This is a genomic window from Mesobaculum littorinae, from assembly GCF_004011175.1.
Taxonomy (GTDB): Bacteria; Pseudomonadota; Alphaproteobacteria; order Rhodobacterales; family Rhodobacteraceae; genus Tranquillimonas; species Tranquillimonas littorinae.
Genome location: NZ_RQXX01000002.1, coordinates 845,604 through 901,004 on the forward strand (window position 1 = coordinate 845,604; position 55,401 = coordinate 901,004).

At 70.7% G+C, this 55,401-nt stretch carries 54 protein-coding genes; 25 read left to right on the plus strand and 29 right to left on the minus strand.

Annotated features, from left to right (window positions below; genetic code table 11):
* Positions 1 to 103: 103 nt before the first annotated feature.
* Positions 104 to 232, minus strand: coding sequence for a hypothetical protein (locus EKE94_RS19055; protein ID WP_268878276.1), 129 nt, complete (start codon positions 230 to 232; stop codon positions 104 to 106).
* A gap of 236 nt (positions 233 to 468) precedes the next feature.
* Here EKE94_RS19055 and EKE94_RS18645 point away from each other — a divergent pair, with 236 nt between their 5' ends.
* The 10 genes from EKE94_RS18645 (at position 469) to EKE94_RS08720 (ending at position 9,003) form a co-directional block, all read left to right on the plus strand.
* The gene (locus EKE94_RS18645; protein ID WP_164870864.1) at positions 469 to 639 is read left to right on the plus strand and encodes a hypothetical protein; all 171 of its coding nucleotides are present in this window, start codon (positions 469 to 471) and stop codon (positions 637 to 639) included.
* A gap of 124 nt (positions 640 to 763) precedes the next feature.
* Entirely contained in the window at positions 764 to 970 is a 207-nt protein-coding gene (locus EKE94_RS08680) for a hypothetical protein (RefSeq protein ID WP_127906180.1), read from the plus strand.
* 167 nt (positions 971 to 1,137) lie between these two features.
* Complete coding sequence (locus tag EKE94_RS08685) at positions 1,138 to 1,962, plus strand: TIGR00282 family metallophosphoesterase (RefSeq protein ID WP_127906181.1); 825 nt, start codon at positions 1,138 to 1,140, stop codon at positions 1,960 to 1,962.
* A gap of 466 nt (positions 1,963 to 2,428) precedes the next feature.
* Positions 2,429 to 3,313, plus strand: a complete 885-nt coding sequence (locus EKE94_RS08690; protein ID WP_235855946.1) for a DMT family transporter — start codon at positions 2,429 to 2,431, stop codon at positions 3,311 to 3,313.
* Between the two features lie 26 nt (positions 3,314 to 3,339).
* Positions 3,340 to 5,118, plus strand: a complete 1,779-nt coding sequence (locus EKE94_RS08695; protein ID WP_127906182.1) for an SLC13 family permease — start codon at positions 3,340 to 3,342, stop codon at positions 5,116 to 5,118.
* Between the two features lie 92 nt (positions 5,119 to 5,210).
* The gene (locus EKE94_RS08700; protein WP_127906183.1) at positions 5,211 to 5,540 is read left to right on the plus strand and encodes a hypothetical protein; all 330 of its coding nucleotides are present in this window, start codon (positions 5,211 to 5,213) and stop codon (positions 5,538 to 5,540) included.
* A gap of 116 nt (positions 5,541 to 5,656) precedes the next feature.
* Positions 5,657 to 6,133: a GNAT family N-acetyltransferase gene (locus EKE94_RS08705; RefSeq protein ID WP_164870865.1), complete on the plus strand. Its 477-nt coding sequence runs from the start codon at positions 5,657 to 5,659 to the stop codon at positions 6,131 to 6,133.
* A 199-nt stretch (positions 6,134 to 6,332) separates the two neighbouring features.
* Positions 6,333 to 7,073, plus strand: coding sequence for a YebC/PmpR family DNA-binding transcriptional regulator (locus EKE94_RS08710; protein ID WP_127906185.1), 741 nt, complete (start codon positions 6,333 to 6,335; stop codon positions 7,071 to 7,073).
* A gap of 200 nt (positions 7,074 to 7,273) precedes the next feature.
* Positions 7,274 to 8,011: a histidine phosphatase family protein gene (locus tag EKE94_RS08715; protein ID WP_235855962.1), complete on the plus strand. Its 738-nt coding sequence runs from the start codon at positions 7,274 to 7,276 to the stop codon at positions 8,009 to 8,011.
* Positions 8,012 to 8,166: 155 nt separating this feature from the next.
* Positions 8,167 to 9,003, plus strand: a complete 837-nt coding sequence (locus EKE94_RS08720; protein WP_127906187.1) for a bifunctional allantoicase/(S)-ureidoglycine aminohydrolase — start codon at positions 8,167 to 8,169, stop codon at positions 9,001 to 9,003.
* A gap of 307 nt (positions 9,004 to 9,310) precedes the next feature.
* Here the strand turns inward: EKE94_RS08720 and EKE94_RS08725 are convergent, their stop codons facing one another.
* Both EKE94_RS08725 and EKE94_RS08730 read right to left on the minus strand, forming a co-directional pair.
* The gene (locus tag EKE94_RS08725; protein WP_127906188.1) at positions 9,311 to 9,922 is read right to left on the minus strand and encodes a LysE family translocator; all 612 of its coding nucleotides are present in this window, start codon (positions 9,920 to 9,922) and stop codon (positions 9,311 to 9,313) included.
* Positions 9,923 to 10,630: 708 nt separating this feature from the next.
* Positions 10,631 to 11,419, minus strand: coding sequence for an AraC family transcriptional regulator (locus tag EKE94_RS08730; RefSeq protein ID WP_206615034.1), 789 nt, complete (start codon positions 11,417 to 11,419; stop codon positions 10,631 to 10,633).
* Between the two features lie 487 nt (positions 11,420 to 11,906).
* Here EKE94_RS08730 and xylB point away from each other — a divergent pair, with 487 nt between their 5' ends.
* A complete protein-coding gene (xylB, locus tag EKE94_RS08735) occupies positions 11,907 to 13,436 on the plus strand; it encodes a xylulokinase (protein ID WP_164870866.1) in 1,530 nt (509 codons plus the stop codon).
* A 311-nt stretch (positions 13,437 to 13,747) separates the two neighbouring features.
* Here the strand turns inward: xylB and EKE94_RS08740 are convergent, their stop codons facing one another.
* The 6 genes from EKE94_RS08740 to EKE94_RS08765 all read right to left on the minus strand — a co-directional run bounded on the left by EKE94_RS08740 (position 13,748) and on the right by EKE94_RS08765 (position 20,600).
* Positions 13,748 to 15,055 carry an extracellular solute-binding protein gene (locus tag EKE94_RS08740; protein ID WP_127906191.1) on the minus strand — a complete coding sequence of 436 codons (1,308 nt, stop codon included), beginning with the start codon at positions 15,053 to 15,055 and terminating at the stop codon, positions 13,748 to 13,750.
* 86 nt (positions 15,056 to 15,141) lie between these two features.
* Positions 15,142 to 15,978, minus strand: a complete 837-nt coding sequence (locus EKE94_RS08745; RefSeq protein WP_127906192.1) for a carbohydrate ABC transporter permease — start codon at positions 15,976 to 15,978, stop codon at positions 15,142 to 15,144.
* Entirely contained in the window at positions 15,975 to 16,850 is an 876-nt protein-coding gene (locus EKE94_RS08750) for a carbohydrate ABC transporter permease (RefSeq protein WP_127906193.1), read from the minus strand. Before EKE94_RS08750 ends, EKE94_RS08745 begins: the two co-directional genes overlap by 4 nt.
* Complete coding sequence (locus tag EKE94_RS08755; protein WP_127906194.1) at positions 16,850 to 18,031, minus strand: ABC transporter ATP-binding protein; 1,182 nt, start codon at positions 18,029 to 18,031, stop codon at positions 16,850 to 16,852. Before EKE94_RS08755 ends, EKE94_RS08750 begins: the two co-directional genes overlap by 1 nt.
* Positions 18,032 to 18,059: 28 nt before the next feature.
* A complete protein-coding gene (gene arfA / locus EKE94_RS08760) occupies positions 18,060 to 19,577 on the minus strand; it encodes an arabinosylfuranosidase ArfA (RefSeq protein ID WP_127906195.1) in 1,518 nt (505 codons plus the stop codon).
* A 105-nt stretch (positions 19,578 to 19,682) separates the two neighbouring features.
* On the minus strand, positions 19,683 to 20,600 hold the full coding sequence (locus EKE94_RS08765; protein WP_127906196.1) for an ArsR/SmtB family transcription factor: 918 nt from the start codon (positions 20,598 to 20,600) through the stop codon (positions 19,683 to 19,685).
* A gap of 782 nt (positions 20,601 to 21,382) precedes the next feature.
* On the opposite strand from EKE94_RS08765, the gene EKE94_RS08770 reads away from it, so the two are divergent.
* Entirely contained in the window at positions 21,383 to 22,405 is a 1,023-nt protein-coding gene (locus tag EKE94_RS08770) for a DMT family transporter (protein WP_235855947.1), read from the plus strand.
* A 156-nt stretch (positions 22,406 to 22,561) separates the two neighbouring features.
* Here EKE94_RS08770 and cueR read toward each other — a convergent pair whose 3' ends face one another.
* From cueR to EKE94_RS08795, 5 genes are all read right to left on the minus strand, one after another.
* Positions 22,562 to 22,957 (minus strand): Cu(I)-responsive transcriptional regulator, encoded by a 396-nt coding sequence (cueR, locus tag EKE94_RS08775; RefSeq protein ID WP_127906197.1) that lies wholly within the window; start codon positions 22,955 to 22,957, stop codon positions 22,562 to 22,564.
* A gap of 10 nt (positions 22,958 to 22,967) precedes the next feature.
* Positions 22,968 to 25,565, minus strand: coding sequence for a heavy metal translocating P-type ATPase (locus EKE94_RS08780; RefSeq protein ID WP_127906198.1), 2,598 nt, complete (start codon positions 25,563 to 25,565; stop codon positions 22,968 to 22,970).
* Positions 25,566 to 25,740: 175 nt separating this feature from the next.
* Entirely contained in the window at positions 25,741 to 26,181 is a 441-nt protein-coding gene (locus EKE94_RS08785; protein ID WP_127906199.1) for a hypothetical protein, read from the minus strand.
* Entirely contained in the window at positions 26,178 to 26,513 is a 336-nt protein-coding gene (locus EKE94_RS08790; protein WP_127906200.1) for a hypothetical protein, read from the minus strand. Before EKE94_RS08790 ends, EKE94_RS08785 begins: the two co-directional genes overlap by 4 nt.
* Before the next feature lie 266 nt (positions 26,514 to 26,779).
* Positions 26,780 to 27,325: an SDR family NAD(P)-dependent oxidoreductase gene (locus EKE94_RS08795; RefSeq protein ID WP_407940882.1), complete on the minus strand. Its 546-nt coding sequence runs from the start codon at positions 27,323 to 27,325 to the stop codon at positions 26,780 to 26,782.
* Between the two features lie 60 nt (positions 27,326 to 27,385).
* Here EKE94_RS08795 and EKE94_RS19215 point away from each other — a divergent pair, with 60 nt between their 5' ends.
* Complete coding sequence (locus EKE94_RS19215) at positions 27,386 to 27,454, plus strand: pentapeptide repeat-containing protein (RefSeq protein WP_407940888.1); 69 nt, start codon at positions 27,386 to 27,388, stop codon at positions 27,452 to 27,454.
* 145 nt (positions 27,455 to 27,599) lie between these two features.
* On the opposite strand, the gene EKE94_RS08800 is transcribed toward EKE94_RS19215, so the two are convergent.
* Together EKE94_RS08800 and EKE94_RS08805 are read right to left on the minus strand one after the other, a co-directional pair.
* The gene (locus tag EKE94_RS08800; protein ID WP_127906202.1) at positions 27,600 to 28,124 is read right to left on the minus strand and encodes a DUF1178 family protein; all 525 of its coding nucleotides are present in this window, start codon (positions 28,122 to 28,124) and stop codon (positions 27,600 to 27,602) included.
* Between the two features lie 171 nt (positions 28,125 to 28,295).
* Positions 28,296 to 28,781, minus strand: a complete 486-nt coding sequence (locus tag EKE94_RS08805) for an NUDIX hydrolase (protein ID WP_127906203.1) — start codon at positions 28,779 to 28,781, stop codon at positions 28,296 to 28,298.
* Positions 28,782 to 29,301: 520 nt separating this feature from the next.
* Here EKE94_RS08805 and EKE94_RS08810 point away from each other — a divergent pair.
* The 5 genes from EKE94_RS08810 to pseF all read left to right on the plus strand — a co-directional run bounded on the left by EKE94_RS08810 (position 29,302) and on the right by pseF (position 34,076).
* On the plus strand, positions 29,302 to 30,489 hold the full coding sequence (locus tag EKE94_RS08810; RefSeq protein WP_127906204.1) for an acetoin utilization protein AcuC: 1,188 nt from the start codon (positions 29,302 to 29,304) through the stop codon (positions 30,487 to 30,489).
* Entirely contained in the window at positions 30,486 to 31,025 is a 540-nt protein-coding gene (gene thpR, locus EKE94_RS08815) for an RNA 2',3'-cyclic phosphodiesterase (RefSeq protein WP_127906205.1), read from the plus strand. The genes EKE94_RS08810 and thpR overlap by 4 nt, the downstream gene beginning before the upstream one ends.
* Before the next feature lie 212 nt (positions 31,026 to 31,237).
* Positions 31,238 to 32,236, plus strand: a complete 999-nt coding sequence (gene pseB / locus EKE94_RS08820; RefSeq protein ID WP_127906206.1) for a UDP-N-acetylglucosamine 4,6-dehydratase (inverting) — start codon at positions 31,238 to 31,240, stop codon at positions 32,234 to 32,236.
* Positions 32,233 to 33,387: a UDP-4-amino-4,6-dideoxy-N-acetyl-beta-L-altrosamine transaminase gene (pseC, locus tag EKE94_RS08825; protein WP_127906207.1), complete on the plus strand. Its 1,155-nt coding sequence runs from the start codon at positions 32,233 to 32,235 to the stop codon at positions 33,385 to 33,387. The genes pseB and pseC overlap by 4 nt, the downstream gene beginning before the upstream one ends.
* Positions 33,384 to 34,076: a pseudaminic acid cytidylyltransferase gene (gene pseF, locus EKE94_RS08830; RefSeq protein ID WP_127906208.1), complete on the plus strand. Its 693-nt coding sequence runs from the start codon at positions 33,384 to 33,386 to the stop codon at positions 34,074 to 34,076. Before pseC ends, pseF begins: the two co-directional genes overlap by 4 nt.
* 287 nt (positions 34,077 to 34,363) lie before the next feature.
* Here the strand turns inward: pseF and EKE94_RS08835 are convergent, their stop codons facing one another.
* The 6 genes from EKE94_RS08835 to EKE94_RS08860 form a co-directional block, all read right to left on the minus strand.
* Positions 34,364 to 34,555 carry a hypothetical protein gene (locus EKE94_RS08835; protein WP_127906209.1) on the minus strand — a complete coding sequence of 64 codons (192 nt, stop codon included), beginning with the start codon at positions 34,553 to 34,555 and terminating at the stop codon, positions 34,364 to 34,366.
* Between the two features lie 4 nt (positions 34,556 to 34,559).
* Positions 34,560 to 35,144, minus strand: a complete 585-nt coding sequence (gene pseH, locus EKE94_RS08840; protein WP_127906210.1) for a UDP-4-amino-4,6-dideoxy-N-acetyl-beta-L-altrosamine N-acetyltransferase — start codon at positions 35,142 to 35,144, stop codon at positions 34,560 to 34,562.
* Complete coding sequence (locus EKE94_RS08845) at positions 35,141 to 36,502, minus strand: 3-deoxy-D-manno-octulosonic acid transferase (RefSeq protein WP_127906211.1); 1,362 nt, start codon at positions 36,500 to 36,502, stop codon at positions 35,141 to 35,143. The genes pseH and EKE94_RS08845 overlap by 4 nt, the downstream gene beginning before the upstream one ends.
* Before the next feature lie 433 nt (positions 36,503 to 36,935).
* Positions 36,936 to 38,009: an N-acetylneuraminate synthase family protein gene (locus tag EKE94_RS08850; RefSeq protein ID WP_127906212.1), complete on the minus strand. Its 1,074-nt coding sequence runs from the start codon at positions 38,007 to 38,009 to the stop codon at positions 36,936 to 36,938.
* Positions 38,010 to 38,015: 6 nt separating this feature from the next.
* A complete protein-coding gene (locus tag EKE94_RS08855; protein ID WP_127906213.1) occupies positions 38,016 to 38,705 on the minus strand; it encodes a glycosyltransferase in 690 nt (229 codons plus the stop codon).
* Between the two features lie 30 nt (positions 38,706 to 38,735).
* Complete coding sequence (locus EKE94_RS08860; RefSeq protein WP_127906214.1) at positions 38,736 to 40,070, minus strand: 3-deoxy-D-manno-octulosonic acid transferase; 1,335 nt, start codon at positions 40,068 to 40,070, stop codon at positions 38,736 to 38,738.
* A gap of 190 nt (positions 40,071 to 40,260) precedes the next feature.
* Here EKE94_RS08860 and EKE94_RS08865 point away from each other — a divergent pair, with 190 nt between their 5' ends.
* Positions 40,261 to 41,304, plus strand: a complete 1,044-nt coding sequence (locus tag EKE94_RS08865; protein ID WP_407940884.1) for a KpsF/GutQ family sugar-phosphate isomerase — start codon at positions 40,261 to 40,263, stop codon at positions 41,302 to 41,304.
* A 303-nt stretch (positions 41,305 to 41,607) separates the two neighbouring features.
* On the opposite strand, the gene EKE94_RS08870 is transcribed toward EKE94_RS08865, so the two are convergent.
* Positions 41,608 to 42,354: a Crp/Fnr family transcriptional regulator gene (locus EKE94_RS08870; RefSeq protein WP_127906215.1), complete on the minus strand. Its 747-nt coding sequence runs from the start codon at positions 42,352 to 42,354 to the stop codon at positions 41,608 to 41,610.
* Between the two features lie 422 nt (positions 42,355 to 42,776).
* Here EKE94_RS08870 and EKE94_RS08875 point away from each other — a divergent pair, with 422 nt between their 5' ends.
* Positions 42,777 to 44,258, plus strand: a complete 1,482-nt coding sequence (locus tag EKE94_RS08875; protein WP_206615036.1) for an FAD-dependent oxidoreductase — start codon at positions 42,777 to 42,779, stop codon at positions 44,256 to 44,258.
* 356 nt (positions 44,259 to 44,614) lie between these two features.
* Here EKE94_RS08875 and EKE94_RS08880 read toward each other — a convergent pair whose 3' ends face one another.
* From EKE94_RS08880 to rpsF, 5 genes are all read right to left on the minus strand, one after another.
* Positions 44,615 to 45,958, minus strand: a complete 1,344-nt coding sequence (locus EKE94_RS08880) for a PQQ-dependent sugar dehydrogenase (RefSeq protein ID WP_407940889.1) — start codon at positions 45,956 to 45,958, stop codon at positions 44,615 to 44,617.
* A gap of 172 nt (positions 45,959 to 46,130) precedes the next feature.
* Positions 46,131 to 46,928: a lytic transglycosylase domain-containing protein gene (locus EKE94_RS08885; RefSeq protein WP_235855948.1), complete on the minus strand. Its 798-nt coding sequence runs from the start codon at positions 46,926 to 46,928 to the stop codon at positions 46,131 to 46,133.
* Between the two features lie 365 nt (positions 46,929 to 47,293).
* On the minus strand, positions 47,294 to 47,944 hold the full coding sequence (gene rplI, locus EKE94_RS08890) for a 50S ribosomal protein L9 (RefSeq protein ID WP_127906217.1): 651 nt from the start codon (positions 47,942 to 47,944) through the stop codon (positions 47,294 to 47,296).
* A 10-nt stretch (positions 47,945 to 47,954) separates the two neighbouring features.
* Entirely contained in the window at positions 47,955 to 48,182 is a 228-nt protein-coding gene (rpsR, locus tag EKE94_RS08895; protein WP_075781999.1) for a 30S ribosomal protein S18, read from the minus strand.
* A gap of 27 nt (positions 48,183 to 48,209) precedes the next feature.
* A complete protein-coding gene (gene rpsF / locus EKE94_RS08900) occupies positions 48,210 to 48,563 on the minus strand; it encodes a 30S ribosomal protein S6 (protein ID WP_127906218.1) in 354 nt (117 codons plus the stop codon).
* A 335-nt stretch (positions 48,564 to 48,898) separates the two neighbouring features.
* Here rpsF and EKE94_RS08905 point away from each other — a divergent pair, with 335 nt between their 5' ends.
* Positions 48,899 to 49,492, plus strand: coding sequence for a hypothetical protein (locus EKE94_RS08905; RefSeq protein WP_127906219.1), 594 nt, complete (start codon positions 48,899 to 48,901; stop codon positions 49,490 to 49,492).
* A gap of 210 nt (positions 49,493 to 49,702) precedes the next feature.
* Positions 49,703 to 50,293 carry a YceI family protein gene (locus EKE94_RS08910; RefSeq protein ID WP_127906220.1) on the plus strand — a complete coding sequence of 197 codons (591 nt, stop codon included), beginning with the start codon at positions 49,703 to 49,705 and terminating at the stop codon, positions 50,291 to 50,293.
* A 566-nt stretch (positions 50,294 to 50,859) separates the two neighbouring features.
* Here the strand turns inward: EKE94_RS08910 and EKE94_RS08915 are convergent.
* Positions 50,860 to 52,095: a cytochrome b/b6 domain-containing protein gene (locus EKE94_RS08915; protein WP_127906221.1), complete on the minus strand. Its 1,236-nt coding sequence runs from the start codon at positions 52,093 to 52,095 to the stop codon at positions 50,860 to 50,862.
* A gap of 461 nt (positions 52,096 to 52,556) precedes the next feature.
* Here EKE94_RS08915 and fabD point away from each other — a divergent pair, with 461 nt between their 5' ends.
* The 3 genes from fabD (at position 52,557) to EKE94_RS08930 (ending at position 55,068) form a co-directional block, all read left to right on the plus strand.
* A complete protein-coding gene (gene fabD / locus EKE94_RS08920; RefSeq protein ID WP_127906222.1) occupies positions 52,557 to 53,486 on the plus strand; it encodes an ACP S-malonyltransferase in 930 nt (309 codons plus the stop codon).
* A 208-nt stretch (positions 53,487 to 53,694) separates the two neighbouring features.
* Positions 53,695 to 54,432 (plus strand): 3-oxoacyl-ACP reductase FabG, encoded by a 738-nt coding sequence (gene fabG / locus EKE94_RS08925; protein WP_127906223.1) that lies wholly within the window; start codon positions 53,695 to 53,697, stop codon positions 54,430 to 54,432.
* Between the two features lie 402 nt (positions 54,433 to 54,834).
* Complete coding sequence (locus EKE94_RS08930) at positions 54,835 to 55,068, plus strand: acyl carrier protein (protein ID WP_127906224.1); 234 nt, start codon at positions 54,835 to 54,837, stop codon at positions 55,066 to 55,068.
* Positions 55,069 to 55,401 lie beyond the last annotated feature (333 nt).

Consider the following 55,401-nt stretch of genomic DNA (forward strand, 5'->3'; position numbering starts at 1 on the left):
CGTGGATTTGCCGCCCGGGATCCTCGGGACGGTCGTCCGGTTCGGGACGCCGGTTCGGGCGGTCGGCGCCGCACCGGGGGTGCCCCCGGCGCGGCGTCCGGGGTCAGATCGCGGCCCAGTCGCGCAGGGCGACGGGAGCGGTCGGTTCGGGCAGGCGCACGGGCTGCGGTGCCGGGCGGCCGGGATGCGGGGCCGAGGCCGAAGTCGGTGAGGCGTTGGGGCGATGGATCATGGTACTGCTCGTTTACTCAGCGTGGTGTGGCGGTGCGGTTCCCTTTCTGCACCCGCCTTGTGGCCCCATGACGGCAGAAGCGTGGCCCAACGCAAGTCACGCCGCGGTGAGCCGGCAAAACTGCGCTGAGTTTGAGGCAAATTGACCAGAGCCCGTGGGGAACCCTCCGCTGCCAACTAACCGGACATAAAGCTTTATCCGCGAGTTTGGACGCAGATCACACATGGGAGGGGCCAATGACTGATCCGCGCGACATCCTGTCGGAACTGACACTCTGCCTGATGCAGTTTCGCCGTGGCGGCTGCTGGGCCGTGGCCGAGTCGCTCGACCTGATCGCGCGCGAACTGATGTGCGACATCGACGCCGCCGACGATGGCGCGTTAGCCTCGGCAATCGCGCGCCTTTGAGATGCGTTTGAAGCCGGGCCGCCGCATCGCCCTGCCGGGGCCGCGGGGCGCTGGGACGCACGCCTCGACCAATACCGCATATCCAGACAGACAGACTATCCAGATAGTCAGAGAGGTCCCGCAGATGGATGCAGATCGCCTTGCCCGGGTTCTGGCCCGCGTCAACTCCTACGCATGGCGCAGCGGCAACCGGGTGTTGCTGAGCCACGTCCGCGTAACCGCCCGCACCGCGCAGGAGCAGCTGGGGCAGGACAGCAACGGCGGCATCGACCGGCTGTGCGTGCCGTCCCCCGCGCCCGCAATTTCGTGTCGGAGAGCCTCGCAAGGATAGGCGCGTGTCGCCCGGGCGGGAAGAGGGCCGCCCGGGGTGCGCTGCCCGGGGTGCGCCGCCCGGGGTGCGCTGCCCGGGGTGCGCTGAACCGGGTGCATGCCGGGCCGGGCGCGCGAAGGGGCGAACGCCCTTGCCCTCGGGCCGCGGCGGGCCTAAGCCCTCAGCCCATGCGACTAATGTTTCTGGGCGATGTCTTCGGCCGCGCGGGCCGGGCCGCGATCACCGAACGCCTTCCCGCGCTGCGCCATGACTGGCAGCTCGATTTCGTCGTGGTCAACGGCGAGAATGCAACCAACGGTGCGGGCCTTTCGGGGGCCCATGCCCGGCTTTTGTTCGAGGCGGGGGCCGACGTGGTCACGCTGGGCGATCATGCCTTCGACCAGAAGGACATGGGTCCGATGGCCGAGGCCGAGCCCCGCATCATCCGCCCGCTGAACTTTGCCAAGGCGCCCCCGGGGCGCGGTGCGCGCGTCTTCGAAGCGCCGGGCGGCCGCCGCGTGCTGGTCGCGCAGGTGCTGGGGCAGGTCTTCATGAAGCGGCCCTTCGACGATCCCTTTTCCGCCATCGACCGGGTGCTGATGAACACGCCGCTGGGGCAGGGGATCCATGCCGCTGTCGTCGACATCCACTGCGAGGCGACGTCCGAGAAGATGGCGATGGGCCATTTCTGCGACGGGCGGGCCAGCCTCGTGGTGGGAACGCATACCCATGTGCCGACCGCCGACGCGATGATCCTGCAGGGCGGCACCGCGTATCTGAGCGATGCGGGCATGTGCGGCGACTATGCCTCGGTCATCGGGATGGAAAAGACCGAGCCGCTGCGCCGCTTCGTCACCGGCATGCCCCGTGGCAGGTTCGAACCGGCCCGCGGACCCGCCACGCTTTGCGGCGTCTATGTCGAGACCGACGATGCCACCGGCCGCGCCACCCGGGTCGTCCCGGTGCGGCAGGGCGGGGCGCTGCCGCCGTCGGGCCCCGCGGATCCGGCGTGAGCGGACCCGGAACCCCGGTCCGCGCAGCCTCGGCCCGAAAAGACGCGGGCCGCGACCTTGTGGGCCGACGGCACGAAGTCGCCCCGATCTGCCAGCCTGAACCTGCAGGCCGTCCGGTCGCAGCCGGTCGGGCGTGCGGTTCGAAAGCGCGCGCGTGACGGAAGCGCGCGTGACGGGCGGTCGCGGACCCGTGGACGGCTTGGCGATCACCAGCGGGCGGGGCCCGCACCGGCACTCCGGTCGTGGGCCCCTTGAGGGCGTCGCGAACGACGATCAGCCGTCTGATCGCGGGCGGCCGGGTCGTGAGCCGTCGCGTCCTGGGCAGCCGGAACCGGCGCCGTCGGGATCGGGGCCCTCGCGACCTGAGCCGTCGGAGATTGAGCCGTCGGAAATCGGGCAGCCGGAAGCCGGACAGCCGGGGCACGGGGCGATCGGGCGCGGCAGGGCGGGGCTGATCGCGATCCTCGTGCTGATCGGCGCGGGGTGGGGGCTGGGCCAGCCGCTGGCCAAGATCGCGGTGTCGGGCGGGCACCGGCATGTGGGCATCGTCTTCTGGCACATGTGCGTGACGGGGGCGATCATGGGTGCCGTGATGGTTGCCCGCCGCAGGTCGCTGCCCTTGGGGCGCCGGCACGTTGCGCTTTACCTGATGGTGGCGCTGCTGGGCACGGTGCTGCCCAACGCGGCCTCCTACCAGGCGGCGGTATACCTGCCCGCGGGCCTGGTGGCGCTGCTGATATCGCTGGTGCCGATGTTCGCCTTCCCGATCGCGCTGGCCGCCGGGCTCGACCGGTTTTCCTGGGGCCGGGCGCTGGGGCTGGGGCTTGGCCTTTGCGGCGTGCTTCTGGTCACGCTGCCCGAGACCAGCCTGCCCGATCCGGCGATGGCGGGCTTCGTGCCGCTGGCGCTGATCGCCCCGGTCTTCTATGCGCTCGAGGGCAATGCCGTGGCGAAATGGGGCCTGCCGGAGCTTGACGCCGTCCAGCTGCTGTTCGGCGCGACGCTGCTGGGCCTGCCGGTCGCCGCCGGGCTGGCGCTGGGGACCGGCACCTTCATCGATCCGCGCCCGCCCTGGGGGCTGCCAGAGCTTGCAGTGGTCGCCTCGGGCGCCGTGCATGCGGTGGTCTATACCGGATATCTGTGGCTGGTCGGACGGGCCGGATCTGTCTTTGCCGCGCAGGTCGCCTATCTCGTCACCGCCTCGGGGCTGGTGTGGTCGATGGCGATCCTGGGCGAACGCTATTCGGGGTGGATCGGCGCCGCGCTTCTGGCGATGTTCGCGGGCCTTTTCCTGGTGCAGCCGCGCCCCAGATCGAAGCTTGTGCCGCGCCCGCACGACGTTAAGCTCTGACCGGCCCGCCGGAGACCCGCATCCCAATGAACCTATTCGTCTTTGACCCGACCACGCAGGCGATGCTCGCGCTGGCCGTGGTCGTTGGCATGTTCCTGCTCTTCGCCCGCGAAACCTACCCGACCGAGGTTGTCGCGATCTCGGGCGCGGGGCTGATGTTCGCGCTGGGACTTCTGCCTTATGATGCCGCGCTCGCGGTCTTTGCCAACCCCGCGCCTTGGACCATCGCGGCGATGTTTCTGGTGATGGGGGGGCTGGTGCGCACCGGGGCGGTGCAGTGGCTGACCGAGCAGGCCGACCGCCATTCCACCATCCGCCCGCGTTCGACCCTGTTGATCAGCCTTGCCGTGGTGGCGGTGGGGTCGGCCTTCATGAACAACACCCCCGTCGTGGTGGTGATGATCCCGGTCTTCGTTCAGCTGTCCAAGCGGCTGGGCATCCTGCCGTCCAAGATCCTGATCCCGCTCAGCTATGCGGCGATCCTGGGCGGCACGCTGACGCTGATCGGCACCTCGACCAACCTGCTGGTCGACGGCGTCGCCCGGTCGCGGGGGCTTGAGCCCTTCGGCATCTTCGAGATCCTGCCGCTGGGGCTGGTGCAGGTGACGGTGGGTGCGCTCTACCTCTCCTTTTTCGGCCGGCACCTGCTGCCCGACCGGCAGTCGATGGGCGTGGCGCTCAGCGACCGGCGCAAGATGAAGTACTTCACCGAGGTGGCGCTGCCCGAGGATTCCGCGCTCATCGGTCAGGAGGTCCTGTCGGTCGACCTGTTCCGCCGCGAAGGCGTGCGGGTGGTCGACGTGCTGCGCGGCGATGCCTCGCTGCGCCGGGACCTGGCGGCGGTCACGCTCGAACCCGGCGACCGCGTCGTCCTGCGGACCGAGATGGCCGAGCTGCTGGGCCTGCAGCAGAACCGCGACCTGCGCGCGGTCGACAAGCTGTCGTCGGTCGCGACCGAGACGGTCGAGGTGCTGATCACCCCCGGCTGCCGCATGGTGGGCCGGTCGCTGGGCGCGATGCGCCTCAGGCGGCGCTACGGCGTCTACCCGCTGGCGGTGCATCGCCGGAACCAGAACATCGGCCGGCAGCTGGACGAGGTCGTCGTGCGGGTGGGCGATACGCTGCTGCTGGAAGGCAACCCCGCCGACATCCAGCGGCTGGCGCAGGACATGGAGCTGGTCGACATGACCCGGCCCTCGGCGCAGGCGTTCCGCCGGGGCCACGCGCCCATCGCCGTGGGCGCGCTGGCGGCGGTCGTGGCGCTGGCCGCGCTGGGCGTGGCGCCGATCTTCGGGCTGGCGGTGCTGGCCGTCGCGGTGATCCTTCTGACCCGGTGCGTCGACGCGGACGAGGCGTTTTCGTTCATCGAGGGCCGGCTGCTTGCGCTGATCTTCGCGATGCTGGCCGTCGGCGTGGGGCTTGAGCAAAGCGGCGCGGTGGCGCTGATCGTCGATGCCATCGGCCCGCTGCTGGTTGGGGCGCCGCCGGTGCTGGTGATCTTCGCGATCTACCTGCTGGCCTCGACCCTGACCGAGCTTGTGTCGAACAACGCGGTGGGGGTGATCCTGACCCCCATCGCGATCGAGCTGGGGCTGGCGCTGGGGCTCGACCCCCGGGCTCTGGTCGTGGCCGTGATGTTCGCGGCGTCGGCCGCGTTCTCGACGCCGATCGGCTATCAGACCAACATGCTGGTCTATGGTCCGGGCGGCTATCGTTTCACCGATTACATGAAGGTGGGAATCCCGATGAACCTGCTTCTGGGCGTGGTGGCAAGCTGCGTCATTCCGCTGATCTGGCCGGTATGATGCGCCGCGCTGCACATCCCGCCCGCGACCCCGACAACCACGCCGGCCCGCGTCGGACCGGGTGCCGGCTTCACCGTCTGGCCGCGCTGGCCTTGCTCCCGCTGCTTGCGGCCTGCGCGGCCACCGGTCCCACGCGCGGGCCCGAGGCGACGCCGCGCGCCGATGCCCGCCCGGCCGAGGTGACGCTGTACCGCGACACGCTGACGGCCCGCTTCGACGACGGCCAGCTCTGCGCCGCGCCCCGCCCGGGGCGCAGCGGCGGCTGGTCGGGGGCATTCATCGGCTGCGCCCATCCCTGGCAGGCCGTCGTCGCCACCCCAACGACCCGTCCGCGCCAGCCGCTGCGTCGCGGCGGGGCAGGCGTCACCCTGACCCCGCCCGAGGGGGCGGGGGAAAGCTGGGGCGCGCAGCCGGGCATGTAAGGGCGTACGCCATGGCGGCTCGGACCCGCGCACCGCGCGGGTTGCACATGCGGCGCAAGCCATTGCAAAATGGCGTGTTTCCCGCCATCCGGTGGGCGTCGAGAGAAGGAAAAGCCATGAGTGTTCAGTGCCGCCGGGCTGGGGCAGATGACGGTGAGGCCGTCGCGGACCTGATCGAGGATCTTCAAGCCTACCACGACCTGCCGCGCCAGTCGCGCGCCGAGATCCTGTCCGACCTTGCCACCATGCCCGAGGGGTTCGAGGTCTGGCTGGCCGAGGATGACGCGCGCCGCGCGCTCGGGATCGCGCTGGCCTGCGTCTATCCCGGGCCGGGCATCGCGGCGGGCTGCTACCTCAAGGAGCTTTTCGTGACGTCCCGCGCCCGGCAGGGCGGGGTCGGGCGCGCCCTGATGCAGGCGCTTGCAGCCTCGGCGCTGGCACGGGGCGCGCAACGCATCGACTGGGTGACGTCGTGGGACAACGAGGTGGCGCGATCCTTCTACGACGGCCTCGGCGCTCAAGCGAACGGGAACAAGCTTTTCTACCGCATCGACGGGGACGCGCTTGCGACGCTCGCGGGGGATGCCGGCTGACCGACCGCGACACCGCCGCCGGACGCGGTGCGGGCGCGCTCCGCTATGGCCATTGCGGCGGGTGCGGGATCGGGGGGCGAGGCGCGGGGCCCCGGCGTCGGGTTTCGGTGGCCGGTTCCGCAGGGCATTGCCCCACCCCTGAGGCATGGGATATAGGGCGGCAATCCCACATGTCGGACACCAGAAGAGAGACGGGCACATGGCAGGCCATTCCAAATGGGCGAACATCCAGCATCGCAAGGGCCGGCAGGATGCTGCCCGGTCGAAGCTGTTTTCGAAACTCGCCAAGGAGATCACGGTCGCCGCGAAGATGGGCGACCCCGATCCCGACAAGAACCCCCGCCTGCGCCTTGCGGTGAAAGAGGCGAAATCGCAGTCCGTCCCGAAGGACGTGATCGACCGCGCGATCAAGAAATCGCAGGGCGGCGACGCCGAGAACTACGAGGAAATCCGGTATGAGGGCTACGGCCCCAACGGCGTTGCCGTGATCGTCGAGGCGATGACCGACAACCGCAACCGCACCGCGTCCTCCGTGCGCTCGACCTTCGGCAAGAACGGCGGCAACCTCGGCGAAACCGGCTCGGTCTCGTTCATGTTCGACCGCAAGGGGCAGGTGATCTACCCTGCCTCGGCGGGCGATGCCGAGGACGTGCTGATGGCCGCGATCGAGGCAGGCGCCGAGGACGTGGAAAGCGGCGAGGAATGGCACGTGGTCTGGTGTGCCGATACCGACCTGGCCGAGGTCTCGACCAAGCTCGAAGAGCAGCTGGGCGAAAGCGAATCGACCAAGCTGGTGTGGCGACCGCAGAACACGACCGAACTTGGTCTCGAGGACATGCAGAAGCTGATGAAGCTGATCGACGCGCTCGAAGACGACGACGACGTGCAGACCGTGACCGCGAACTTCGAAACCTCGGACGAGGTGATGGCGGCGCTCTGACCCGCCGCTCTGACCCGCCGCCCGACCCCGCGCCGAGGCTCCGGCCCGGGAGACGGCGTGAGGGCGGGCCCGAGTGGCGTCACCGGGTGACGGCACCGGGTGACGGGGCCGCACGACTTGGCCGCGTGGCCGGGATACCACACTTTGCGCCACACGCGCGTCGCGCGCGGAACCCAGCAAAGGATCGGTGGTTGACCGATATGTCCTATGCACACGCAGAACCCGGGGCGGAGGGTCGCCCCCGGCGGTTACGCGACTGGCACCGCAGGGTCGCGCGCCATGCGGCCCTTTTCGCGACCGGGTTCGGTGCGGCCCTCGCGATCTGCGTGCCGCTCGCACCGGCGATCGCGTCCGACAAGGACGGGCGCCCGGGCGTCGAGGCGGCCGCCGAGGATCCCGATGCCGCCCTGATCCTCCGTCTCCAGAAGGGCGGCGTCGTCGTTTTCCTCCGCACCGCCGAAACCGACGAGACGTCCCCTGATGCCCGGATCCTCGACCAGCGCGACCGGCAGCGCACCCTGACGCGCGGGGGGCGGATGCAGGCCGCTATCCTGGGTGCCGCATTCGAGACGCTCGACATCCGGCCCGGGCGGGTGCTCTCCAGCCCGTTGAGTCGCGCCCGCGACACGGCCGAGCTGGCCTTCGGCCGGGGCGATGTCGAGGTCACGCGGATCCTCGGAAATTACTGCAGGACAGCCGGCTGCGAGGTCCGGCACCAGGCGGCCATCCAGGGTCTTCTGACCTCTCCGCCGCCCGAGGGGCGGGTGACGGTGCTGGTCGGGCATCGCACCTCGCTCGAACGTGCCACGGGGCAGGCGTTCCCCGAGGCGGAGCTGCCCGACTGTTCGATGGCGGTGTTCGATCCGCAAGAGAGCGGCCCCCGGCTTCTGGGGATCCTCGAACCCCACGCCCTTCTTGCGGCGGCGGCGCAGGGCTGACCGCGGGCCGCGCCTCTGCGCTGGAAAGCGGGTGGCGGCAGACCGGCGGCGTCGCGCGACCGGGCGGGCAGGGGGAGGCCTGTGGGCGGGAGACACTCGGTCTGGCCATCGTTTTGCCGTTGACGGCCCCGGGAACTCGGGCTTGATGTCGGGCCATGTCACAGTATCGCTATCACACGCCCGTCGCGGGCCTTCCGCCACAGTCCGAGCTTAGCACCGGACGTGCGGTCCTGACGCCTGCCTATGCGCTGATCCCCGGCACCACGATGCGGGACATCACCGCCTCGCTCCTGCCGTTCTGGACCGGCATGCGCGCCTGGGTGCTGGCCCGTCCGATGTCGGGCTTCGCCGAGACCTTTTCGCACCTGCTGGTCGAGCTTGCGCCCGGTGGCGGAAGCGACCGCCCCGAAATCGCGCCCGAAGCCCAGTCGGTGCTTTTCGTCGTGGGCGGCGCGGTGACGCTGCACCTGGGCGAGACCGCGCACCGGCTCGAGGCTGGGGGCTATGCCTACATCGCGGCGGGCGAACCCTGGCGGATCGCGCAGGAGGGCGAGGGCCCGGCGACGTTCCACTGGCTGCGCAAGCGCTACGAGGCGGTCGAGGGGCTGGACCGGCCCGAGAGCTTTACCGCGACGGATGCGGGCACCGAGCCCGTCGCGATGCCGGGCACCGACGGGCGCTGGGCGACGACGCGCTTCGTCGATCCGGGCGATCTGCGCCACGACATGCACGTCAACATCGTGACCCTCTCGCCCGGGGCGACGATCCCCTTCGCCGAAACCCACGTGATGGAGCACGGCCTCTTCGTGCTGCAGGGCCGCGGCGTCTACCAGCTGAACCGCGACTGGGTCGAGGTCGAGGCGGGCGACTACATGTGGCTGCGCGCCTTCTGCCCGCAATCCTGCCACGCCAGCGGGACCGAACCCTTCCGTTACCTGCTGTACAAGGACGTCAACCGCCACATGCCCCTGGGCCCCGCCACGCCGCGCTAGGGCCACCGGGGCGCCCCTGCGCAGGGCGCCCCTTGGGGTCTGTTGCCGAGGGGGAGGCGCCCGGGTCCGGGCCGTCCGGAGCGCCTCCGTCCTGTGCGGCCCCATCCGGTACGACCCGCCGTCTTGCCGCGATCGGCGGCTTACTAGGGATGCGGGCGTCGATGCGCGACCCGGCCAGCCGGAGCAGGTGCGACCGGGATCGGCTGCGCGGCCCGGGTTGCCGCCGCATCTTCGGCCTGTCGCAGGTCTCAAGGGGGCCTGCGCCGCTCGCGATCCGCCCGCCGGGCGGGGGGGCACGCACCTTGGCTCACCGCTCCATGAACGCAAGCCGCAGCGCGAGCGCGGCGAAGGCGGTCGCGAAGCCTCCGCGCAGCCACGCCATCGCGGCGGGGCGCGACAGCACCCGGTCACGCAGAAAGGCCGCGAAGAGGGCGTAGAGGGCGAAGGCCGCGAAGGTGAGCGCCATGAAGGCGATAGCCAGCCCCGTCATGTGCCACGCGGCGTCCCGCCCCCCTGCCGTCACGGACTGGGGCAGGAAGGCCAGGAAGAAGATCGACAGCTTCGGGTTCAGCAGGTTCAGCGCGATACCGTCGCGGACCAGGCGCCACGCGGTCGCGTGCGCATCCCGGCCTTCAACGGACAGCGTGCCCGCGCCGCGCCAGACCTGCGCGGCCATCCAGAGCAGAAAGGCCACGCCGGCCAGCTTCACGACCTGGAAGGCGGTCGCGCTGGCATGGAGCACCGCCGCGAGCCCGAGGATCGAGGCGGCCATGTGGGGCAGGATTCCCAGCGTGCAGCCCGCCGCGGCGACAAGGCCCGCGCGCAGCCCCTGGCCCAGCGTGACGGCCAGCGTGTAGACGACCCCCGGCCCGGGCATCAGGACGACGATCAGGGCGGTGGCGAAAAATGACCACGTCATGTGCGGCTCCTCCTGTCGGCGCCGTCGGTTCCACCCGGCAAAAGGCCGGCCCGGACCGGGGCGCCAGGGCCTGCCATGATGCGGACAGCCGGGCCCCGTTCCGCAGGTCCCTCCGGCCCGGCCCCCTCGTGCCGGCCTTCGGTCCAGATAAGGCGTCGCAGGACCGCGGGGGAAAGGGTCGGGGCCGGGCCGCGGCTTTCGGCGCCCTTTCGGGCATCGGCGTTATGCAAAAGGCTGCCGGAGATGATCTCGCTACGGGCGGGGGGCTCTGCCTGTCGGGCGACCACTGGGTGGGACGCAGGACCGGTCGCGGGCGCCGCCATCGGATCTTCGGTGATCTGAGGTGGGCCGAACGTTGTCCGCCGCGCGACGCGGGCGGGCGCACCCGCGTTGCACAGGTCCCTGCGCGGCGCGGTACCCGGAAACCCGGCGCCTTTGCCGAGCCGGCAGACCAACGCCGCCGCGGCGCTGCGATACCGCGTGGGGGGCGACCGCAAAGCCGCAAACAGCGTCCTCAACCTCCGCTTCGCGGGCAGGTCCGTTTCGGCGCGCCCGTCGATCCGTCGACACGCGGCGCCCGCGTTCGGGGTGAGCGCGGCCGCCGCGTCCGGGGGCGCAGGCCTATCCCGGACCCCGGCAAGGATCGGGACGAGCGCGGGGAAGGTCGGGGCGATGGGCGGGGTGTCGGGGAATGGTGTCATCGCCCGGTCATGGCGCGGTCGAGCTGTCCCCGTCTTGAACGATCTTGGCGCCGGGCGTGATCAGTCCCTTCCGCCACCGGCCCGGCGGCAGGCCGAACTGGCGGGCGAAGGCGCGCGTCAGGTGGGCCTGGTCGGCAAAGCCGAAGCCGGCGGCGACCTCTGCCGGCGGTTCGCCGGATGCCAGCGCCCGCCGTGCCAGCCGCAACCGAACCTGCATCGCGTAGGCGTGCGGCGTGGCGCCGGTCTCGCGCCGGAACCGCCGCAGCGCGCCTGTCCGGCCCATCCCCATCAGCATCGCCACCTCGTCCAGCGACGGCGGTGCGTCGGGCTGATCCGCGATCCGTTCCTGCACGCGCCTGGTGGCGGGCGACGGCGCACCGCGCAAACGCGCCGTGTCGGCGGTCGACGCGGGCGCCAGCACCAGCGACAGCAGATCGGTCAACGCGTCCTCGGCCGCGCGGGCGTCCTGCGACCTCAGGGCGGAAAGCGCAGCGTCCGTCCGGGCGGCAAGACCGGGGTTCTGGACGGCCGCGAAACCGATCTCCCGGCGCGCGGCCTCCGGCTCCACGAAGCGGGCGACCGTAGCGGGATCGACATAGAGCATCTCCCACTCCCGCCCGGGGCCCACGGGCGCGCCGTCGTGCATCTCTTCCGGGCTGACCGCGATCACGTCCCCGGGGCCGGCCTCGACCGGTCCGCACGCCGACCACGAGGCATGCCCCCCGACACGCACCACGCCAAGACCGAACTGATCGTGGGCATGGCGCGGAAAGGCACGTGTCGAGAAAAGCGACACCGCCTCCACGCCTGCAAGGCAGGGCGGATGCAGGACAGTGCGATGAGACGACAAGCCGGACATGGCCTGCGTATATCATACCCGTCCAACGACAATAGCCTGCGATGACCTGGTGGGGTGAGGATCGGCCGGGCCGGCGGCGCCGGTGTGCCTAGGGGGACGCATTGGGCAAAGCGCACGTGGCGGCGGCGCAGGCCCCTCTCGCCTTGTCGCGCCCGCGCGCGTCGCACCCGCCGCGGATCGCCGCCGCGTCCGACCCTCACCAGCGCGTCTGCGCGCCCGCGCGCGTGGTTGCGGCATCGCCATCCCGGCGCAGGGGCCGCTGAGGGCGCCGGGGCGGGGCATCCGGGACCTGCCGGACCACGACCCCTACGGGCGCGTTGGGGCCGGTCGCGAAGAATGGCGCCGGGGGCCCTGGACGTCCCGCCGGGGCTTGCCCGCGGGGCGCAAACCGGTGTTCATGGCGCGGGGGAAGGGGAGCGGTTCCATGCAGCTTGGCCTCGATCTGGGCACCTCCGCCGTCAAGGCGGTGATCGCCACGCCCGAGCGCGGCGTGGTGGCCCGTGCCGATGCGCCGTTGCAGGTGCAGACGCCCGGCCCCTATGCCTGCGAACAGGCACCCGAGGACTGGTGGCGGGCCGTACGTCAGGTCTCGGCCCGACTGGCGCGCGAGGCGCCCGAGGCGTGGCGCGCCATCAGTGCGATCGGGCTTTCGGGGCAGATGCACGGGGCGGTCCTGCTGGACGCCAGCGGCGCGGTGATCCGCCCCGCGATCCTGTGGAACGACGGGCGGGCCTTTCGCGAATGTGCCACGCTGGCGCGGGACCTGCCCGGGATCGGCGCGCTGGCCGGGGTGCCACCGCTGCCGGGGTTTCCGGCGCCCAAGCTCATGTGGCTGGCGGAGGCCGAACCGGCGGCCCACGCCCGCATCGCGCGGATGCTGATGCCCAAGGACTGGCTGGGGCTGCGGCTGCACGGCCAGGCCGTGACCGATCCCTCCGACGCCGCGGGCACGCTGCTGTTCGACCAGGCGCGGCGCGACTGGTCGGCGCCGCTGATGCAGGCGGCGGGCGTGGCGCGCGACTGGCTGCCGCGCATCCTCGGCAGTGCCGAGATCGCGGGCCGCCTGCGTCCCGACGCGGCGGCTGAGCTGGGGCTGCCCGCGGGCCTGCCGGTCGCGGCGGGGGCGGGCGACACCGCGGCGGGGGCCGTCGGGCTGGGCGTCGTGGGGCGCGGCGACGGCATGATCTCGGTCGGGACCTCGGGGCAAATCCTGCTGCCCACCCGCCGCTTCCGCCCCGATCCGGACCGCATGATCCACGCCTTCGCCCATGCCGTCCCGGAGATGTGGTACCGCATGGCCGCGCTTCTGAACGGGGCGCGCCCGATGGCGTGGTTCGCGGGCGTCGCGGGCGCGCGCATCGGCACCCTGCTGGACGAGGCCGCCGCCGCCCGCGATGCGCCGCTCTGCCTGCCTTACCTCACGGGCGAGCGCACGCCGCACGGCGACCCGCACCTGCGCGGCGCCTTCTGGGGCATGGGCTATGCCACCAGCCGGGGCGAGATGATGCGCGGCGTGGTCGAGGCGGTCGCGTTCTCGTTCGCCGACGCGGCCGAAGCACTGGCCGAGGGGCCCTTGCCGTCGCTTCTGGCGACGGGCGGCGGCACCCGCAGCGACCTGCTGATGCAGATGATCGCCGATCTTCTGGGGGTCGAGATCGCGCGCGCGGACGACATGGCCTCGGGGCCCGCCTACGGGGCGGCGCGGCTGGCGGCGGTGGCGGTGGGCCGGATGACGCCCGGCGACCTGGCGGCGAAGCCCGCCGCACTGCACCGCTTTGCGCCGCGCGCGGCAGTCTCGCGCGCGCTGGCAGGGAAGCTCGACCGCTTTCGCGCCCTGCACGCGGCCCTGGCGCCGCTCGCCGCGGAAGAGGGTGGCCGCGTGCCGCAAAGCGGCGCGGCACCGGCGGGCCTTCATCTGGCGGCCGCCGCCACGGCAGAGGGGCCGGGCGGCTGACGCGGCGGGCCGAGCGATCGGGCCGAGAGGGCTGGCCGGGCAGGCGGGCCCGGGCATGGGGACCGGGAAAGCCAGCCGAGAAAGCTGGCGGTGCAGACGGGCCCGAGAAAGCGGGCCGGGCAGGCGGGGCCGAGAAAGAGGGCCCGAGCATGCGGGTCCAGGAAAGCCTGGTCGACAAGGCTGGTCCGACATGCGGCGCCGCCGATCCGCCGTCTTGCGCCGTCGGCGACCCCCGCTCCCGCCGCGCTCCGGCCACCCATCCCCCCCCGCGCCCCTTCGGGCACGGGGAGGGGGTCACGGGCCCCGAGAGGTCAGAGGCTGGCCAGCAGGTCGTTGATCCGCTGCTCGGCGGCTCCCAGCGCCTCTTCCACCGGCTTGGTGCCGTGGATGGCCGAGTTCAGCTCTTCCCCGATGATGTCCTGTATGGCGAATTGCCGCCGGACCTCGGGGTTGAGCGATTGCCCCATCTCGGCCACGGGCGCGATGTTGTCGCGGTAGGGCAGGGACTGGAACTCTTCCGACGCGATCACCTCGGCGACCGCGGGCAGGTGGCCGGTGCGGGCCCATGCGCCGTCGTTCTCTTCGAGGAAGGTCATCAGCGTGCCGATCGCCGCCCGCTCTTCGTCCGAGCGGCCCGGATCGCGCGGCACCGCCCAGCCGTGGCCGTCGGCGTAGGTGGCGGGCTCGCCCTCGAAAAGCTGCGGCAGCGGATAGACGGTGTAGCCGTCGGACAGCGCGTTGCCCTCTTCCTCGGACTGCGCGGCCCAGTCGCCGATCAGCCAGGTGCCGTTGATGCCGATGCCGCCGTCGCCGGCGCCGAACCCCGCCACCGCGGCGGGATAGTCCATGTCGGTGGTCGTCGCTCCCTCGTCATAGATCCGCTTCATGAACTCGGCGACCGCGCTCGCCTCGGGCGTTGAAAGGTCGACCTGGCTTGGGTCGGCGAAGGGATCGACGCCCTGCTGCATCAGGAAGGTGTAGAAGAGCCGGGCATAGGCCGCCGTTTCATTGGCGTAGATCTGGACGAGGTAGGGCTTGCCCGTCGCCTCCTTGAACTGGGCCGCCTGTTCGAAGAACGCGTCGGTGCTGTCGGGCAGCAGCGGCGTGCCGTCGTCGTTCACCAGCCCCGCCTCTTCCATCAGGTTGAGGTTGACGTGCCAGAGCATCGTCCAGTTGTCGAAGGGCAGGGCGTAGATCTGCCCGTCCTTGGTGACGCCGGCCAGCGCGGCCTCGGTAAAGGCCGACGTCTCGATCCCCTGCTCGGCAAGCAGGTCGTCGAGCGGTTCCAGCAGGTTGCGCGACTGGTAGTCCGAGATCGCCGAGTAGTGCATCGAGACGACATCGGGCGCGTTGCGGCTGGCCAGCTGGGCGTTCAGCTGGTCGTAGCCCGGCCATTCGACGGTCGTGACCTCGACGTCGATCTCGGGGTTCTCCTCTTGGAACCGGTTGATCAGCGTGGTGATGATGCCGCATTCGCCGACAGCGGCGTCGACGTCGGTCGAGTTGCCGTAATCGGCGTCGCAGGCGCCGAAGAACCGCTGCAGCTCGATCGTGGTCTGCGCGCTGGCGCCGGTTGCGGCAAAGGCTATCGCGGCGCTTGTCAAAAGCAGTGTCTTCATGGGGTCCTCCCTGGGGTTTCGGGGCCTCCCGCCCCGTCTGCGTGCCGCTTGCCGCGCCCCCTCCTCGGGCCGGGCAGGCGGAAAGGTCATTTCACGGCGCCGCCCGACACGGCGGTCACGACGTGTTTTTGGAAGATGATGTAGACGATCAGCACCGGCAGCGCGGCAAAGACGGCCTGCGCGGCCAGGAAGCCCAGCCCCTCGGTCTGGGCAAAATTCACCTGGCTCGACGCGATGCCCACGGTCAGCGTGTACATGTCCTTGTCGGTGGCCGAGATCAGCGGCCACCAGTAATCGTTCCACGCGAAGAGGAAGGTGAAGATCCCCAGCGTCGCCTGCGCGGGCAGCGTGAGCGGCAGCAGCACCTTCCAGAAGATCCGCCAGCGCGATGCGTTGTCCAGCGCCGCGGCCTCGTCGATCTCGGGCGGGATGGCGCGGAAGAACTGGGTCATCAGGAACACGCCGAAGGGCAGCGACAGGCCCGGCAGGATCAGCGCGATATAGGTGTTGTGCAGGTTCAGCGTGCTGAAGATCTGGTGGCGCGGGATGATCACCGCCTGTTCGGGCACGGCAAGGCCGAAGAGCACGATGACGAAGACCAGCCGCCGTCCCGGCCACTCCAGCCGCCCGAAGGCATAGCCCGCGAGAGAGGCCAGGATCAGCACGCCGATGGTCTGCCCCACCGCGACGACAAGCGAGTTCGCGAACCAGCGGAACACGCCCGAGTTGCCCGCGATGTCGGTGTAGTTCTTCAGCGTGTAGGGGCCGGAAAAGGCCGCCTCGGTCCCGCGGCTCAGCGCCTCGTTCTCGGTAACCGACAGCACCAGCACCCAGGCCATCGGCAGGAACATCAGCACCGACAGCGCGGCGGCGGCCCAGAACAGCGTCCGGCTGTGACCATGCGTAGGGGCGGTGCCGCTCATGCCTTGTTCCCCCGGTTGGTGATCCAGAACTGGCCCATCGCCGCGACGAGAATGATCAGGAACAAAAGCTCGGAGGCGGCGGCGCCCTGTCCCACGTCCCAGTTTTCGAACGCGGCGCGGTAGATATAGAGGACCATGGGCCGCGAGGTGCCGTTTGGCCCGCCATTGGTCATCAGCTGCGCCTGTCCGAACAGCTGGAACTGCATCACGATCTGGATCGTGGCGACCAGGATCAGCGTGTTGCGGATCTGCGGCAGCGTGACCCGGGTGAAGGTGCGCCAGCGCGACGCGTTGTCGAGCGCCGCCGCCTCGTAAAGGTCCCCGGGGATCTGTTGCAGCGCGGCGAGGATCAGGATCATCGGCAGGCCGAGGCACCACCAGACCGTCGCCACGCCGACGGAGAAGAGCGACCAGCCCTGTGTCGAGAGAAACCCGATGGGCGGCCATCCCATCGCCTCGAACGCCAGCGACAGAAGCCCGTCGCCGGGGATGAAGACAAAGCGCCAGATCAGCGTGACGATGGTCACCGACAGCACCGTCGAGGAAAAGTAGACGCCGCGCATGAAGGCCGCGCCGCGGGTCCGCGCGTTCAGCGCGAGCCCGAGGAAAAGCCCGATCGCGACCAGCACCGGAACCGTGACGGCGACGAAGACCACCGTGTTGCGCACCGCCTGCCAGAACAGCGCGTCGCCCAGCACACGGGCATAGTTCGTCCAGCCGGTATAGCCGTAAAGCCCGAAGAGATCGGCCTTTTGCAGGGAAAGGTAGACGCCCCAGCACAGCGGCACGACCAGCAGCGCCACGAAGACGACCAGGTAGGGCGCCGCGAAAAGCGCGTTCGACGGGCGCGACTGGCGGTGCGGGGCGGCCATCAGCGAACCTCCCCCGCGTGGTGTGCGCGGCCCGCGGCGTCGAAGACGTGCACCGCGTGGGGATCGACGCCCACGGGCACGACTTGGCCCGGCGCGACCTGCGACCGGCCCGTGTCCTGGGCCACCAGAACGGTGCCGTCGGGCAGGTGCCCGTGCAGCAGCGTGCGGTCGCCCAGCCGTTCGATCACATCGACCGTCAACGGCAGGCTGCCCGGGCCCGTGTTCGGGCCCGAGCCCGTGTTCGAGCCTGTGTTCATGTCAGGGCCGGCGCCCGTGCCCCGGTCGGCACCGGTATCGGCGCCGGCATCGGGGCGGGTATCCTCGGCCCGGATGCCGATGCTGGCGCCCTGGGTCGCAAAGCCCTCGGGCAGGGTCACGGCACTGTCGATATGGCCCACGCCCGCGACTTCGAGCCGGGCGCCAAGCGGGCCGCGGGTCACGCCCGACAGGGGCAGCATCGACATCGCGGGCGCGCCGACGAAGCCGGCCACGAACTTCGTCGCGGGGCGCTGGTAGATCTCCATCGGCGTGCCGATCTGTTCGATCCGGCGGTCGTGCATCACCACGATCCGGTCAGCCAGCGTCATCGCCTCGACCTGGTCGTGGGTGACGAAGATCATCGTCGTGCCCAGCCGCTGGTGCAGTTGCGCCAGTTCCAGCCGGGTGCGGCCGCGCAGCGCGGCGTCGAGGTTCGACAGCGGCTCGTCGAACAGGAACGCACGGGGCTCTTTCACGATGGCGCGGCCGATGGCGACGCGCTGGCGCTGCCCGCCCGACAGCATCTGCGGCTTGCGCTCCAGCAGGTGGTCGATCTCCAGCACCTTTGCCGCCGCGTCGGTGCGGCGCGCGATCTCGTCACGGGGCGTGCCCACGTTCTCAAGCCCGAAGGCCATGTTCTGCCGCACCGTCATGTGCGGGTAGAGGGCGTAGGACTGGAACACCATCGCCACGCCACGTTCGCCGGGCGGCAGGGTGTCGATGCGCCGGCCCCCCAGCGCGATTTCGCCCTCGTTCACGGCCTCGAGCCCCGCGATCATGCGCAGGAGCGTGGATTTCCCACAGCCCGAGGGCCCCAGGAAGACGACGAATTCGCCGTCCTCGATGGCCAGCGAAATGTCGTCCAGCACCGTCAGCGCGCCGAAGCGCTTGGTCAGGTGGTGGATGTCGATCGATGCCGACATGTGCGGCTCCTCCCCGTCGGTCTTGGGCCTAGTCTCCCAGCCGGATCACGCGATAGCTGAGCGGGGCGATGGGGGCGGTCAGGCGCCCGCCGCCCGGCTCTGCGACCACCTCGGCGCCGGTGCCGTCCACGGGCGCGACCGGCTCCTCCCCGGGGCCGTTGGTGGCGTCGAGCGCGTGGCCCGCGATCACCTTGTCCATCACGATGCGCGACAGCGGCAGGCCCTGCAGCGCGACGTCCAGCGCGATCTCTTCGGTTTCGTGCCGGTTGACGCAGAAAAAGGCGACCGTCCCGTCCTCGGCTCGCACGGCGGAGATGTCGAGGTAGGGCACGCCCGTCGCGACCGCGCTGTCGTAGCCGGGGCAGTCGAGCGCGAGGTTCAGCGCCGTGCCGCGACCGTAGCGCGAGGCATAGTAGTAGGGCCAGAACGTCGTCTGCCGCCAGGCCGGGCCGTCCTTGACGGTCATGATCGGGGCGATGACGTTCACCAGCTGCGCCAGGCACCCCACCTTCACCACGTCCGCGCGCCGGATGAAGGTGTTGAGGATCGCCCCCACCTGCAGCACGTCGGCGAAATCGTAGATATCCTCGAGCAGCGGCGGCGCGATGGGCCAGCCGTCTTCGCCCTGCAGCGTGGCCTTGTCCTGCGCCTCCGAATGGTACCAGACGTTCCATTCGTCGAAGCTGATGTAGACGTCGCGCTTCGATCGCTTCTTGGCCTTGGTCATCCGGATGATGCCGGCGACGGTCTGGATGTAGTCGTCCAGCTGGGCCGGCAGCGACAGGTAGCGCGGCAGGTCCTTGTCGTGGTTCTTGAAATACATGTGCAGCGAGATGTAATCGACGCTGTCGTAGGTATAGTCGAGCACCGTCGCCTCCCACGCGGGGTAGGTGGCCATGGTGGGGGTCGAAGACCCGCAGACCACCAGTTCCAGCGACGTGTCGTAGGCCCGCAGCGCTTTCGCCGTCTCGAAGGCAAGGCGGCCGTATTCGTCGGCTGTCTTCTGGCCGATCTGCCAGGGGCCGTCCATTTCGTTGCCCAGGCACCACATCTTGACGCCCCAGGGGTCCTCCCGGCCGTTCTTGCGGCGCAGGTCCGACCAGTAGGTGCCGGAGGGGTGATTGACGTATTCGACGAAGGCGCGTGCCTCGTCCAACCCGCGCGAGCCGAGATTTACGGCCAGCATCATCTGCGTGCCCGCGGCCTCGGCCCAGTCGGCGAATTCGTGGATGCCGACCTCGTTCGTCTCCGAGGTGTGCCAGGCGAGGTCCAGCCGAACGGGGCGGTCCTCTTTCGGGCCGATCCCGTCCTCCCAGTTGTAGGCCGAGACGAAGTTGCCGCCCGGGTAGCGGACGATGGGGACATCCAGTTCGCGGACCAGGTCGATCACATCGGTCCGGAACCCGTTGGCATCGGCCGAGGCATGGCCCGGCTCGTAGATGCCGCTGTAGACCGCCCGGCCCAGGTGTTCGATGAACGACCCGTAGAGCCGTGGATCGATCTCTCCGACCACGAAATCGATGTTCGCAGCAACGCGCGCACGCATCACGGACCTCCTCCCCTCATCCGACAACCCGAGGTTAGGTCCGGCAGGTGCGCGCCGTCAATATCGAACTTTAACTATTCGTATCGTGAAACGTGATGTTGAAATTCACGTGTTCAGAATAAGGACGATGTCCTGATCGTAGTTGCCGAAGCCCCGACCGAAGATGTTGATCCCGCCGGGGTTGGCGGCGTCTTCGCGCACTGCGATGCGCACCCGGATCGAGTGATGTGATTCGAGGTTTAGCTCGGCCAGCCCCACGTCGGACACCCGCACCCCGTCGAGATAGGTGCCCTGCGCGGTGACGCGGAAGCTTTTCAGGTGGCCGTACTGGCTGCCGGCCAGTTTCCACCACGCGGGGGTGTAGGTGCCGCGCCGGTCGCCGTAGTCGCCCGGTGCGGTCCAGCAGCCGATCGGGATGCCGTTGATGTCGATGGTGATGTCCGAGGGCCAGTTGGCCGAGGTTCCCGGCACCTCGGAGCTGAGTTCGAGCCTCAGCTCAAGCTCGGTCACGCTGCGGCCCGCAATCCGTGCGTTGTTGGGAAACTGGTAATCCACGTGGCCCCGGGTGAACCACAGAAGGCCCGCGCGCATCCGCTCGGGGTTCAGGAAGGTCGCGGGACTGTCGAGGTAGCCGATGATGCCGCTGTCGGAACACAGCCCGCAGGGCGACAGGACCTCGGCCCCGGAATAAAGGCCCACGGGCATCGCCACCTCGATCGCGTCGGTCGTTTCCTGCGGGGTGGCGAAGGACAGCAGGATCTCGGCATGGGCGGCGGTGCAGATCTTCTGCGATCCGCGCCGGGCCTTCTGGCTGGTCGTGGTGATCAGCCCGGCTTCCTCCAGCGCGGTGACGTGGATCGACGCGCTGGATTGCGGCAGGTCCAGCCGGGCGGCGATCTCGTTGACGTTCATCGACCCGGAGGCGTGCAACAGCTTCAGGATCTGCAACCGCGCCGGCACCGCGAGGCAGCGCAGCACGTCCTGCCCGTCATCGGGCGTTATCACGAGGTAATCATGGGTCATGTTGACCGATTCGTATCAATGGAATTGATATAGAGCAACTGTCGTGATGCGGGCAAACGGGACCGCGTGGGCGGAGCGCGGGTGCGTGCAGCGGTGGGGCAGGGCAGAGAGCGGACGACAGGCGGAGGACTGCGCGGCCACGATGGCATTGCGGTGACTGCGCTGTGAGAGGGCGGGCGGCGACCACCGGACGACGCCCGGACGACCATCGGACGACCATCGGACGACCATCGGACGACCACCGGACGACGACGGTGGGCGACGAGCGGACGAAGACGGTTCGCGACGACCGGGTGAAGACCGTGGCAACGACCTAAAGACGACCGGGCGGAGACCGTGGCGCCGATCCGGCGACGACCGGAGGAAGACGGTGGGCGACGTCTGGGCGGCAAGGGTTGCCCTGCCGCGACCTTGTGACAATGCGCGGGGGGCAGGCGGCGGATAGGCGGCGGGCAGGCGGTCGGCAGGCAAGCGGGCGCCTGGCGACGCAGGGGCAGTGCCCCGGGCCGCGGGCGTGCGCCCCGTGGCGCCCGGACGCCGGGGCCGGTTTGCCCGGCGGCCCTCTCGCTGGTCTGCGCGCTGGTTCGGGCACGGCATTCTGGCCGGGGATGGGCGCCGGGCGTGCCGTGGTTGACCGGGCCGTGCGTCCCTGCCTATCTCGGGTGCGAGGCTGGTCCGTGATGGCGTCACGGGCCGATGCCTCCGACATCCCCATCCGTCCTGAACGCCCGGACCTTCCCGCCCCCTCCGCCACGCGGCGGGGGCAATGGCACGAGGTGACCATGACACGTCAAACCACATCCCCGACCCCCCAACACACCCCGACCACCACCCCGACCACCGCCATGCCCGCCACCACGACCGACAAGGCCCCGGCCGGGGGCAAAGAGGGCGGGCTGGCCTGCATGGCCGTGGCGATGCTGCTTCTGCCCGTGGGCGACGCCTTCGCCAAGGTGCTGACCGGCACGCTGGACCCCGTCGTCGTGACGATGTGGCGCTTCGTGGCGCAGGCGCTTTGCCTCGTGCCGGTTGCGCTGCTGCTGCGGCACAGGTTGCGGGGGGCGATGTTCTCACCCATCGTGGCGCTGTCGGGCGGGCTGGTGATGATCACGCTCAGCTGCCTGATCGGGGCGCTTTCGGTGATGCCCATCGCCACCGCGATCGGCATCTTCTTCGTCGAGCCGCTGATCCTGACGCTTCTGGCTGGGCCGCTTCTGGGCGAGGTCGTGGGACCGCGCCGGATGACCGCCGTCGCCGTCGGGTTCCTGGGCGCCTTCGTGGTGATCAGACCGGGGATGTCGGGCTTTGGCTGGGCCACGGTGCTGCCGCTGCTGTCGGCACTGTCCTATGCGCTCAACATGATCGTCCTGCGCCGGGCCGGGCGCACCCGGTCGTCGCTGACCGTGCAGTGCGGCGCGGCGGCCTATGCCGCCTGCGGCATGATCGCGGTGACGCTGGTGCTGCAGGGCGCGGGGCTGGTCCGGCTGGCGCCGGGGGAGATGCCGGTGACAAGCTGGCTGACCGTCGCCGCGGCGGGGGCCTTTGCCGCCGCCAGCTTCGTGCTGATCGCCGAGGCGTTCAAGCGGGCCGAGGCGGGGGCGCTGGCGCCGCTGCAATACCTTGAAATCGTCGGCGCCACCGCAGCGGGGTATGTCATCTTCGGCGATTTCCCCGATGCGCTGACATGGCTGGGCATCGCGATCATCCTCGGCTCGGGGCTTTATACCCAGCGTCGCGAGCGGCGCCGGGCCCCGCGCGGGCGCCGGCTGCTTTGGGCGCGGGGCGCGCGCGCCGGACGGCGGTAGGCCTCGCGGGGCGGCCCGGGGTGCCCTCCCGCCGGGGGCGGTCCGCGCGCCGTCGGACGCGCCGGGGGAAGACCCGGAGAGGCCCGGCCGCGCCGCACGGGCGTTCGGCCCGCACGCCCGCGCCACCGTCGCGTTCGGTGCCGCCGTCGGTGCGGGTCAGTCCGCTCCGGCCCGGGACAGGCCGGTCAGGATAGGGCAGTCGGGGCGGTCGTCGCCCGAGCACGCCTCGACCAGCGTCGTCAGCGTGTCTCGCATGGCCTGAAGCTCGGCAATCTTGCGGGTGATCTCGTCCAGATGCGCAGAGGCGATGCGCCGGACATCGGCGCTGGCGCGGCCTTCGTCCTCGTAAAGCGCAAGCAGGTTGCGGCATTCCTCGATCGAGAAGCCCAGCGACCGGGCGCGCCCGAGAAAGCTCAGCTTGTGCAGATCCGTCTCGCGGAACCGGCGATAGCCGTTCTCGCCGCGCTGCGGTCGGACAAGGCCGATATCCTCGTAGTAGCGGATGGTCTTGGGCGGCAGGCCCGAGCGGGCGGCGACATCTCCGATGTTCATGGTCGTCTCCTTATTCGGCCGGGACCGGCGTGGGCGCGGTGGAGGGCGCGGGTCCGGGCGCCCCGGCGCCTTCGTCCATCGCCGGACGCAGCCGCCGCAGCCTGAGCGCGTTGCTCAGCACGAAGACCGACGACAGCGCCATCGCGCCGGCGGCCAGCACCGGCGACAGCAGCACCCCCAGCGCGGGGTAGAGCACGCCCGCGGCGACCGGGATCAGCGCGGTGTTGTAGCCGAAGGCCCAGAACAGGTTCTCGCGGATGTTGCGCATCGTCCGGCGCGACACTTCGCAGGCATTCACCACGCCGCGCAGGTCGCCCGACATCAGCACGACGTCGGCCGATTCGATGGCAACGTCGGTGCCGGTGCCGATGGCGATGCCCACATCGGCCTGCGCCAGCGCCGGCGCATCGTTGATCCCGTCGCCGACAAAGGCGATGCGGCCGCCCTGCCGCAGCGCCTCCAGCGCCGCGACCTTGCCGTCGGGCAGGACACCGGCGATGACGTGGTCGATCCCGGTCTCGGCGGCGATGGCCCGGGCGGTCTCGGGCTTGTCGCCGGTGACCATGGCGACCTTCAGGCCCATGCCGTGCAGCGCGGCGATGGCGGCGCGGCTGGCGGGTTTCACAGGGTCGGCCACCGCCAGAAGCGCGACGACCCTGCCGTCGATGGCGGCGTAAAGCGCCGTGCGCCCCTTGCGCGCCAGCTCGGCCTCGGTCGCGGCAAGCGCCGCGGTGTCCACGCCCTCGCGCGTCATCAGCCGGTCGGCGCCCACCAGAACCTCGCGCCCCGCGACGCGGGCACGAACGCCGTAGCCGGTGAGGGACGAGAACGCCGCGACCTCGTGCGCGGGCACCCCTTCGCGCCGGGCGGCGCGCAGGATGGCTCCGGCCACGGGGTGTTCCGACCGCCCCTCGACCGCCGCGACCAGCGCCAGCACCTCGGCGCGGTCGACGCCCGGGGCGGGGACGAGGTCGGTCAGCTCGGGCCGGCCTTCGGTCAGGGTGCCGGTCTTGTCCAGCGCCACGACCGACACGTCTGAGAGCGCCTGCAGCGCGTCGCCCTTGCGGAACAGCACCCCCATCTCGGCCGCGCGGCCGGTCCCCACCATGATCGAGGTCGGCGTGGCCAGCCCCATCGCGCAGGGGCAGGCGATGATCAGGACCGACACCCCCGCGACCAGCGCATGGCCCAGCACCGGCGCCGGCCCGAAGACCAGCCAGGCCAGCGTGGTGAGCGCGGCCAGCCCCAGCACCACGGGGACGAACCACAGCGTGATGCGGTTGACGAGCCCTTGGATCGGCAGCTTGGCGCCCTGCGCCTCTTCGACCATGCGGATGATCTGCGACAGCGTGGTGTCGGCACCGACGCGGGTGGCGCGGAACCGGAACCCGCCGGCGCCGTTCACCGTGCCGCCGGTCACCGGGTCTCCGGCCGCCTTGGCGACCGGAACGGGCTCGCCCGTCAGCATGCTTTCATCCACGTGCGAGGTACCGTCGATCACCGCGCCGTCGACCGCGATGCGTTCGCCCGGACGGACGACCAGCACGTCGCCCGGCACGATGTCCTCGATCGCCAGCTCGACCTGTTCGCCATCGCGTTCGACCCGCGCGGTGCGCGCCTGCAGGCCCACGAGCCGCGCGATCGCGGCGCCGGTGCGGCCCTTGGCGCGGGCCTCCATCCAGCGGCCGACGAGGATCAGCACGACGATCATCGCGGCGGCCTCGTAGTAGACCGCGCGGGTGCCTGCGGGCAGGAGGCCGGGACAGAAGGTCGCCACGACCGAAAACAGCCAGGCCGCCGCGGTGCCGAGCGCCACCAGCGAATTCATGTCGGGCGCCCCGCGCAGCAGCGCCGGCACCCCCTTGGCATAGAACCGCCGCCCCGGGCCGGCCAGCACCGCGGTCGTCAGCACGAATTGCAGCAGCCACGAGGTCTGGTGCCCGATGGTGTCGCCGATCCAGGCGTGGACGGCGGGGATCGCGTGGCCCCCCATTTCGAGCAGGAAGACCGGCAGCGCCAGCGCCGCCGCCACGGCCGTGTCGCGCCGCAGGACGCGCGCCTCGCGGTCCTTGCGCGTGCGCATGTCGTCCGCCGCCGGGGCGTCTGACCCGGCCGCGGCGCCCGGCCCCGTGCCAGCGCCCGCCGCGCCCGCTGCCGATGCGGTCGCCCCGGCGGCCCCGGCGATCCGGGCGATCCGCGCGGGGTAGCCCGCCCGGGTCGCCGTCGCGGCCAGCTCCTGCGGGGTGGTGGCGCCCTCCAGATAGGTGACGCGCGCGGTTTCGGTGGCAAGGTTCACCGCCACGTCGATCACCCCCGGTGCCGCCGCCAGCGCACGGTCGACCCGCCCCACGCAGGAGGCGCAGGACATCGACCCCACGGTCAGCGTGGCGGTCCGGCTGCGCGCGGGATAGCCCGCCTCGCGCAGCGGTCCGGCCAGCCCCGCCGCCGTGGCGGGCGCGTCATAGACGACGGTGGCGGTTTCGGTGGCAAGGTTTACGGCGACGTCTCGCACGCCCTCGACCGCGGTCAGCGCCCGCTCGACACGGCCGGCGCAGCCGCCGCAGGACATGCCCCCGATCGCAAATGTGATCCGCTGTGCCGTATCCATGGCTGCCTCCGACTCTGTCATAGGCCGGATATGGGGCTTCCAGTCACTGGAAGGTCAAGGGCCGTCCCCTCGGATCGTCGCCAGAGCCGGTATAGCGGGGGATCGGGCAGGGCTCCGGCGCTGGGCGGCCCTGGCGTGGCGGGGGCAAGCGTCACAGCCGTGGGGCAGCCCGGGCTCAGTGACGCGCGGGCCCGTCATCGGGGCGACCGCGACCCGGGCGGGCGATGACGAGGCAGAGCAGGGCAGCGGCCCCCGCGGCCCCGGCGTAGAGCAGCGGGAGGGAGAGGGTCCTGCCCGCCTCGGGCGGCTGCAGTATCCATGTCGACAGAAAGGTCCCTGCCATCGACACCCCGGCGGCCGCGGCACCGCGTAGCCAGCGGGGCGTGGGGCGGTAGGCAAGGATCGCGACCGCGAGGCCGCTCAGCAGCATCGGCACGAAGGCTACGCGATATCCCAGGGCGATGGCGATGGCGAAGGTCAGGGCGGTGTCGGATGCGTCGCGCGGCAGCGGGATGGTGGCGACGACCAGCAGGAGCGCCCCCAGCGGCGGCCCGAGCAGGGCGAAGACGGCGATGGTCCGGCCCGCCCGACCCGAGCTTCGCGCCGCCAACGTCACGACCGGGTTCGCCGCTTAACCACGATCCGGAACACGATGCCGCAGACCAACGTCATGATGCAGGCGGTTGCGTAGCCCGAAATGATGCCGTTCGCGACCCCGGCGTACCCGCATGTGCCCTCGAAGCTGCCGCCGTGGCCGGCGCATCCGCCGCCCGCCCGCCACCAGAGCCCGCCGATCACCGTCGCGCCCACCCACGCCCAGAAGGCCATGAGGACAATCTGCACGAGGATGGCCCACCAGAACATCCGCCGCGGCAGACCCTGGAGCGGGCCGATCAGGACCGCCAGCGGCAAGATCTGAATTGCGAGCTGAATGAGAAGCCAGATCATGCCGCCATCCTAGGGGGGTCGACGACGGATGGCCAATGTGGGGCGCGGGTGCCAGCCTTCGGCGGCGCAGGGCCTCAAGGGGGCCCCTTGGCAGCGGCAGGGCGGGGTCTGCCCCGGGCTTTCGTCACGGGGGGCTGACCTGACGGCGCGGCTCTGCCGTCCCGGTCGCGCGAGGCCGGGCCCCGGGCGCCGTCGCGAGATGCGCCGGGGGTGGCCCGGGCGAGGCGGGTAAGGGCTGGACGGGCAAGGGCGAGACGGCTCGGGAACTAGTGCGCGTGGGGGCGGCCGTCCCAGGTCAGGAACGCGCCCGAGGTCTCGGGGCTCAGCGCGTCGAAGCGGGCGGCCAGACCCTCGGCCGATTCGCTGGCCGAGATCGCGGCCCCGGCGCCGCCCATGTCGGTGCGCACCCAGCCCGGATGATAGATGCCCACCGCGATCCCGTCGCCCTCCAGCGCCACGGCAAGGTTGCGCCCGAGGTTCAGAAGCGCGGCCTTGGTCGCCCGGTAGATCAGGGCGTTGCCACCGGGGGCCGCATCGCTGGCCATCTGGCTGGAAATCAGCGCAATCCGCCCCTTGCCCGCCCGCAGCTGCGGCAACAGCGCCTGCACGGTCAGGAAGGCGCCGGTGACGTTCACCTGGAACTCCTCGGCCCAGAGCGGGGCGGGGTAGCCCCCGGCGACGGTGTCGTGCCGGTCGGCAAACATGCCGGCATTGCAGACCAGAAGGTCGATAGGGTCGGCCCCGAGCCTTTCGGCCAGCGCAGCCGGCGCGGCGGGGTCGGTCAGGTCGAGCGGCAGGAGGACAGGCGCCACGGGTTCGGGAGAAGCGTCCTGCGCCGTGCCATCCTGCGCGGGGCCATCCTGCGCGGGGCCATCCTGCGCGGGGCCATCCTGCGCGGGGCCATCCTGCGCGGGGCCATCCTGCGCGGGGCTGCCCGGTAAGACGCCCTCAGGGCTGCCGCGGCGCGAGGTTCCGGTGACGCGCGCGCCGCGGGCGCGGTAGAGGTCGGCCAGCGCGCGGCCGACGCCACGGCTGGCGCCCGTGATCACGACATGGGTCATGCGGGTCTCCGTTTAATGAGAGGGCTCAGTTGGTCTTGCGCTTGGGCAAAAAGGGCAGGGGCGCGACGGGGATGCCGTCCTCGATCAGGGCGCGCGCCTCGTCGGTGCGGGCCTCGCCGTAGATCGGGCGCTCGGGCTTGCTGCCGTCGTGCATCGCGCGGGCCTCGGCGGCGAAGTCGCGGCCGACATAGTCCGAGCTGGCCTCGACCTTGCGGCGCAGCTCTTCCAGCGCGGCCTCGACCTGCGACGAGGGGCGCGACAGCATCGCGCGGCTGTCGGAACCGGCGGCCGTTCCCCGGCCGCCCGCCGGGTGGCCGGCTGCCCCTCCGCCGGGCCCGGCAGGGCCGGTGGCGTCCGCCGGGACCTGGCGCGCCGCCGCCTTGCGCGAGGTCGTGACCCGCGGCGCCATCAGCGTCTTCTCGATATCGCGGGATCCGCAGGCCGGGCATTGCACGTGATGCGCCGCGACCAGACGATCGAAGGCGTCAGCCGACTGGAACCAGCTTTCGAAACGGTGATCCTCCGCACAGCGGAGGGCATAGCGGATCATTGAGCGACCTCGGAAACCAACCAGCAGCATCCCCTTCGGGGGCCTGTAACAGATAACCTTTTTTCCTTTCGCTTCAATCCCGTCATTGCCTGCCTCCGGCGGCATACACGGGCGCTGTAAGGTCGCGGCCGGGCCGGGCCTTTCGGCCCAATGGCGCGGCCGCGGTGGGGATCAGGCGTTTCCGGCGCCGTCGCCGCGGGGTGGCACGAAATCCCGCAGGATCTCGCGCAGGCCGGGCTCCTCCACGGCGGCTGCGGCGTCGGACAGGTCGAACCAGCGCCGCTCACGCGTGGCGGCTTCGGGAAACTCGGCCTTCAGCCGTTCGACCCGCAGCGCGAAGAGATCGACGCGGAACCGGCGCGCCCCGCGCACGGGCGAGTGCTTGATGTAGCTGTAGTGCCCCACCGGGTCGGGCCGGGCGCGGCCGATCACGCCGGCCTCTTCCCAGGCTTCCTGCCGGGCGGCGTCGTGCGGGGCGCGGCCCGACATCGGCCAGCCCTTGGGCGGGGTCCAGCGACCGGTGCGGCGGGTGGTGACCAGCAGCACCTGCACCCGTCCCTTGCGCCGGCGCCAACACAGCGCGCCGTATTGCTGCGGCTCCGGGCCGACGGGGGCGGGCCGGCGCGGCAGGCGGCTGAGAAAACGGCTGAGGCTCATCGAGGCGCGATATCCGGGCGGGGGCGGCGTCGGGTCCGACTATTGGTTGATTCCCGCGGTCGCACAACGCCTCTTGGCGGTGGTGCCGGGGCTGACCGGTCGGGGGCGACGACTTGGGGACGGGCTGGCCGGGCACTGCCCCTGGTTCAAAGCCTGCGCGCAATTCCGCAGGTGATCGTGCACGGTTTTCCGGCGGTGCGTGCAAGGCGGGCCGTGCCACGGCGCCGCCTGTCCGGTGCGCCCTTTCCCCGGGCAGCGTAGCCCGGATGGGGCCTGCCCGGGGCATGCCCCGGGCGCGGAGGGGGCGCCGGGCCCGCGCGCTGTTGCCCGGCCCGCTTCGGTGACGCCCGATGGTGGCGCCGCTGCCCTCGGTAACGGCTACCGGGCATGGTGCCCAGAGCGCGCGGGAGACATTAGGGCGACCGCGCCCCTCACCGCGCGACCCTCCGCGCCCGGGCCGCGCGGCCGCACCCCCCGCCCACGGCTTGCCGAGGCGGGGGGCGCGGCCGATATCCTGTGCATGACCAGCCCGCAGCCCCCCGTTCCGGCCCGTGCCCCGGCCACCGCCCGTGCCCCGGCCACCGCCCCGAACAGTGCCGCGCCCCGCTATATCGGATCTGAGATCTATCGCGGGTCGTCCTACGGCGCGTGGCACCCGCTGCGCATCCCCCGCGTGTCGACGGTGACGGACCTGATCCGCGCGCTGGGATGGCTGGGCCCGGGGCAGTTCGTGTCGAGCCCCCGGGCCAAGCCCGCGGCGCTGCGTGCGTGGCACGATCCCGACTATCTGGACGCCCTGCAGCGGGCCGAGACCGCGGGGCAGGTCAGCGATGTCATCCGCGTCCGCCACGGGCTGGGGACGGGGTCGAACCCGGTCTACCCCGAGATGTTCCGCCGCCCCGCGACCGCCGCCGGAGGTTCGATCCTCGCCGGGCAACTGCTGCGGCACGGCGGCGCGATCCACTCGCCCGGTGGCGGCACCCATCACGGCATGCCCGACCGGGCCAACGGGTTCTGCTATCTCAACGACCCGGTTCTGGCGATCCTGTCGCTGCGGGCGGCCGGGGTCGGGCGGATCGCCTATGTCGATATCGACGCGCATCATCCCGACGGGGTGGAGCACGCCTTTGCCGACGATATCTCGGTCCTGATGATCTCGGTGCATGAAGAGGATCGCTGGCCGCGCACGGGCGCGCTGGACCACGCGGGCGCGGGGCAGGTCTTCAACCTGCCGGTGCCGCGCGGGTTCAACGACACCGAGATGGCCCATGTCCGCGACCGGCTGATCCTGCCGCGCGTCGCCGCGTTCCGCCCCGACGCGGTGGTGCTGCAATGCGGCGCCGACGCGGTGGCCGAGGACCCGCTGTCGCGGCTGGCCCTGTCCAACAACGCGCATTTCCAGATCGTGGCCGCGCTGCGCCCCCTCAGCCCCCGGTTTCTGGTGCTGGGCGGCGGCGGCTACAACCCGTGGACGGTGGGGCGGCTCTGGGCCGGGGTCTGGGGTGTTCTGAACGGCCACGCGCTGCCCGGCTTGCTGCCACCCGCCGCGCAGGCGATCCTGCGCGGGATCCGGTGGGAACGGGGCGGCGGCGCCTCTGCGCACCGCCTGCCGCCCGCGCAGCTTTTCACCACCCTGCGCGACGCGCCCCGGCCGGGCGAGCTGCGCGCGGCGGTCCGCGACCGGCTCGCCCGGCTGGAGTCCCGATGATCCGCACCTTCGCCGCCCTCGACCTGCCCGCCGCCACAAGGGACAGGCTTCGGATGCTGGGCGAGATGCTGCCGCTGAAACGCCGCGTGCCGCCCGAGAACCTGCACCTGACGCTGGTGTTTCTGGGCGAGCTCGACGACCCCACGCTCGAGTCCGCGCATGACGGCTTCGATGCCCTGCGCCATCCGGCCTTCGACCTGCGGATCGAGGGGCTGGGCCTTTTCGGCGGTGACCGGCCGCGCGCAGTCTATGCCGGGGTGGCGCCCTCGGAGGCGCTGATGCGCCTGCAGGCCGGCGTCGCCCGGGCGGCGCGCACGGCGGGGGTCGCGCTGGCCACGCGCCGCTTCGTGCCGCATGTGACGCTGGCCCGGTGGCAGCCCCGCGGCCCCGACCTGGTGCGGCTTGAACACGCGATGGCGCAGATGTCCGGCTTCGCGACCGACCCGGTCGAGGTGACGGAGTTCGTGCTCTACCGCTCGGACCTGGGCGGTGGGCAGGCGCGCTATACCGAGCTTTGCCGCTATCCGCTGGCGTGATCGGCGGGCGACGGCCCGTGCCACTTGGTGCGCGGCCCCTTGCCAGTGCGTCCCGGTGCCTGCCACAGGTCGGTCCTGGGGGCCTGCCGGGCGGCCCTTCCCCGGGGCGCGGCGTTCAGCCGATCCGCGAAGAACGGCACATCCCCTGTTTCGGCGTGGCATCCCGGGCGGCAAAACGCTAATCCTCGCCCCGGACCAGATGAGGCGGCACAATGTTCGAAGGCAAGACCATCCTGATCACCGGCGGCACGGGAAGCTTCGGCCGCATGTATGTCTCGCGCCTCTTGCGCGAGCACAAGCCGGCCAAGGTGATCGTCTACAGCCGCGACGAGCTGAAGCAGTTCGAGATGGCGCAGGTCTACGACGCGCCGCAGATGCGCTATTTCATCGGCGACGTGCGTGACGGGCCGCGGCTGAAACAGGCGATGGACGGGGTCGATTACGTCATCCACGCCGCCGCGCTGAAACAGGTGCCCGCGGCCGAATACAATCCATTCGAGGCGGTGAAGACCAATATCGGCGGCGCGCAGAACGTGATCGAGGCCGCGCTCGACGCCGAGGTCGAGAAGGTGATCGCGCTATCCACGGACAAGGCCGCGAACCCGGTGAACCTTTACGGCGCGACCAAGCTTGCCTCCGACAAGCTGTTCGTCGCGGCCAACAACATGGTGGGCCGCCGCCGCACGCGCTTTGCCGTGGTGCGCTACGGCAATGTCGTGGGATCGCGCGGGTCGGTGGTGCCGTTCTTCCGCAAGCGGATCGCCGAGGGTGCGACGACCCTGCCGATCACCCACCCGGACATGACGCGCTTCATGATCACGCTTGACGACGGCGTGGCCTTTGTCCTGAAGAACTTCGCGCGGATGCAGGGGGGCGAGATCTTCGTGCCCAAGATCCCCTCGATGAAGATGACCGAGCTGGCCGCCGCGATGGCCCCGGACCTGACGCAGGAGGTCGTGGGCATCCGCCCGGGCGAAAAGCTGCACGAGGTCATGTGCCCCGCCGACGACAGCCACCTGACGCTTGAGTTCGACGACCACTACGTCATCAAGCCGTCGATCCAGTTCGCGTTTTCCGTAGATTTCACCCGCAACGCGCTGGGCGAGACGGGCGCGCCCGTGCCGCAGGGCTTTGCCTATGACAGCGGCACCAACGACCAGTGGCTGACCCACGAGGACTTCCTGAAGATGGCCGAGGCGGCGGGCGCATGATCCCCTATGGCCGGCAGGACATCACCGACGACGATGTCGCCGCGGTCGAGGCGGTCCTGCGCTCGGACTTCCTGACGCAGGGTCCCGCGGTGCCGCGGTTCGAAGCCGCGGTCGCGCGGGCCACGGGGGCGGCGCACGGGGTCGCGGCGAACTCCGCCACCTCGGCGCTGCACATCGCCTGCCTCGCGCTGGGGCTCGGGGCCGGCGACCTGATGTGGACGACGCCGATCACCTTCGTGGCCACCGCCAACGTCGGCGCGCTCTGCGGGGCCGAGGTCGATTTCGTCGACATCGACCCCGAGAGCTTCAACATGGACCCCGCCGCGCTCGAGGCGAAGCTCGATGCCGCCGCCGCCGCCGGACGGCTGCCCAAGCTGGTGATCCCCGTGCACATGTGCGGCCGCTCGGCCGACATGGCGCGGATCGGCGCCGCCTGCCGCCGCCACGGGGTCCGGGTGATCGAGGATGCCTCCCACGCCATCGGCGGCCGCCATGCCGGCGCCCCGGTGGGGGCCGGCGTGTGGTCCGACATCACGGTCTTCAGCTTCCATCCCGTCAAGATCGTCACCACCGCCGAGGGCGGGGTGGCGGTGACGCAGGACGAAGGCCTCGCCGCGGCGATGGAGAGGCTCCGCAGCCACGGCGTCACCCGCGACCCCGCGCTGATGCAAGGCGCCAGCGAGGGCCCCTGGTACTACCAGCAGCTCGAGCTCGGGTTGAACTACCGGATGACCGAGATGCAGGCCGCGCTGGGCCTGTCGCAGATGGAGCGGCTTGGGGCCTATGTGGCCCGCCGCAACGACCTGGCCGACCGCTACGATGCGGCACTGGTGGACCTGCCCGTCGACCTGCCGGGTCGGGGGGGCCAAACGCTCTCGGCCTTCCACCTCTACGTGATCCGCGTTGATCCCACCCGCCGCCGCGCGATATTCGAGGCGTTGCGTGCCGCGGGCATCGGCGTCAACGTCCATTACATTCCCGTCCACCTGCAGCCCTTCTGGCGCGCGCGCGGCTTCGCCCCGGGCGACTTTCCGGTGGCCGAGGCCTACTACGCACGCGCGATCTCGATCCCGCTCTACGCCGGGCTCTCCGAGGCCGACCAGGACCGCGTCGTCGCCGCCATCGCATCTGCGGTGACAGAGGCAGCATGAGCGTCGTCTGCGTGATCCCCGCGCGTGGCGGGTCGAAACGGATCCCGGGAAAGAACATCCGTCCCTTCGCCGGCCGGCCGATGATCGACTGGTCGATCGCCGCGGCGCAAAAGGCGGCGATCTTCGATCGCATCCTCGTCTCGACGGATGATGAGGCCATCGCCGAGACGGCGCGCAGGGCGGGGTCCGAGGTGCCGTTTCTCCGCCCGCCCGAACTGTCGGACGATCACGCCTCGACCCGCGCGGTGATTTCCCACGCGATCGCGCAGCTCGACCCCGCGCCGCGGGCCGTCTGCTGCCTTTACGCCACGGCCCCCTTCGTCCGGCCCGAGGATCTGGTCCTGGGGCTCCGGCGCCTGGACGAGGCGGGCTCCACGGCGGATTTTGTCGTCCCCGTCACCCGCTTTGCGCACCCGATCGAGCGCGCGCTGCGCCGTGATCCCGAGGGCCGGTTGCGGATGGACGATCCCGCCCGCGCGGCGACCCGCAGCCAGGATTTGCCCGAGGCCTTTCACGACGCGGGCCAGTTCTACTGGGGGGCACCGGCTGCATGGACCGGCGACGCCCCGGTCTTCGGCGCTGGCACCATCGCGCTCGAACTTCCGCGCTGGCGGGTCGAGGACATCGATACCGAAGAGGACTGGCAGCGCGCCGAGGCTATGTTCCGCGCCCTGACGCTGGACCCCTGAAACTGGAAAACTGACAGTAGCGTCCTGACGCTCTCTCCCCGACGGTCACGTCCCACCCCCGCCAGCCTAAAGCGGCGGCCCGCTCTGCCCCCGTCTTCCTGTCCTTGATACGCGCGCCCAAGGCGTCGAATGCCGCCGCCCGGCCGCGCCGCCCGAGGCATCCGACCCGCATCCAGCCCGCCCAACCCAGGGACCAAGGGCGGACCCAGCCTTTTCTTCTATTCAAAAATACTCTCGCCGAAGGCGTCGCGCGGGGGCGATCCGCGCAACGCCGGGGCCGTGCACGCCTACTCGGTCAGCTTCTTCGCCAGATCGCTGATCGCCTTGTCTTCCTTGTAGATCTCGGCGAGGATTCCCGCCGCCTCGTCCGGCGCGTGGCGGAAGGCGAGGCGCAGGATATCCATCCAGTTGTGGTTGTTGCGGGTGCGCACCGCCTCGATCTCGTCGATGATGCGGTCGTATTTCGTGGGCTCGGCCATGATGTCAGCTCCTTTGGGCGAGGGTGGGGCGGAGGGTCCGCCAGTCTGGGGCAAGGCAGGCCAGCGCGATCACGTCGTGCCATGCGTCGTCGCGGCGGACGTGCTCGCGGAACAGGCCTTCGCGCGAAAATCCCATGCTTTCGTGCAGCGCGATGACGGGGGTGTTCCACGCGATGACCTGGCAGGCAAGGCGGTGCAGGCCCATCGGCCCGAAGGCCATGTCGAGCGCGCGGAATTCCAGCGCCCGGCCCAGCCCGCGGCCCTGCATGCGTCCGGACAGGTAGAAGGCCCAGTCGGCGCGGTCATGCACGCGGTCGATGCCGGAGAAGATCAGCGCGCCCTGCGCCGCGCCGTCCTCGGTCAGGATCCACACCTCACGCGCGCCCCCGGCGCGGGTGGCGGCGACCCAGGCGCGGTGTTCCTCGGGCGCGATGGCGGTATCGCGGTACATGTTGGCGCGGACCGCGGGTTCGTTGCGGATGTCGAGAAGCTGCATCGCCAGGGCCTCGTCTGCCGCGATGAGCGGCACGAGGGTCAGGGCGGCGGCGCGGGCATCGAGCGTCGGGCGGTCATGGCGGTCTTGCGTCATCGGTCCTCCAGCAGCGGGGCGAGCAGGTCGGCGCTGCGCGCGGCGGCGCCGAGGTGCCGTGCGGCAAACCCCCGCGCCCTTCGGGTCATGTCGTCCAGCGCGGCGGGGTCGTCCAGCAGCGTCTCGATGCGGGCGGCAAGGTCCTCTGCGTCGCGGGCCTGGACCAGCGCGCCTGCGTCGCGGGCCTCTTCCGAGGGAAAGGTGATGCCGTAGATCGAGGGGCCCGTCAGGACCGGGCGGCCCAGTACCAGCGGCTCGACCACCGTGTGCCCGCCATGCGGGACAAGCGTCGCCCCAACGAAGACCATGTCGGACAGCGCATAGTAGAACGTCATCTCGCCCAGGGAATCGCCCAGCAGGATGTCGGCCCCGGGCAGGTCGCCCGAGAGGTCCGGCGCCAGCGTGTCGCTGCGCCGCGCAACCTGCAGGCCGGCGGCAGTCAGCGCTAGGGCCAACCGGTCGAAGCGCTGCGGCGAGCGGGGCGCCCAGACGATGCGGGGCGACCGGGGCCGGGACAGCAGCTGCGCGGCCAGGGCGATGAGCGCGGGCTCTTCGTCGGCGACGGAACTGGCGATCATCAGAACCGGGCGGCCGTCGCGCCAGCCTGCGCGGGCGGCGGCGTCGCGCTGCGCCTGCGGCACCGGCTGGTCGAACTTGAGCTCGCCCGGAAGGGCGATGCGCTCGGGCGCCACCCCGGCGGCGAGGTAACGGTCGCGATAAGCGGGCGACTTGGTCAGGATCGCGCGGAACTGGTGCAGAAGCTTCAGGCGTACGCCCCCGGCACGGCGGGCATCTCGCGCCACGCTGCGCGCGACGAGGTTGCCGTTGACCTGGACCATGGGCACGCCCATCGCGCGCGCAACCAGGATCTGCCCCGGCCAGATCTCGGCCTCGACGATCAGCCCCAGCCGCGGGCGCTGGCGCCGCAGGAACAACGCCACGGCCCAGAAGAGATCGAAGGGCGCGTAGCGGTGGGTCACGGCGGCATCGGGGAACAGCCGGCGCCCCTCGGCAAGCCCCGCGGGAGAGGAATGGCTGAGGCAGACGGCGTGGCCCTGCGACAGGAGACGCGAGACCAGCGGAGCGACGGCGCGGGTTTCGCCCAGCGAGGTGGCGAAGACCCAGATCGCGCCGCGCGGGGCGACGGGGCCGCCGCCGAAACGGTGCGACAGGTGGCGCCGATAGAGCGGCTCGCGCGTGGAGCGGCGCAGGATGAGGGCCAGAACGAGCGGGAGCGCAAGATGAAACGCCGCCTGGAACGCCCAGTGCGCGAGACGAAGCGAGAGAGGCGGTGGGGGCGGGAGGTCGAGGCGTAGCGGCGGCTGGGCCGTGGCGATGTCCGGGCGGGGGGGCGTCATGGCGCGCGGACGCCCGGCGCGACCGGCGCGCCGCGGGGGTTTTCCACCCCCGCACCCCCGGAGAGTATTTCCGAAGAGAAGAAGCAGGGGGCGTGGCGCTGGGGGCCGTGGCCATGCGGTCGGGTGGTGTGGCGGCAGCGCGGGGCAGGACCCGTTGTCCGGGCGCCGGGGCGCCGGCCGGGGCCTTTGGCGACGAGCGGGACGACGGGCCGGACCCGGGCGGTGCGTCGGGCTGTGCCGGCGTGGGCTGCGGGGGGCGGGGTCCGCAGGGACTTTGGCACGGGCCGTCCGACCGCCTTGGCTGCCGTTGCAACGCTCGGCCGGCGAAGGCCTGGGGCGAGGTAGCCCTGCGCGGTATGTCGCGGGGCCGGGTGGGATGGGGGCAGGGGCGGGCGGGCCGGAAGAGAGCTGGCCGGTCGCTTTGGCCGGGTGGTCATTCCGCGAGGTCGGCGTCGGTGATCGGCATGCCGCGCGCGACGGGGGTGGCGAGGCGCGCGCCGTCGAGGCGGGCGCCGTCGGTCGCGGGAATGCCGGCGGCGGGGCGGATGAAGCGATAGTCCCCGGGGCCCACGACGTGGCCTGCGGGCAGGTCGCGCTGCGCCCAGGCGGAGCGTCGGCCCGACGCCTTCGATACCTCCTCGGCCGGGGTCGTGTGCTTGGCCCCGCTGCCGCGCAGGGTGCGGATCTCGTCCACGCCCTCGGCGATCTCGCGCAGGACATCGGGCGTGGCCGAGAAGCGGTGATCGGGGCCGGGGCGGGCGGGATCGTCGGTGAAGTGCTTTTCGACCGCCACCGCGCCCATGGCCGAGGCGGCGAGCGCGGCGCGCGCGCCGATGGTGTGGTCGGAGAAGCCGGTCATACGTCCGAAGCGCGCCCCCATCGCCGCCATCGCATCGAGATTGATCTCGTCCGGGGGCGCTGGGTAGCTGGAGCAGCAATGCAGCAGTATCACCGGGCCCGCACCCGCGCCGTCGAGCACGTCGAGTGCATGGCCGACCTCGGGCAGGCTGGCCATGCCGGTCGACAGGATCACGGGCTTGCCGGTGCCGCCCACGGCGCGCAGCAGGTCGTCGTAGGTCATCTCGAACGACGCGATCTTGTAGAGCGAACAGCCCAGATCCTCGACGAAATCCAGATCGCGGGGGTCGTAGACCGAGGTGAAGGGCAGAAGGCCCCGTTCGCGCGCCCGGTCGAAGAGCGGGCGGTGAAACTCCATCGGCATGCCGGCGGACTGGTAGAGCTCGTAGAGCGTGGACTTGCCCCACTTGGCCTCGACCCGCATCGCGGGGTGGGGGCTGTCCATCGTCAGGCTGTCGGCGTCGTAGGTCTGCAGCTTGAGGCAATCCCACCCCGCCTCGGCCGCGACATCGACCAGCGCAAGCGCCCGGTCGAGGTCGCGGTCGTGGTTGGCCGAAAGCTCGGCGATCAGCAGGGTGCGCTGCGCCGGGCCGATGCGCTTGCCCTCAAGCTCGAGCCGCGGCACGCCGGACGGAGAACGGGGCGCCATCGACGATCAGGCCTCGGCCCGCCAGGCGTCGGCCTCGGCATGCCACTCGCCGGCGTAGGAGACGTCCTGCCAGGCTTCGAACCACGGGCCGCCGCTGGTGTAGTGCACCGCCGCGGGGCGCCCCTGGGCGGGCTTCGCGCTCCAGCCGTCGAGCCAGTTCCAGGTTTCGGGGATCGACCCGATCTCGTCGTCCTTGGCCCATTGCATGCGGTGCAGGTAGGCGCCCGATTCCGTGTTCACCTTTTCGACCGTCAGCTGCCGGGTCGAGGGGTGGGCGCAGTTGAACAGCATGAAGGACGACCAGTTCTTGCGGGGGTAGACGGTCTGCTGCACGCCGTCCATCTTGGTCGTTTCCTTGGGCGTGTAGTCGTGCTGCACGCAGGCCACGGCCTTGTCGGGGTCCATGTACCGGCCCAGATCCGCCACGTCGCCGAAGAACAGGAAATCGCAGTCGACGAAGAGCGCCCAGCCCTCGTACCCGGCGAGGTGCGGGACGAGGAAGCGGGAATAGGTGAACTCGGTCGAGGCAAGCGGATCGATTTCGCGCGTGTAGATCCCGTCCTCGACAAGGGTGTCCAGCTTGATCGGCGTGACCTCGACCGGGACCGAGGCGTGGCGGATCAGCGACCTGCGGGCGACCTGATAGGCGATGTCCTCGCGCGAATCCCAGCCGATGAAGACCCTGAGTTTATCCATGGGGTGCACTCCCTTCGTTTCCGCCTCGTCTTAGGACTCCGCCGGGGCGGGGGCAAGCGGTGGCGCGGTGGCGTCCAGAAGCGGCGAGGTCGCGCCGATCGCGGCATCGAGGGGGGCCTGTGCGGCGGCCAGCGCGGCCCGCGCGGCGGCGGTCTGCGCCGCCCGGGCGCCGGGGCTTTGCGCCGCCACCACGGCGCGGGCGAGCGATTGGGCGTCCGTCACGCTTCCGGCGGCGCCCGCAGCGTCGAGCATGGCGTAGCTTTCCGCGAAATAGCTCGTGTCGGGGCCGTGCAGCACGTAGGTGTCGAGGGCCAGCGCCTCGAACGGGTTCTTGCCGGCCAGCGGCTCGCCCTCGGGCACCGGCAGGGAATGGCCGATGAAGGTGACGGGCGCGAGGCGGAACCACAACCCCATCTCGCCCATCGTGTCGGCAAGGTAGACGTCCGTTGCGGGCGTGATCGGCTCGCCCCGCGACCGGCGGGCCACGGTCAGGCCGTGGGCGTGGTGCGCGGCCTCGGCCGCGTCGGCGGCGGCGGTCTGGCGCGGGGCGTGGATCAGCAGAAGGCCCGGGCAGGCAGGCCGGGCGGCGTCATGCGCCGCGGCGATCAGCGGCTCTTCGCGCCGTTCGGTCGCGGCGGCCAGCCAGACCGGGCGGTCGCCGATCCGGTGGGCCAGCTCGGCGCGCGCCTGCGGCATGTCGCGCAACGGGTCGGCGGCGGATTTCAGCACCCCCATCACCGATACCCGCACCGGATCGGCGCCGAGCGCGGCGAACCGGTCGGCCGAGGTGCCGTCCTGCGCCAGGATACGATCGAAGTGGCGCAGCAGGTGCCCGTAGAGGGCGCGCCGTTTCATCCGCCGCACGAAGCGGCGGTCGGTGATGCGCGAGTTGATCAGCAGCATCGGCAACCCCGCCCGCCGCACCGCCAGCAGCGTCAGCGGCCAGAGGTCGAATTCCGCGACCACCAGCGCCATGGGCCGCCAGTGCGCCAGGAACCGGGTGAGCGGGCCGGGCGCGTCGGCGGGGGCGAACTGGTGGATCGTGCGCGGCGGCAGGCCGACATGATCCAGCGCCTCGGCCGAGCTGCGGGTGGTCGTGGTCAGCAGGAACTGCGCCTGCGGATGTGCAGCGCCCAGCCGCCGGATCAGGGTCAGAAGCGCGAGGCTTTCCCCGACGCTGAGCGCGTGGAACCAAAGAACCGGGCCCTCGGGGCGCGGGGCCATGCCGCGGCCCAGCTTTTCGCGCCAGCGCGTCGCGTCCTCGCGCCCCTGCGCGGCGCGGCGGGACAGAAGCCGCCGCCACAGCGGTTCCGACAGTCGCGCCGCTGCGAGGTAAAGCGACAGGGTGGGCGGTGTTGCAGACATCGAACCTCTGACTGGTGGTCCCGCCGCGGCGGAGGGGGGGACGGCCGGCAAAGGGGCTTTCCCCTTGACCCTATACCGACGGTCGCGAAGAAAGCAAAGCAGGCCGGCCTGCGGTCGTTTCCAGCGGTGGCGGTCGCCCGATGGGCCTGCAAGGTCCGGTAAGGTCCGCCCCGATGCCAAAGGAGCCCTGATGCCGATGACGGATCCCAGAACAGTCCCCGACAGCCCGTCCGAGGCCACGGACCACGCGGCCGCCCCCGGGGCCGGCGATGACGCCGCCACCCTGGCCCGCGGGCGGGAGTACGCCGCCGGCGCGCTTGCGACCGAGGCCGACGCGCTGGCGCAGATGGCGCGCGACCTGCCCGAGGGGTTCGACGCCGCCCTGTCGGCGGTGCTGTCGGCGCAGGGGCGCGTCGTCGTGGGCGGAATGGGCAAGTCGGGCCATATCGCGCGCAAGATGGCGGCGACCTTCGCCTCGACCGGGACGCCCGCGCATTTCGTCCACCCGGCCGAGGCCAGCCACGGCGATCTGGGCATGATCGGCGAGGCCGACATCGTGATGCTGCTGTCGAACTCGGGCGACACGCGTGAACTGGGCGACATCATCTCCTACACCCGGCGGTTCTCGATCCCGCTGATCGCGGTGACCAAGAGGCGCGACAGCACGCTGGCACGGGCCGCCGACATCGCGGTGATCCTGCCCGACGCGCCCGAGGCCTGCGGCATCGGCATGGTGCCCACGACCTCGACCACCATGGCGCTGGCCTTGGGCGACGCGCTTGCGGTGGCGGTGATGCGCCTGCGCGGCTACGGGCGCGAGGTGTTCCACACCTATCACCCGGGCGGCAAGATCGGGGCACAGTTCCTGCAGGTGCGCGCGATCATGCACCAGGGCGCCGCGCTGCCCGAGGTGCGCGCCGACCAGGAAATGAGCGAGGTGCTGCTGGAGATGACGGGCAAGGGCTTCGGCATCGCGGCGGTGACCGAGGCGGGGCAGCTTGTCGGGGTCATCACCGACGGCGACCTGAGGCGGCACCTGACCGGGCTGATGGACAGCACGGCGCGGCAGGTCGCGACGCCGGACCCGCGGACGATCGGCCCGGAGGCGCTGATCTCGGAGGCGGTGCTCGAGATGAACCGCGCCAAGGTCAACGCGCTCTGCGTGGTCGAACCCGGAGGGCGGCTGGTTGGACTGGTGCGCCTGCACGACTGCCTGAAGACCGGGGTGGTCTGAGGGCGGGACCGCGTTGCCCCGGGGTTCCGCGCCGTCTTAGGGTCCCGGGACGGGCGCGCGGGGCGCCCGCGATGACCCCGGCCACGACGACCCCGCCCGGGCCAGCCCAAGCCGACGGTATCCGACGGGATCCGATGGGGGGCGGTCGCGCCCCATTCTCCATCGCCCCAAGGCGCCTTCTAGGCCCGTTTCGGATCGTCTCGGCCCGGTGCTGGCGATCGTGGATGGCGGGGATCGGGTGTCGCGTCCGGGGAGCGTGCGGCTAGGTGCGGCGGGCGGGGCTTCGCGGGCAAGGGGCTGGGGTCAGATCGGGTCAGGGAACCAGGAGGTGTCCATGTTGTCGAAGCGGTTGACGTGACCGCACATCTCGGCCAGCGCGGGCTGGTTCAGAAGCCGGATATAGGGGCGCTGCCGGTCGATCAGGCCCTCGGCCTCGAACTCCTTCAGCAGCCTGTTGACGTAGACCGTCGTCAGCCCCACCGCGTTGCCGATGTCGGACTGGCGCATCGGCAGGCGATAGCGCCGCCCCATGTCGGGATTGGCGCGCAGAAGCCGGGCATGCAGGTCCACGAGGAAGAAGGCCAGCCGCGCCCGGGCCGACCCCAGCGTCTGCACCGCCAGCCGGTCGCGCAGCGCCGTCTGGTCCAGACTGATGATCGCCTGGAACAGGGCGCCCAGCCGCGGCAGGTCCGTCAGGATGTCGGTGATCCGCCGGTGCGGGAACCGACACAGGTGGCCTTCGGTCAGCATCGTGATGTCGTGCGGATCGACCTTGGCCCCGATCTCGGCCAGGCCGATGATCTCGCCCGGCAGGTAGATCCGCACGAGGCAGACCTCGGAGGTGCCGGCCGTCCGCGCGCTGAGCGCCGCCCAGCCGGACTTGAGCAGAAGGATGTCGCCGGTCGGCTGCCCGGCAGACACGATGCGCTGCTGCGCCGCGACCGCGACTTCGGACTTCTCCATCTCGGCGATCAGCGCGCGCTCTCGATCGGTGAGATCCAGGTAACGGCTGAGTCGGCGGACAAGGCAGCTTGGCTCGGGTGTCGTCATTCGGGCATCGTCATTCGGGTGCAGTCATTCGGTGGGCCTTCGGTTGGGGGCCGGGTGCGCTGCCGCGGCAGCGCGGGCGGCACGCCCGGTCCGGTACGACCGACGCACCCGGCGAGAGTAGCACGAAAAATCTCAACCGGGCGAGGAAACGGCAAGCCGAAGCCGTCAGACCGGGATTATACAAGTTTAATGCACTGCCTTATTTTCAGATGCTGTCCTGCCACGGGCCCAAGCTGACCCAAGGGCGGTCCGCGGGTTGGATCCGAAGCCAATGAGAGGGGGCATTCGCAGCCGATGCCCCGGCGGTTTTCGGCCATCTTTCGCGAATCGCGAAAGCCGCTTTGCCCAGACTCCCTATTCCCCAACCGTTTTGGCGCGCCTAACCTGCCGATCCGAGAAAGATCGACCAGGGAGGGGACCAGATGTCCGACGAAAAGCCGCAGGTGCGCGGGGTAGAGCAGACAGAGGACCGGTTCCTGTCGTCCGATATCTTCGAACAGGGCAGCCGCGTGTTTCCGCCGCGAAACGGGCAGGGCGTCCACATGGAAGAGGCGCGCGAGATCCCCGTCTACCACAGCTGCGACGTGCTGGTGGTGGGGGGCGGGCCCGCCGGCACGGCGGCGGCGCTGGCCGCGGCACGCACGGGCGCCGACGTGGTGATGCTTGAGCGGTACAATCACCTGGGCGGGCTGTCGACTGGCGGCGTGGTGATCTGGATCGACCGGATGACGGACTGGGAGGGCAATCCCGTCATTCAGGGCTTTGCCCGCGACGTGTTCGAACGTCTGCCCCCCGAAGGCGTGGCGGGCCCACGCAAGGATCTCTGGGGCGTCAAGGACGACGCGCTGGCGAAATACTGGCGGCTGCGCACCTCGGCCTTCCACGGCATCGTCACCTGGGCGCCGACGATCGACCCCGAGCGGCTGAAGCTTCTGAGCCAGGAGATGCTGATTGAGGCCGGCGTGAGGATCGTGTTCCATTCGTGGATGGCGCTGCCGATCCTAGACGGCGACGCCTGCCGCGGCGTGGTCTTCGAAAGCAAGGAGGGCCGGCAGGCGCTGCGTGCGCGCGTCGTGGTCGATTGCACCGGCGACGGCGACGTCTTTGCCCGCGCGGGCGGGAAGTTCGACGAGGATATCGAGGAGGGCGATGTCCACCACTCGATGAACACGGGCTTCATGCTGGGCGGCGTCGACATGGAAACATGGCTCGCCTTCCGCGGCGGGCAGGAGGATGCCTTCAAGGAGTTCACCCAGCTGGGGCGCGAGACGCTGGGGTTCTTCCAGACGCCCTACGTGTCCTGGCGCAACGACACCGCGCTGTTCCTCGGGCCGCGGCAGTCGGGTCTCTCGGCGCTGGACGTGGACGACATTACCGAGGTCGAGATCCGTTCGCACCGCTTCATGGAGGCGCATTGCGCCTTCTTCCGCAAGCACGCGCCGGGGTTCGAAAACGCCTATATGCAGCTTTCGGCGCCGCAGCTGGGCGTGCGCCACACGCGGCGGCTGTCCGGTGTGGGCCGGATCGAGCGTGACCAGTGGGCGCGCGGCGTGCCCTTTGCCGACGAGATCGGCGTCTCGCCCTCGGTGTCGCCGAAATTCCCCGTGATCTCGGTGCCTTACGGGGCGCTTGTGCCGGAGCGGCTGGACGGGCTTCTGGCGGCGGGGCGGCATGTCTCCTGCGATGCCAACAGCCACGGTTTCATGCGCGAAATCCCGCAGTGCTGGCTGACGGGGCAGGCGGCGGGCGCCGCCGCGGGCCTTTCCGCGAAGGCGGGGGTCGAGCCCCGCGCGCTCGACATCAAGGCGCTGCAGGGGGAATTGGTGCGCCAGCGCGTCCACCTGCGCGCCGAGGGGGTCCCCGGCGCCGCCCCCATGCCGGCCGCCGCCCAACCGGCGCAGTAGCGCCGGCGAGGGGGGGGCCGCGCGCGCGGGTCTTGTCGTTAAAGGCGCGTCGACGCTGCACCGGGCGTTGCGTTCGCAAGCCGGGGGCGCCTGCGGAGACTTTTCGCGGGCCAAAGGACCGGTGGCGTGAAACTGGCACCGCCTATGCCGCCGGTCCGAGCGATCGAAGCTTTTGAAGGCGGCGGGCGGGCGGTCGGCGCCGCATCGTGTCAGGACGCAAGGACCGGCGCATCTACATGCCCTTTCTGCGCGTCGGCGCATCCCGTCGGCCCAGACACGATGGCAGACATGGAAAGGGGCGGCCGCGCAAGTTTCGCGGCCGCCCCCCGGCGTAACACATTTTGCCAAGCTCGGCGTTACTGGGTGGCGTCGTCTTCCATCGCGCCGCCCGTGTCGCCGCCGGGGGCCGCGTCATCGGACGACGCGTCATCGCCCATGCCGCCCTCGTCTGCACTGTCGGACATGGCCCCTTCGTCCGTGGCGTCGGTTGTGCCCGTGCCGCCCTCGGCGGTTACCCGGATCAGCTCGCCATCCTCGAAATCGGTGATCAGCAGAAGCGAGCCGTCGTCGTCCACCGCCACGTCGCGGGTGCGGCCCAGCTCCGACAGGATACGCTCTTCGCCCGTGACCGTGTCGCCATCCAGCACGAGGCGGACGATGCCGCCCGCGACCAGACCGCCGATCAGCGCGTCGCCCTGCCACTCGGGGAACATCTCGCCGTCGTAGAAGGTCATATCGCCCGGCGCGATCACCGGGTCCCAGTAATAGCGCGGCTCGACAAAGCCCTCGGGCTCGTGCGCGGCCTTCTCCGACCCCACGGGCGACCCATCGTAGTTCACGCCGTAGCTGACCACCGGCCAGCCGTAATTCGCCCCGGCCTCCTGCAGGTTCAGCTCGTCGCCCCCGGCGGGCCCATGCTCGATGGTCCACAGATCGCCGGTCTCGGGGTTCACCGCGGCGCCCTGGATATTGCGCTGCCCCAGCGACCAGATCGATTCGATGGCCTTGCCCTCGCCCACGAAGGGGTTGTCCTCGGGTATCGAGCCGTCGAGGTTCAGGCGCACGACCTTGCCGTAGGTCTTGTCCTTGTCCTGCGCATAGACGCGTTGGTCCTCGGTGAAATGCTCGCCCGTGGTGATGAAGACATGCCCCGCGTCGTCGAAGACCACGCGGCTGCCGTAGTGCATCGGGCTGGGCGAGCCCGGCTCCTGCACGAAGATTTCCTCCATCTGGGTGATCTGGCCCAGATCCTCGGACAGCTTGCCGCGGGCGGCGGCCGTGGCCGACATCCCGTTCGAGGCGAGCGGCTTGGAATAGGTGAAGTACACCCAGCGATCACTTGCAAAATCGGGGCCGATGGCGACATCGAGCAGGCCGCCCTGCTCCTGGTTGTAGACCTCGGGCGCACCGGTGATGGGGCCCGAAAGCTCGCCCTCGGACGAGACGTGGCGCAGCTGGCCCGTGCGCTCGGTCACGAGGTACCCGGCCCCTTCGGGCAGGATCGCGATGCCCCAGGGGTGGACCAGACCCGAAGCCAGGCTTTCGGTCGCAAGCGCGCCCTCGCTCGTCACGGCGGGGGCGCGGGTCTGTTCGGGAAAGGCCGGTTCGAACTCGGCATTGGCCGGGCCCTGATCAACGGGCGCGTCGGACTGGGCGAAGACGGGGTTTGTCATCGCAACGGCAAGGCTGGCTGTGCCCATCAGGGCAGCGGTGCGGGTCATGTCTCTCTCCACTGTTGGGTGTTTTCTCCCCAACACGACCCGGTGTCCGTGGGTTCGATCAAGTTTTCATCAGCCCATGCCCCCTGAGGCGCGTGCCGGTCGGGCAATGGTGCCGGCCGTGACGCCTGGGTGAGGCGCCCGGGCGTGCCGGTCAGTTCCGGTTCACCTGGCAGAAGGTGCCCGCCTCCTGCAGCCGGTTGCACAGGGCGATGGCCGCGAGGCGGTCGTCGAAGGGCACCTGCGCCGTCATCCGCGGCCGATCGCCGAAGCCCGGCATCACGGCCTCGACATAGACCGGCGCGACCTGCGCCAGCTGTTCGGGGTGGCGGACCTTGAGCTTGGCGACATAGGCCTCGACCGTGGGGCGCCGTCGTCCGGCGGCGATGATCACGCCCCAGTCCGGCCGGGCGGGGCGGAATTCGCGGATCACGCGGGCCTCGGCCCGGGCGATGCAGGCGTCGCGAAACGCGGCCTCCGGCCCCAGCCGCAGGTTCAGCTTGGCCGGTGGATCGTCGCGCCACGTCTCTCCCCGCACGCCGGTGATGGCAAAGACGTAATCGCGCGTCTCGGCCGGCAGCCGGCGCTCCTCGGCCACGAACTGCGCTGCCCGGGCCTCGCCCGCGTTATAGGCCGCCGCGGCCAGCCCCGGGTTGCCATAGTCGCGGATCAGCTGCGCCAGGTAGTCGGCCGAGGCAAAGATCGCCATGGCCGGGTTGAAGGGGTCATCGAGCCCGCGCAGATCGGCCGTTCCGGGCATGAACTGGGCAATCCCCTCGGCGCCGGCGGGGCTCACGGCGTTGGGGTCGAACAGGCTTTCCTTCCAGAGAAGCCGCGCGAAGAAATGCGGATCGACCCCGGTCTGCGCCGCCGCGGCCTCGATCACCCCGCAAAGATCCGGGACATAGCGCGCGGTCGAGATGCAGTGCGCGCCGTCGGCGGTGCAGCGCACCCGTGGTCCAAGATCGGCCGGACGCGGCCGTGGCCGCACGGGCGCAAGCGGCCCCATGGCCTCCGGCCCAACAACCACATCCACCTCCGGCACCTGCGCGGCCAGGGCGCCGGGACACAGCGCCGCTACCCCCGCGACCCCCAACGCCATACAGATGGCCCGCAAACTTCGCACGCTGCCGTCCCCTGGTTTCTTCTCTTGAAAAATACTCCCGCCGGAGGCGCCGCCGCGCCGTCCAGGCGCGGCTTAACATAGGCGTGCGCCGCAGGCGCTCAATTTGAAAACGCCCCCGCACGCGGGCCGGCATGAAAAAAGGCCGCCCCGGCGGGGCGGCCTTTACATAGATCGCGGAGGAACCGGAAGGCTCAGTCGCGGTCCAGCTTTTCGTCCAGTTCCGACTTTTCCTGCACCGCAGGCTGGTCGCTGTCCTGTTCGTCCTGGGTTTCCAGTTCGTCCAGCTGGGCTGCGCCGATATCGTCGAACAGCTCCTGGATCTCGAACTCGGCGGCGGCTTCCTCTTCCGCGGCCAGCTCCTGGATCGACTTGCCCGACGCCTGCAGTTCGGCCTCTTCGGGCGAGCGGGCGACGTTCAGTTCGACCTCGGCCTCGACCTCGGGGTGCAGCACGATGCCGACCTTGTGCAGACCCAGTTCCTTGATCGGGTTGACCAGGACCACCTGTTTGCGGTCGATCGAGAACCCGGCCTCGACCGCGCTGTCGGCGATGTCGCGGGTAGTGACCGAGCCGTAAAGCGCACCGCCGTCAGAGGCGGAGCGAATCACGATGAACTGCTTGCCGTCGAGATCGGCCGACAGTTTCTCGGCCTCTTTCTTGGATTCGAGGTTGCGCGCCTCAAGCTGGGCTTTCTGCGCCTCGAAGACCTTCACGTTGGCCTCGGACGCCCAGAGCGCCTTTTTCTGCGGCAGCAGGAAGTTGCGGGCGTAGCCCTCCTTCACGGCGACGACGTCGCCCATCTGGCCGAGCTTGGCGACTCGTTCGAGCAGAATGACTTGCATGTCGCTCTCCTTACTTCACTGCGTAGGGCAGAAGGGCGAGGAAGCGGGCGCGCTTGATGGCGCGCGCGAGCTCGCGCTGCTTCTTCGAGGACACGGCGGTGATCCGGCTGGGCACGATCTTGCCCCGCTCCGAGATGTAGCGCTGCAGAAGACGCGTGTCCTTGTAGTCGATTTTCGGCGCATTGTCCCCGGAGAACGGGCAGACCTTGCGGCGGCGGAAAAACGGTTTTGCTGCCATGGTTTAGCTCCTTCGTTCCTTGGGGGATCAGCGGCGGTCGCGACGGCTGTCGCGTTCGTCGCGCTTCTGCATCTGGACCGACGGGCCGTCCTCGTGTGCGTCAACCTTGATGGTCAGCACCCGCATGACGTCGTCGTGCAGCCGCATCAGGCGCTCCATCTCCTGGATCGCCGGCGCGGGGGCGTCGGTGCGCAGGTAGGCGTAGTGGCCCTTGCGGTTCTTGTTGATCTTGTAGGCCATGGTCTTCACGCCCCAGTACTCGCTGTCGACGAGCTTGCCGCCGTTATCGCTGAGAACCGTGCTGAAGTGTTCGACCAGACCTTCTGCCTGCGTGTTGGACAGATCCTGACGCGCAATGAAGACATGCTCGTAAAGCGGCATGACATCTCCGATTTTTCTGGGCGCATTTCAAAGGACGGGGCGTTTCCTTCCGCCCCCCGTCCACGAGAGACTGCGCCGGTTGACTAGCCGACGGAAGGAAGGGCGCCTTATACACCGCCGACAAAACGATGCAAGCCTGCCAAAGTCGCGCCATGGTTAACTGCGATCTAAGTTTTGAGACGGCGCGGGCGGTGCCGGGTGCGAAGGGTCAGGGTGGCATGACGGGGTGGTTTGGAAAACGGCGGGGCAAACCGGACGCTCCAGGGACGCGCGGGCGGCGCGGAGGGCGACTGGCCCGCCGCGCCGCCGTGCGGTTACGGCAGAAAGGCCACAGGTTGATCGAGACCGAAACCGGCTTTGTCCTGCGCGATCCACGCGCGGGCGAGGCTCGGTGGCGCGGCTACGACCGCCTTTTGGCTGCGACGGGATCGGCATTGGCCATCGCGGTGGTGGCGCTTTGGTGGCTGCCCGTCACCGCGCCCGCGCCGCCGCGCGTGACGGGGCCCGTGACGGGGCCGCAGCCTCAGGCATGGCAGGTCCCGCCCGAGATTTTGTCGCGCCTCGCCATCTCGCTGGCGTTGCTGGGGCTCGCCGCGCTGCTGATCGCCATGGGACAGCGCGCGCGGGTGACGGATTGGGAGTTCGATTTCGACGCCGGGTCTGCCTACAGGCGCTGGCGGATCGGCCGTGGTCAGACCGGCCTTTTGGAGGCCGTGGCGCTGGACCGGATCCTGGCCGTGCGGATGCATCCACGGATCGGTCGGGCGGACGCGGCGGTGCTGTCGCTCAAGGTGCGGCGGCGTCTTCTGCCGGTGGTCCTGAGCTATGGCGCCCGCGAGGATATGGCGCGCCTGCACCGCCGCATCCAGCGCGACCTTGAGTGGTTCAAGCAGCCGGTGACCGGGACCCCCGTGACGGGGTCGCCGTAACGGGCTTGACCTATCGACCGGGCTTGACCGCGGGCGGTCCCGCCGCGGGGCGGGGCAGGTTGTGCTGTTCTGCGGCACGGACAGGTTCCGAAGGAAATCCCCCGTGCCTGTGCGCCCGCGCACGGCGGCTGTGGTGGATCGCCGGATTGCCCGAGACGCCCGTCCCATCATCTTATGCCGCATCGCAGCAAGCAAACGGAGCTATCCGACGTGAAGCATATTTTCGCAGCCGCCTCGACCGCCGCCCTTCTGGCCGCCGCCCCCGCGCTGGCCGAGCCGGTCGACTACACGCTCGACCCCGGCCACAGCCAGATCACCTTCACCTACAACCACCTGGGCTTTTCCACGGGCCACGGCATGTTCTCGGGCTTCGAAGGCGACATCGTCTACGACGCCGAGGATCCCGCCGCGTCTTCGGTCGAGGTGTCGTTTCCCACCCAGTCGCTGATCACCGGCTGGGAGCCGCGGTCCGAGCATTTCATGTCCGACGATTTCTTCGGCGCGAGCGAAGGCGACATGATCACCTTCACCTCGACCGGGATCGAGGTCACGGGCGAGGACACCGCCGAGATCACCGGCGACCTGACGCTGAACGGCGTGACCAAGGAAGTGGTGTTGGACACCACCCTGCGGCAGGCGGGCCAGCACCCGATGGAAGGCAAGCAGTGGCTGGGCTTTCATGCCGAAACCACGCTGCTGCGGTCGGACTATGATCTGGGCGCCTTCGCGCCTGCGGTCAGCGACGAGGTCGAGGTGATGATCGACATCGAAGCCGGCATCGCCGACGACGCCGCCGAGTAAGCGGACCGCGCGGACCGCGAGGGTCTGCAAGGGGCGGGAGGCAAAGGGCCTCCCGCCCCTTTTTTCGTGCAGGCGCCCGGCGGGGATCGCATGCGTCGACCCGAAGGCCCCGAAATGCCGTGCAGCACCTATCCTGCGCGACGCGTATCCGGCGAGCGGCAGGGCCCTGCGCCGAAGTGCGCGGGCATGCTGGATGCACTGTGGACGATCCCCGGACGGGGTCGCGTGCGCCGAAAGGTGGCATCGTGCCTGAGCCGGTGCTGCCGCGGATGGCGCCCGCCAGCTGCCCCTTTTTGTCGTCCACCCAGGCGGAATCGGCACGGCCTCGCCCCGGTGTCCGCGGGCATGGCGAATGCACCGTATACGACCCTCGCACATTAAGTGGCATGCGGCGCAGGGGGGTACGTGGGCGGAGCCAGTACTGCCGCGCGGCCGCGGATCGGGCCCGCCAACTGCCTATCCTGTCATACCAGGCGGAAGCGGCCCCGCTCCCTGTCCGATGCCGTCTGTCCGGGGCCGGAACTGGCCCGGGGTTGGGGCAGGGGCGCCGAGGCCCGTGCGGGGGGCTATTGGGTCCGCGTGGCGGTCAGGTCCACGGCGACGTCGACCATGGTGCCCAGCGTGCCCTCGTTCTGGCCCGAGCCGATGTCGAAGTCGCGCCGGTCAAGCTCGGTCTGGCCGGTCATCCGGGCCGTGTCCCCCTGGATGTCGAGCGTGAAGGGCAGCGCGACCGGGATCTCGGCGCCCTTGAGCGTCAGGGTCCCGCGCGCAACGTAGGTTTCGTCCTCTGTGCCACGTTCGATCCGGGCGTCGAAGATCGCGGTCGGAAAGCTTTCGGCGGCGAAATAGTCGGGCCCGAGGGCCTGATCGGTGACCGAGCCCAGCGTCAGGCTGGGGATCGCGATCTGCACCTCGACCTCGCCCATGTCCTCGGGCGCGGCGTCGGGGTCGAAGGCGATGCGGGCGGTCCAGTCGGCAAAGCTGCCCTCGACCCGGCTGCCGAACTGCTCGACCCCGAGGCCGATGCGCCCGGTGTCGACCAGCCAGTTGCCGCCTTCCTGCGCGGCCAGCGTGATGGCGGGGGCGCCGGAACTGGCGCCCTCGCCCGGACCCGAGGTGGCCAGCCCGGCGGCGATCGCGCCGGAGGCGGCAAGGATGAGGGCGGCCGAGATCAGCGCGGGCCCGTGGCGGTTGGGCGCGGGGTCGGCGGGGGCGGCGTGGCCCCGCAGCATCCGCGACAGCACCGCGTCGCGGTCGTAGAGCGCGTGTTTCAGCGCGCCGGCCACGTGCAGCACCAGCGCGGCGACGAAGAGCCGGGCGAAGACCCAGTGCACCGCGCCGGCCGCGCCCGCCACGGCCTCGGACTTGGGCACGAAGGGCAGCGACTGGCCGAAGGGCCACAGGATCGGCGCGAAGCCCGAGGTGGCGGCATGGATCACCCATCCCGACAGCGGCATCACCACGAGCGCGGCATAAAGCGTCCAGTGCACGGTTTCCGCCAGCAGCGTTTCGCCTCGTCGCGTAGGATGCACCGGTGCGGGCCGAGGCTGGCCCACAGCCCAGAGGATCCGCAACAGCGCGACGAGGAAGGTGGTCAGGCCAAGCGTCTTGTGCACCGAGAACGCCATCCCCTTGCGCGCGATCTCGTCCTCGGTCCCGGCGGGAAGCGCGTGCGCGATCCAGCCCAGCGGCAGCACGACGAGGATCAGCGCCGCCGTGGCCCAGTGGAACCCGCGCGTGACGGCACCGTAGCTGTTGGCAGAGTTGGCAAGCCCGGAGCGGGCAGGGGCGGCTGTGGTCATGGCGGCGGCTTCCTGAGGGATCTGGGTGCGACAGCCATGCCCCGGACGGCGCCGCAGGGCAATCGCTCTGCGGTGCAGAGACCTTGTGCGCCTGCGCAAGGTCGAGGGCGACGCTTCCGGCGACGGAAGTGCCGGCGCCGTGCGTAGCCCCGGGGGCGCCCGGGGTAGGGGGCGCAGGCCACGGGCCGGTGCGCCACCCCGCGCCGCCGGGGGCTGAATGGATGCGCGTGGCCCGTGCTGGTGAAAGAGCCGTGTCCGGCCGGGGCAAGTTATTTACGTATCAGGCGCGGCTGCGGTGCTGGCGAGGGCAGGCGCTGAAAGGGTGCCCGCGTGGCATGGCGATTGCCATCCGGAGGCGCCCCGGCTTGGAACGCGCGGACCTGTCCCTTGGGGGGGCGGCGTTGCGCGTCGGCGCGCTGCACGCTATGCCCCGGGGGGTTATGAACAAGGAAGGAGCGGCGATGAGCCGGGCATATGTGTTTCCGGGCCAGGGTGCCCAGGTGATCGGCATGGGGGCCGCGCTGGCCGAGGCTTTTCCCGCCGCGCGCGCGGTTTTCGACGAGGTCGACGCGGCGCTTGGGGAAAAGCTCTCCTCTCTCATCTGGGAGGGTGATGCAGAGACGCTGACCCGGACCGAGAACGCGCAGCCCGCGCTGATGGCGACCTCGCTCGCCGCGTTCCGCGCGCTCGAGTCCGAGGGGCTGGGGCTGGAGGGCGTGGCCTTTGTCGCGGGTCATTCGCTGGGCGAATACTCGGCGCTCTGTGCCGCGGGCGCGCTCGGGCTGTCCGACGCCGCGCGGCTGCTGCGGCTGCGGGGCCGCGCGATGCAGGAGGCCGTGCCCGCCGGGCAGGGCGCGATGGCGGCGCTTCTGGGTGTCGATTTTGCCGCCGCCGCCGCGATCGCCGCGGACGCCGCGCAGGGCGAGGTCTGCCAGGCCGCCAACGACAATGATCCCGCGCAGGTCGTGATTTCGGGCCATGCCGCCGCGGTCGAACGGGCGATGACGCTGGCCAAGGAGCGCGGCGCCAAGCGGGCCGTGGCCCTGCCGGTGTCGGCGCCGTTCCACTGCGCGCTGATGCAGCCCGCGGCCGAAACCATGCACGCGGCCCTGGCCGAGGCGCGGATCGTGGCCCCTGCCGTGCCGGTCGTCACCAACGTCACCGCCGCCCCGGAAAGCGATCCCGAGCGCATCCGCACCCTGCTGGTCGAGCAGGTCACCGGGTCGGTCCGCTGGCGCGAAAGCGTCGCCGCGATGGCCGGGCTGGGCGTGACCGAGTTCTGGGAGATCGGCGCTGGCAAGGCGCTGTCGGGGATGATCCGGCGGATCGACAAGGGCGCCGCCACCCGCGCCATCGGCACGCCCGAGGACGTGGCCGCCGCGAAGGGCTGATCGCGCCGGACGGGCCCGGGCCCCGCAGCGGCGGAAGGCGAGCGTCAGGGGTCCGGCATGCCCCTGCCGCCACGCGCCTCCGCGGCGGGCGTCAGGTCCAGGGCGTGGCGAGCAGGGCCCCCGGCGGGCCCGTGCGAAGGACAAGGTCGTCTCGGATCGCCGGTTGGCCGGCGAGACGGGGCGAGGAACAGGACAAGGAAGACGCAAGATGTTCGATCTGACTGGTAAAGGCGCGCTCGTCACCGGGGCGTCGGGCGGCATAGGCGCGGCGATCGCACGGGGGCTGCACGGGGCCGGGGCGACCGTCGCCCTGTCCGGCACCCGCGAGGCGCCGCTGCAGGAGCTGGCCGCCGAACTGGGCGAGCGGGCGCATGTTCTGCCCTGCAACCTCGGCGATGCCGAGGCGGTGGCCGCGCTGCCCAAGCAGGCGGTCGAGGCGATGGGCGAGCTGTCGATCCTCGTCAACAACGCGGGCATCACCCGCGACAACATCTTCATGCGGATGTCGGACGCCGAGTGGCAGGAGGTTCTGGACGTGAACCTGACCGCCTCGATGCGGCTGTGCCGCGGCGTGATGCGGCCGATGATGAAGGCCCGCTGGGGGCGGATCGTGAATATCTCGTCCATCGTCGGCAGTACCGGCAACCCGGGGCAGGCGAACTATGCCGCCGCCAAGGCGGGTCTGGTCGGCATGACCAAGTCGCTGGCCTACGAGGTCGCGAGCCGCGGCATCACCGTGAACGCCGTCGCGCCGGGGTTCATCGAAACCGCCATGACCGACAAGCTGAACGATGAGCAGAAGGGCCAGATTCTGAGCCAGGTGCCGATGTCGCGGATGGGCACCCCGGACGAGATCGCGGCGGCGGTGCTGTACCTCGCCAGCCCCGAGGCGGGATATGTCACCGGCGCCACGCTGCACGTCAACGGCGGCATGGCGATGCTGTGAGCGCCGCGCCCGCTCCGCGGGCCTGCAGCCCGCGGGTTGTGCGTGTCGATGGGCGTGCGGGCCGGGCTGCGGGGACGCGGTGTCGGGCCGTGGTATCGGCCAGCGGCGCGGCGATGTGTGGCTGTGGTCTGCGGGGCTGCGGTCTGCCGGGCGTGGCGCGGCAGGGCAGCCTGTTTCCCACGCGCGAGATTCATTTGCGCAACGGGAACCCGATGCGCCGCTCGCCGCTTCCGCGAAAGCGTTTGCCTTCGGGAAACGATATGATATGAGCGGCGCACTTGATTTGAGGGGTATCCCGAGAGGGTGCCCTCTTGACGTGTCTTCGACCGAAGGCGCGTCCGAACCGGCCCGTGCGGCCTCAGAACGAACCGGAACGGACCCGGGAAACCAAGAGGAAGTGACATGAGCGACATCGCAGATCGCGTCAGGAAGATCGTCGTCGAGCATCTGGGCGTCGAAGAAGAGAAGGTCACCGAGAATGCGTCGTTCATCGACGATCTCGGCGCCGACAGCCTCGACACCGTCGAGCTGGTCATGGCCTTCGAAGAGGAATTCGGGATCGAGATTCCGGACGACGCCGCCGAGACGATCCAGACCTTTGGCGATGCGGTGAAGTTCATCAAGGAAGCCCAGTAAGGGCCTTCCCCGGATCGCGAAAGCGCTCCGGAGCCGCAGCAAGACATGACGGCGCCCCGCCCGGGGCGCCGTTTTCGATTCCGGTCGGGCGATTCCGGCGGAAGCGGGGTCGGGAACCGGAGGCCCGCTTCGAGGCGGCGGACCTGACTTTCCGGCGCTGCCCGCACCCCCGGGGCGGCGGGCGCCTTTGGGGCCCCCTCTGGGACCCCACCGGGCGGCTTTGGCCCCGAAACCGGCGGTTTCTCCGCCGAAGGGGCGGAAATCGGGCGAATAATGGCGGATCGCTGCCTGCAACATGCGCGCGGCACCCTTTCCACCCTGCCCGGGGGCGTG

Excerpts from the sequence above, each read along its gene's own strand:
- xylB (WP_164870866.1), top strand. The coding sequence starts at position 11,907 with ATGCAGCTTGGCCTCGATCTGGGCACCTCCGCCGTCAAGGCGGTGATC.
- EKE94_RS08685 (WP_127906181.1), top strand. The coding sequence starts at position 1,138 with ATGCGACTAATGTTTCTGGGCGATGTCTTCGGCCGCGCGGGCCGGGCC.
- EKE94_RS08850 (WP_127906212.1), bottom strand. The coding sequence starts at position 38,009 with ATGGCGCCCCGTTCTCCGTCCGGCGTGCCGCGGCTCGAGCTTGAGGGC.
- EKE94_RS08930 (WP_127906224.1), top strand. The coding sequence starts at position 54,835 with ATGAGCGACATCGCAGATCGCGTCAGGAAGATCGTCGTCGAGCATCTG.
- pseB (WP_127906206.1), top strand. The coding sequence starts at position 31,238 with ATGTTCGAAGGCAAGACCATCCTGATCACCGGCGGCACGGGAAGCTTC.
- rplI (WP_127906217.1), bottom strand. The coding sequence starts at position 47,944 with ATGCAAGTCATTCTGCTCGAACGAGTCGCCAAGCTCGGCCAGATGGGC.
- EKE94_RS08725 (WP_127906188.1), bottom strand. The coding sequence starts at position 9,922 with ATGACGTGGTCATTTTTCGCCACCGCCCTGATCGTCGTCCTGATGCCC.
- EKE94_RS08715 (WP_235855962.1), top strand. The coding sequence starts at position 7,274 with ATGTCCTATGCACACGCAGAACCCGGGGCGGAGGGTCGCCCCCGGCGG.
- EKE94_RS08720 (WP_127906187.1), top strand. The coding sequence starts at position 8,167 with ATGTCACAGTATCGCTATCACACGCCCGTCGCGGGCCTTCCGCCACAG.
- rpsR (WP_075781999.1), bottom strand. The coding sequence starts at position 48,182 with ATGGCAGCAAAACCGTTTTTCCGCCGCCGCAAGGTCTGCCCGTTCTCC.
- EKE94_RS08765 (WP_127906196.1), bottom strand. The coding sequence starts at position 20,600 with ATGACCCATGATTACCTCGTGATAACGCCCGATGACGGGCAGGACGTG.
- EKE94_RS08745 (WP_127906192.1), bottom strand. The coding sequence starts at position 15,978 with ATGAGCGGCACCGCCCCTACGCATGGTCACAGCCGGACGCTGTTCTGG.
- EKE94_RS08740 (WP_127906191.1), bottom strand. The coding sequence starts at position 15,055 with ATGAAGACACTGCTTTTGACAAGCGCCGCGATAGCCTTTGCCGCAACC.
- thpR (WP_127906205.1), top strand. The coding sequence starts at position 30,486 with ATGATCCGCACCTTCGCCGCCCTCGACCTGCCCGCCGCCACAAGGGAC.
- EKE94_RS08755 (WP_127906194.1), bottom strand. The coding sequence starts at position 18,031 with ATGTCGGCATCGATCGACATCCACCACCTGACCAAGCGCTTCGGCGCG.
- EKE94_RS08855 (WP_127906213.1), bottom strand. The coding sequence starts at position 38,705 with ATGGATAAACTCAGGGTCTTCATCGGCTGGGATTCGCGCGAGGACATC.
- EKE94_RS08870 (WP_127906215.1), bottom strand. The coding sequence starts at position 42,354 with ATGACGACACCCGAGCCAAGCTGCCTTGTCCGCCGACTCAGCCGTTAC.
- pseH (WP_127906210.1), bottom strand. The coding sequence starts at position 35,144 with ATGACGCAAGACCGCCATGACCGCCCGACGCTCGATGCCCGCGCCGCC.
- EKE94_RS19055 (WP_268878276.1), bottom strand. The coding sequence starts at position 232 with ATGATCCATCGCCCCAACGCCTCACCGACTTCGGCCTCGGCCCCGCAT.
- fabG (WP_127906223.1), top strand. The coding sequence starts at position 53,695 with ATGTTCGATCTGACTGGTAAAGGCGCGCTCGTCACCGGGGCGTCGGGC.
- EKE94_RS08845 (WP_127906211.1), bottom strand. The coding sequence starts at position 36,502 with ATGACGCCCCCCCGCCCGGACATCGCCACGGCCCAGCCGCCGCTACGC.
- EKE94_RS08710 (WP_127906185.1), top strand. The coding sequence starts at position 6,333 with ATGGCAGGCCATTCCAAATGGGCGAACATCCAGCATCGCAAGGGCCGG.
- EKE94_RS08915 (WP_127906221.1), bottom strand. The coding sequence starts at position 52,095 with ATGACCACAGCCGCCCCTGCCCGCTCCGGGCTTGCCAACTCTGCCAAC.
- rpsF (WP_127906218.1), bottom strand. The coding sequence starts at position 48,563 with ATGCCGCTTTACGAGCATGTCTTCATTGCGCGTCAGGATCTGTCCAAC.
- EKE94_RS08800 (WP_127906202.1), bottom strand. The coding sequence starts at position 28,124 with ATGATCCGCTATGCCCTCCGCTGTGCGGAGGATCACCGTTTCGAAAGC.
- cueR (WP_127906197.1), bottom strand. The coding sequence starts at position 22,957 with ATGAACATCGGAGATGTCGCCGCCCGCTCGGGCCTGCCGCCCAAGACC.
- EKE94_RS08865 (WP_407940884.1), top strand. The coding sequence starts at position 40,261 with ATGCCGATGACGGATCCCAGAACAGTCCCCGACAGCCCGTCCGAGGCC.
- EKE94_RS08790 (WP_127906200.1), bottom strand. The coding sequence starts at position 26,513 with ATGATCTGGCTTCTCATTCAGCTCGCAATTCAGATCTTGCCGCTGGCG.
- EKE94_RS08780 (WP_127906198.1), bottom strand. The coding sequence starts at position 25,565 with ATGGATACGGCACAGCGGATCACATTTGCGATCGGGGGCATGTCCTGC.
- pseF (WP_127906208.1), top strand. The coding sequence starts at position 33,384 with ATGAGCGTCGTCTGCGTGATCCCCGCGCGTGGCGGGTCGAAACGGATC.
- EKE94_RS08705 (WP_164870865.1), top strand. The coding sequence starts at position 5,657 with ATGAGTGTTCAGTGCCGCCGGGCTGGGGCAGATGACGGTGAGGCCGTC.
- EKE94_RS08810 (WP_127906204.1), top strand. The coding sequence starts at position 29,302 with ATGACCAGCCCGCAGCCCCCCGTTCCGGCCCGTGCCCCGGCCACCGCC.
- EKE94_RS08695 (WP_127906182.1), top strand. The coding sequence starts at position 3,340 with ATGAACCTATTCGTCTTTGACCCGACCACGCAGGCGATGCTCGCGCTG.
- EKE94_RS08805 (WP_127906203.1), bottom strand. The coding sequence starts at position 28,781 with ATGAGCCTCAGCCGTTTTCTCAGCCGCCTGCCGCGCCGGCCCGCCCCC.
- EKE94_RS08835 (WP_127906209.1), bottom strand. The coding sequence starts at position 34,555 with ATGGCCGAGCCCACGAAATACGACCGCATCATCGACGAGATCGAGGCG.
- arfA (WP_127906195.1), bottom strand. The coding sequence starts at position 19,577 with ATGCGTGCGCGCGTTGCTGCGAACATCGATTTCGTGGTCGGAGAGATC.
- EKE94_RS08770 (WP_235855947.1), top strand. The coding sequence starts at position 21,383 with ATGACACGTCAAACCACATCCCCGACCCCCCAACACACCCCGACCACC.
- EKE94_RS08880 (WP_407940889.1), bottom strand. The coding sequence starts at position 45,958 with ATGGGCACAGCCAGCCTTGCCGTTGCGATGACAAACCCCGTCTTCGCC.
- EKE94_RS08750 (WP_127906193.1), bottom strand. The coding sequence starts at position 16,850 with ATGGCCGCCCCGCACCGCCAGTCGCGCCCGTCGAACGCGCTTTTCGCG.
- fabD (WP_127906222.1), top strand. The coding sequence starts at position 52,557 with ATGAGCCGGGCATATGTGTTTCCGGGCCAGGGTGCCCAGGTGATCGGC.
- EKE94_RS08860 (WP_127906214.1), bottom strand. The coding sequence starts at position 40,070 with ATGTCTGCAACACCGCCCACCCTGTCGCTTTACCTCGCAGCGGCGCGA.
- EKE94_RS08680 (WP_127906180.1), top strand. The coding sequence starts at position 764 with ATGGATGCAGATCGCCTTGCCCGGGTTCTGGCCCGCGTCAACTCCTAC.
- pseC (WP_127906207.1), top strand. The coding sequence starts at position 32,233 with ATGATCCCCTATGGCCGGCAGGACATCACCGACGACGATGTCGCCGCG.
- EKE94_RS18645 (WP_164870864.1), top strand. The coding sequence starts at position 469 with ATGACTGATCCGCGCGACATCCTGTCGGAACTGACACTCTGCCTGATG.
- EKE94_RS08875 (WP_206615036.1), top strand. The coding sequence starts at position 42,777 with ATGTCCGACGAAAAGCCGCAGGTGCGCGGGGTAGAGCAGACAGAGGAC.